37 protein-coding genes and 1 pseudogene are annotated in these 55,515 nt (G+C 65.5%); 22 read left to right on the top strand and 16 right to left on the bottom strand.

The annotated features are described in order from the left end of the window. The 11 genes from NTD88_RS08775 to NTD88_RS08725 all read left to right on the top strand — a co-directional run. On the top strand, nt 1-471 hold a 471-nt coding region (locus NTD88_RS08775), incomplete at its 5' end, for a hypothetical protein (RefSeq protein WP_262191723.1). Nucleotides 472-489: 18 nt separating this feature from the next. Then, a complete protein-coding gene (locus tag NTD88_RS08770; protein ID WP_095158845.1) occupies nt 490-1,062 on the top strand; it encodes a TadE/TadG family type IV pilus assembly protein in 573 nt (190 codons plus the stop codon). Further along, complete coding sequence (locus NTD88_RS08765) at nt 1,059-1,628, top strand: TadE/TadG family type IV pilus assembly protein (protein ID WP_095158844.1); 570 nt, start codon at nt 1,059-1,061, stop codon at nt 1,626-1,628. The genes NTD88_RS08770 and NTD88_RS08765 overlap by 4 nt, the downstream gene beginning before the upstream one ends. Further along, nucleotides 1,625-2,014 carry a YbaN family protein gene (locus NTD88_RS08760; RefSeq protein WP_262155134.1) on the top strand — a complete coding sequence of 130 codons (390 nt, stop codon included), beginning with the start codon at nt 1,625-1,627 and terminating at the stop codon, nt 2,012-2,014. Before NTD88_RS08765 ends, NTD88_RS08760 begins: the two co-directional genes overlap by 4 nt. A gap of 216 nt (nt 2,015-2,230) precedes the next feature. Further along, nucleotides 2,231-3,790, top strand: coding sequence for a TadE/TadG family type IV pilus assembly protein (locus tag NTD88_RS08755; protein ID WP_262155133.1), 1,560 nt, complete (start codon nt 2,231-2,233; stop codon nt 3,788-3,790). A gap of 34 nt (nt 3,791-3,824) precedes the next feature. Further along, entirely contained in the window at nt 3,825-13,133 is a 9,309-nt protein-coding gene (locus NTD88_RS08750) for a beta-propeller fold lactonase family protein (protein WP_262155132.1), read from the top strand. A gap of 82 nt (nt 13,134-13,215) precedes the next feature. Further along, on the top strand, nt 13,216-14,961 hold the full coding sequence (locus tag NTD88_RS08745) for a TolC family protein (protein ID WP_262155131.1): 1,746 nt from the start codon (nt 13,216-13,218) through the stop codon (nt 14,959-14,961). After that, nucleotides 14,942-15,727, top strand: coding sequence for an efflux RND transporter periplasmic adaptor subunit (locus NTD88_RS08740; RefSeq protein WP_262155130.1), 786 nt, complete (start codon nt 14,942-14,944; stop codon nt 15,725-15,727). Before NTD88_RS08745 ends, NTD88_RS08740 begins: the two co-directional genes overlap by 20 nt. Continuing rightward, nucleotides 15,724-17,055, top strand: coding sequence for an efflux RND transporter periplasmic adaptor subunit (locus tag NTD88_RS08735; protein ID WP_262155129.1), 1,332 nt, complete (start codon nt 15,724-15,726; stop codon nt 17,053-17,055). The genes NTD88_RS08740 and NTD88_RS08735 overlap by 4 nt, the downstream gene beginning before the upstream one ends. Then, a complete protein-coding gene (locus tag NTD88_RS08730) occupies nt 17,052-19,172 on the top strand; it encodes an HlyD family efflux transporter periplasmic adaptor subunit (RefSeq protein WP_262155128.1) in 2,121 nt (706 codons plus the stop codon). The genes NTD88_RS08735 and NTD88_RS08730 overlap by 4 nt, the downstream gene beginning before the upstream one ends. A gap of 190 nt (nt 19,173-19,362) precedes the next feature. Continuing rightward, a complete protein-coding gene (locus NTD88_RS08725; RefSeq protein ID WP_262155127.1) occupies nt 19,363-19,962 on the top strand; it encodes a biliverdin-producing heme oxygenase in 600 nt (199 codons plus the stop codon). Nucleotides 19,963-20,000: 38 nt separating this feature from the next. On the opposite strand, the gene glgB is transcribed toward NTD88_RS08725, so the two are convergent. From glgB to NTD88_RS08710, 3 genes are read right to left on the bottom strand one after another with little or no spacing between them, the layout of a single operon-like run. Beyond that, entirely contained in the window at nt 20,001-22,214 is a 2,214-nt protein-coding gene (gene glgB / locus NTD88_RS08720; protein ID WP_095158836.1) for a 1,4-alpha-glucan branching protein GlgB, read from the bottom strand. Next, nucleotides 22,215-25,526: a maltose alpha-D-glucosyltransferase gene (gene treS, locus NTD88_RS08715; protein WP_262155126.1), complete on the bottom strand. Its 3,312-nt coding sequence runs from the start codon at nt 25,524-25,526 to the stop codon at nt 22,215-22,217. Nucleotides 25,527-25,540: 14 nt separating this feature from the next. Next, the gene (locus NTD88_RS08710; protein WP_262155125.1) at nt 25,541-27,568 is read right to left on the bottom strand and encodes an alpha-1,4-glucan--maltose-1-phosphate maltosyltransferase; all 2,028 of its coding nucleotides are present in this window, start codon (nt 27,566-27,568) and stop codon (nt 25,541-25,543) included. Nucleotides 27,569-27,707: 139 nt separating this feature from the next. Between NTD88_RS08710 and NTD88_RS08705 the strand changes: the two genes are divergently transcribed. Further along, a complete protein-coding gene (locus NTD88_RS08705; protein ID WP_175649702.1) occupies nt 27,708-27,875 on the top strand; it encodes a hypothetical protein in 168 nt (55 codons plus the stop codon). A 55-nt stretch (nt 27,876-27,930) separates the two neighbouring features. Here the strand turns inward: NTD88_RS08705 and NTD88_RS08700 are convergent, their stop codons facing one another. Continuing rightward, complete coding sequence (locus NTD88_RS08700) at nt 27,931-29,265, bottom strand: 2-hydroxycarboxylate transporter family protein (protein WP_095158833.1); 1,335 nt, start codon at nt 29,263-29,265, stop codon at nt 27,931-27,933. 123 nt (nt 29,266-29,388) lie between these two features. Here NTD88_RS08700 and NTD88_RS08695 point away from each other — a divergent pair, with 123 nt between their 5' ends. Continuing rightward, on the top strand, nt 29,389-30,300 hold the full coding sequence (locus NTD88_RS08695) for a LysR substrate-binding domain-containing protein (RefSeq protein WP_262127702.1): 912 nt from the start codon (nt 29,389-29,391) through the stop codon (nt 30,298-30,300). 82 nt (nt 30,301-30,382) lie between these two features. Here NTD88_RS08695 and leuD read toward each other — a convergent pair whose 3' ends face one another. The 3 genes from leuD to NTD88_RS08680 all read right to left on the bottom strand — a co-directional run bounded on the left by leuD (nt 30,383) and on the right by NTD88_RS08680 (nt 33,348). Further along, entirely contained in the window at nt 30,383-30,991 is a 609-nt protein-coding gene (gene leuD / locus NTD88_RS08690) for a 3-isopropylmalate dehydratase small subunit (RefSeq protein ID WP_095158831.1), read from the bottom strand. A gap of 1 nt (nt 30,992) precedes the next feature. Further along, nucleotides 30,993-32,414 carry a 3-isopropylmalate dehydratase large subunit gene (leuC, locus tag NTD88_RS08685; RefSeq protein ID WP_262155124.1) on the bottom strand — a complete coding sequence of 474 codons (1,422 nt, stop codon included), beginning with the start codon at nt 32,412-32,414 and terminating at the stop codon, nt 30,993-30,995. 160 nt (nt 32,415-32,574) lie between these two features. Next, nucleotides 32,575-33,348: an AraC family transcriptional regulator gene (locus NTD88_RS08680; RefSeq protein WP_410017019.1), complete on the bottom strand. Its 774-nt coding sequence runs from the start codon at nt 33,346-33,348 to the stop codon at nt 32,575-32,577. A 166-nt stretch (nt 33,349-33,514) separates the two neighbouring features. Here NTD88_RS08680 and NTD88_RS08675 point away from each other — a divergent pair, with 166 nt between their 5' ends. After that, on the top strand, nt 33,515-34,732 hold the full coding sequence (locus NTD88_RS08675) for an MFS transporter (RefSeq protein WP_262127706.1): 1,218 nt from the start codon (nt 33,515-33,517) through the stop codon (nt 34,730-34,732). 42 nt (nt 34,733-34,774) lie between these two features. Here the strand turns inward: NTD88_RS08675 and NTD88_RS08670 are convergent, their stop codons facing one another. From NTD88_RS08670 to NTD88_RS08660, 3 genes are all read right to left on the bottom strand, one after another. Continuing rightward, on the bottom strand, nt 34,775-36,445 hold the full coding sequence (locus tag NTD88_RS08670) for an MFS transporter (RefSeq protein WP_095158827.1): 1,671 nt from the start codon (nt 36,443-36,445) through the stop codon (nt 34,775-34,777). Nucleotides 36,446-36,883: 438 nt separating this feature from the next. After that, on the bottom strand, nt 36,884-37,198 hold the full coding sequence (locus NTD88_RS08665; protein ID WP_262127707.1) for an AzlD family protein: 315 nt from the start codon (nt 37,196-37,198) through the stop codon (nt 36,884-36,886). Beyond that, nucleotides 37,188-37,904 (bottom strand): AzlC family ABC transporter permease, encoded by a 717-nt coding sequence (locus tag NTD88_RS08660; RefSeq protein WP_262155123.1) that lies wholly within the window; start codon nt 37,902-37,904, stop codon nt 37,188-37,190. Before NTD88_RS08660 ends, NTD88_RS08665 begins: the two co-directional genes overlap by 11 nt. Nucleotides 37,905-38,053: 149 nt before the next feature. On the opposite strand from NTD88_RS08660, the gene NTD88_RS08655 reads away from it, so the two are divergent. Beyond that, the gene (locus NTD88_RS08655; protein WP_095158825.1) at nt 38,054-38,953 is read left to right on the top strand and encodes a LysR family transcriptional regulator; all 900 of its coding nucleotides are present in this window, start codon (nt 38,054-38,056) and stop codon (nt 38,951-38,953) included. A 34-nt stretch (nt 38,954-38,987) separates the two neighbouring features. Here the strand turns inward: NTD88_RS08655 and NTD88_RS08650 are convergent, their stop codons facing one another. Both NTD88_RS08650 and NTD88_RS08645 read right to left on the bottom strand, forming a co-directional pair. Further along, on the bottom strand, nt 38,988-39,437 hold the full coding sequence (locus NTD88_RS08650) for an NUDIX hydrolase (protein ID WP_262155122.1): 450 nt from the start codon (nt 39,435-39,437) through the stop codon (nt 38,988-38,990). Nucleotides 39,438-39,547: 110 nt separating this feature from the next. Next, the gene (locus NTD88_RS08645; protein ID WP_095158823.1) at nt 39,548-40,099 is read right to left on the bottom strand and encodes a hypothetical protein; all 552 of its coding nucleotides are present in this window, start codon (nt 40,097-40,099) and stop codon (nt 39,548-39,550) included. A 188-nt stretch (nt 40,100-40,287) separates the two neighbouring features. Between NTD88_RS08645 and NTD88_RS08640 the strand changes: the two genes are divergently transcribed. The 3 genes from NTD88_RS08640 to NTD88_RS08630 all read left to right on the top strand — a co-directional run bounded on the left by NTD88_RS08640 (nt 40,288) and on the right by NTD88_RS08630 (nt 47,624). Beyond that, nucleotides 40,288-41,034 (top strand): sulfite exporter TauE/SafE family protein, encoded by a 747-nt coding sequence (locus NTD88_RS08640; protein WP_262155121.1) that lies wholly within the window; start codon nt 40,288-40,290, stop codon nt 41,032-41,034. 65 nt (nt 41,035-41,099) lie between these two features. Then, on the top strand, nt 41,100-41,912 hold the full coding sequence (locus NTD88_RS08635; protein ID WP_262155120.1) for an NYN domain-containing protein: 813 nt from the start codon (nt 41,100-41,102) through the stop codon (nt 41,910-41,912). An 87-nt stretch (nt 41,913-41,999) separates the two neighbouring features. Beyond that, nucleotides 42,000-47,624 carry an NEL-type E3 ubiquitin ligase domain-containing protein gene (locus NTD88_RS08630; protein WP_262155119.1) on the top strand — a complete coding sequence of 1,875 codons (5,625 nt, stop codon included), beginning with the start codon at nt 42,000-42,002 and terminating at the stop codon, nt 47,622-47,624. A 53-nt stretch (nt 47,625-47,677) separates the two neighbouring features. Here the strand turns inward: NTD88_RS08630 and NTD88_RS08625 are convergent, their stop codons facing one another. From NTD88_RS08625 to NTD88_RS08610, 4 genes are all read right to left on the bottom strand, one after another. Beyond that, nucleotides 47,678-48,013 carry a helix-turn-helix transcriptional regulator gene (locus NTD88_RS08625; RefSeq protein WP_262155118.1) on the bottom strand — a complete coding sequence of 112 codons (336 nt, stop codon included), beginning with the start codon at nt 48,011-48,013 and terminating at the stop codon, nt 47,678-47,680. 5 nt (nt 48,014-48,018) lie between these two features. Beyond that, the gene (locus tag NTD88_RS08620; RefSeq protein ID WP_262155117.1) at nt 48,019-48,882 is read right to left on the bottom strand and encodes a TIGR03915 family putative DNA repair protein; all 864 of its coding nucleotides are present in this window, start codon (nt 48,880-48,882) and stop codon (nt 48,019-48,021) included. Continuing rightward, complete coding sequence (locus NTD88_RS08615) at nt 48,879-50,099, bottom strand: putative DNA modification/repair radical SAM protein (protein ID WP_262155116.1); 1,221 nt, start codon at nt 50,097-50,099, stop codon at nt 48,879-48,881. Before NTD88_RS08615 ends, NTD88_RS08620 begins: the two co-directional genes overlap by 4 nt. Nucleotides 50,100-50,182: 83 nt before the next feature. Further along, nucleotides 50,183-50,959: an IclR family transcriptional regulator gene (locus NTD88_RS08610; protein WP_262155115.1), complete on the bottom strand. Its 777-nt coding sequence runs from the start codon at nt 50,957-50,959 to the stop codon at nt 50,183-50,185. A 633-nt stretch (nt 50,960-51,592) separates the two neighbouring features. On the opposite strand from NTD88_RS08610, the gene NTD88_RS08605 reads away from it, so the two are divergent. The 4 genes and pseudogenes from NTD88_RS08605 to NTD88_RS08590 form a co-directional block, all read left to right on the top strand. After that, nucleotides 51,593-52,963: an aminotransferase gene (locus NTD88_RS08605; RefSeq protein ID WP_262127719.1), complete on the top strand. Its 1,371-nt coding sequence runs from the start codon at nt 51,593-51,595 to the stop codon at nt 52,961-52,963. Further along, nucleotides 52,960-54,114 carry an ABC transporter ATP-binding protein gene (locus NTD88_RS08600; protein WP_262155114.1) on the top strand — a complete coding sequence of 385 codons (1,155 nt, stop codon included), beginning with the start codon at nt 52,960-52,962 and terminating at the stop codon, nt 54,112-54,114. Before NTD88_RS08605 ends, NTD88_RS08600 begins: the two co-directional genes overlap by 4 nt. A gap of 89 nt (nt 54,115-54,203) precedes the next feature. Further along, nucleotides 54,204-55,253: an ABC transporter substrate-binding protein gene (locus NTD88_RS08595; RefSeq protein ID WP_262127721.1), complete on the top strand. Its 1,050-nt coding sequence runs from the start codon at nt 54,204-54,206 to the stop codon at nt 55,251-55,253. Nucleotides 55,254-55,272: 19 nt separating this feature from the next. Further along, nucleotides 55,273-55,515 (top strand): annotated as a pseudogene (locus NTD88_RS08590) (ABC transporter permease); the annotation flags it as partial.

Here is a 55,515-nt window from a genome sequence, read left to right as displayed (position 1 = left end):
AGCGCCGAACAGAACTTCAGTTGCGCATTGAAGGTGGAAGGCGAACCCAGCCAGCGCGCGCAACTGCTCAACGGCCTCGGCGTGGCGCAGACCCTGCTCGGCCAGCGCCCGGCGGCGCGCGAATCATTCCAGCAAGCCCTGGCGCTGGAACCCGGCTACAGCCCGGCGACCAACAACCTGGCCCTGAGCTGGCTGGCCGACGGCGAACGCAGCAAGGCCATCGGCCTGCTCAACGGTGCGCGGCAGAGCGGCGAAGTCGCCCTGCAACTGAACCTGGCCCTGGCCTGGGTGCTGGACGGCCACGACGACACCGCCCTGCGCATCCTCGAAGAAAACCTCGAGCCGCACTACGCCCAGGACATCCTCGAGCGCTTCCGCGCCACCCGCGAACGCATCGCCAACGGCGCGCCGGTGGACAGCGAACTGCTCGCCGCCAGCCAGCAACCCCTGAAACTGGCCAGCCGGGACTGATTGTCGATGAGAGCGCCGATGAAATTGCGCGTTGCCCTGCGTCGCTTGCGCGGCGCCGATGACGGTGTCACCGCGGTGGAAACCGCGTTCATCCTGCCGGTGCTGTTGTTCGGCCTGATGATGTTGTTCGAACTGGCGCACATGGCCCTGGTCATCGGCGCCGGCAACCTGGCGCTGGAACACGCCGTGCAGCGCCTGCGGGAAATGCCGGATTACTACCGGCTCGGCGCCAGCGACCTGCAGCAGCGGCTGGCCGAACGCATGCAGGCGCGCAGCTTCGGGCTGATCGAGGCGGGCGAGCTGAAGGTCGACGTGCTGCCGTTCGACAACCTGCGCCAGTACGGCGAATCGCGTCCGGGCGCCAGCGGCACCAGCAGCGCCAGCCAGACCGGCAGCGATGCCGTGGCCGGCGTGGAGACGCCGCTGGACACCGTGTTTTCGCCGCCGATCCTGAGCGTCACCGTGGACCTCAAGCAGGACTACATGACCGTCTTCCCCGGCCTGTTCGGCCTCGGCGACGGCTACCAGTACCAATACCGCCACCTCCTCGGCAACCTGCCAAGCGACCCGGACAACGAGGACAGCCAATGAAGCGCAAACACTCCCAGCGCGGCAGTGCCTTGCTGGAAACGGTGCTGGTGTTCCCGGTGCTGATCGGCGTCACCCTGCTCGCCGCCGACCTCTACAACCTGCACCAGGCGCGCAGCTACATGGAGCAGTCGGCGCACACCATCGCCTCGGTGCTGGGGGTGCAGAGCACCCTCGACAACAACGGCGTGCAAGCCCTGGTCGAGCGCGCCACCAGCATGAACCGCACACCGTTCGAACTGATCATCAGCAAGGTCGAGAGCGACCGCAGCATGAACTGGCGACCCCTGTACCGCGGCGAAGTCCAGGGCGTGTGCGAACGGCACAGTGCCGGCTCGCGCTTTACCGGCGCGTTCCCCGAGGCGCTGCGCGCCGATGACGAACAGACCCTGAGCAACGTGCCGGTGGTGGTGGTGCAGGTCTGCGCCACCGTCGACGCTCTGGCCTTGAGCTACGCCCTGCTGGGCAGCGACAAAATCGAGGTCCAGGCCATCAGCCGTTTGCAACACGGCACGCCGACCCTGGACGACGTCCTGACCCGCGAACTCGACCCACAGGAAGACGAATGAGCCAGACCGTCCCCCAGGCGCGCGGGCTCAAGCGCCTGGCATACCTGCTGCTGGCCTGGGCCAGCCTCGGCATGGCGGTACTCGGCGCTGTCCTGCCGGGGCTGCCTTGTACCGAGTTCGTCCTGCTCAGCGCCTGGGCCGCGTCGCGCAGCTCACCGCGCCTGAACCGCTGGCTGGAACAGCACCGCCTGTTCGGTCCACTGCTGCGCGACTGGCGGGCGGGCGGGTTTATCAGCCGGCGGAGCAAAGTGGTCGCCAGCGTAGCGATGCTGCTGTGCCTGGGATTGCTGCTGTGGCACCAGCCGCCGTTGTGGCTGGTGTTGTGTGCGGGGGGCGGGATGGGCTGTGGCGCGGTGTTTATCTGGTCGCGGCCGGAGCGGGGTTAGAGGGCCACATCCCAAGGGTTCGGCGCCCCGCCAAAATCGCGCCTACAGAGGCGACGTGCCCCGGACCTTGTAGGAGCGAGCTTGCTCGCGATGCCCCCACCCTTAAGCAATCTTAATGATGCAACGATTGCCGCTAACAAGAACGATTCCTATCTTTGTCGCCACCCTCGGCCGAGGCACATCCGGCCCGCTCACTGCGCAGGAACCCGTCCCGCCATGCCCGCTCTCCCCCGCTTCGCCACCCGGCTCCGTCATTTCGCCCGGCAACAACAGGGGGCCGTCGCGCCCTTCGCGATTCTGGTGCTCGGCGGTGCGCTGATGGCCACCGCCTACGTCATCGACCAGAGCCGCGCCCTGGAAAACACCGCCCAGCTCAAGCGCGCCACCGACGCCGCGGCCATGGCCGTGGGCAACCAGCGCCTGCTCGATGACAGCCTCAGCCAGCAGCAGATGCAGCAACTGGCGACCTCCATGGTGCAGGCCAACCTCGGCACCGACCTGGCCCTGCGCGAGCAGGTCGGCGGCGATGACATCAACCTCACCCAGCAACGCGACGGCGAAGGGGTGGTGCGCATTACCGTCAGCGCCGCCTACAGCGCCGAGTCGCAACTGTTGCAGGCGCCGGTGCAACGCATGCAAGTCAGCTCCACGGTGGAGGTGGTCAATCGTCCCGTGGAGATCGCCCTGGTGATCCCCAATACCCTCAGCGAACAGGCCCGCGACCTCGCCGCCTTGCGGCGCCTGGTCCGCGAGTTCGCCGAGCAGGTGCTGGGCGCCCGTCCCGACGGCCAGACCTGGATTTCCCTGGTGCCCTACAGCCAGTCGGTGAATGTCTACAGCAGCGAAGACAGCGGGCGCATCCGCCGCTGGGCGGCGCCCGGCGCACTGACGCCGGTGGAGCTGCGCTCGCTGTTCCGCACCGGCTACAGCGGCCTCGCCGACCAGCGCATTCCCGACCGCCGCGCCAACCTGCTGTGCATGTACCGCGGCCTCGGCCAGGGCCAGAACTACTTCTGGGACCAGGCGCCGTCCGGGCAATTCAAGGTCCATTACCGTCACGACCTGCCGGAGAACGGCAGCCCCGGCGCGCCGGCGATTTCCTGGACCGGCCCCAACCCGGACTTCGGCCAGGCCACCGGGGTCAACGACACCCGCTGGATGGTCGCCGACCGTGGCTGCCCGGCCGCCGCCCTGCTGCCGCTGACCCGCGACATGACGCGCATCGAGCGCCGCGTGCAAGAGTTCTCGACCCGCTTCAACACCAACTATGCCATCGCCATGGGCTGGGCCGCCGCCAGCCTCTCGCCGCAAATGCGCGGCGCCGCCGGCTGGGGCGACAGCCGCCTGCCGCTGGACTTCAACGCCGACCGCCAGGGCGACAACGTGAAGATCATGGTCATGCTGGCCAACACCACCGGCAACTGGTTCGACACCGATGCGTACAACGCCGAAGTGGGCCAGGCCATCGACGGCGAGAACTCCACGGTGTCGTCCAACGACATCGCCGGCCGGCGCTTCATGAACCTGTGCAACAGCTTCGTCGCCCGCGGCCTCAAGTTTCATTTCCTCGGGGTTCGCCCCGGTGACCCCAACGACTTCGGCCGCCGCCTCTTCGACCGCGTCGCCGGCCCCGGCCTGCGCGTCTGCGCCCAGGACGGCAGCATGACCTTCGCCAATGCCGAGAACTTCGGCGACGGTGAAGCCCAGCTACGCAGCCTGCTGCGCGAGATCGCCAACAGGATCAAGCACGAGCGCTTCGTGCGCCTGATCGACTGAGTCCCCTCTTTCCGCTTCCCGACAAGGACATGCCATGAGTGCGTCACGCCCCCGCAATCGCAAGCCCCACACCAGCCTGGCACTGGCCCTCGAACCGAGGATGATGTTCGACGCCGCCGCGGTGACCACCGCGGTGCAGACCGCCGACCAGGCCGATGCCCAGCAGGCCGCGGCCAACCATGCGCCGAGCCTGAGCGCCGAGGCGACGCAGGTCACCCATACCGTGACCGAGGGCGCGGTCAGCGGCGGTCCGTTGTTCAGCAATGTGCTGGCCAACACCAACGACAGCGACCAGCACTTCGATAACCTGCGCATCACCATCAACAGCAGCGGCACCCACGAGGCCCTGCTGGTCGACGGCACGCAGATCCTGCTGGACGGCACGCCGAGCGGCGAGACGGCGGGCAAGTTCTACAGCTACACCGTCAGCAACAGCGGTGGCATGACCACCCTCGACATCAATTTCGATTCCAGCGCCGCCAACAGCGCCGCCGACGTCAAGGCACTGGTGGAGGGCATCCGCTTCCAGACCCTCGACGGCACCCCGGACAACGGCAGCCGCACCATCAGCCTGACCCAGGTCAGCGACATCAACGACGACAACAGTGGCGGCGACAGCACCACGCTGAACATCAGCGCCACGGTCAATCTGGTCAGCGGGGTCAACCGCGCGCCGCTGCTGGAACGCGACAACCCGCTGGACCTGGCGCAGTCCCTGACCACCAGCGGCATCACCCTGAAAGAGGCGATCTACAGCGGCGACGGCAAGTTTCTCTATGCCGCCGCCGACAATGGCCGGCTGCTGGTCTACGGCATCGACGGCAAGGGCATGCTCAGCCTGGTGCAGAACCTCGCCGCGCCCACCGGGATGACCGAACTGGTGGATGTCGCCCTGAGCAAGGACGGCAAGTTCCTTTACAGCGCCAGCAGCGACACCCTCCACACCTTCCAGGTAGCGGCGGACGGCAGCCTCAGCCGCATCCAGGGCACCAGCATCGGCAGCGTGCGCGGGCTGGCGCTGTCGGACGACGGCAAGCAGGTCTACATCACCACCCTCTACGGCGGCCTCGAAGTGCGCAGCCGCGACCCGCTGACGGGCGCCATCGGCACCAGCGCCGTGCAGACCCTCGATGAAGGCACGCTGCAGTCGGGCCGGGCCAAGCTGGTGCAGAGCATCGGCGACTATGTCTACGTGGTGCTCGACCCGGACTCGTTCGTCTCCCGCGACACCCTGACCATTCTCAAGCGCGGCAGCAACGATCGCCTGTCGGTGGTCGACCTGGGCTGGGCCTACACCACCGACGGCAGCTTCGATGGCACCACCGAGCACAGCCTGGCGGCCAGCGCCGATGGCCGGTTCATCTACCTGGGCGACAGCGAGCAAGGGGTGATTCAGGTCTATCAACTGGGCAGCAACGGCCTGGTGCGCATCGACAGCATCGCGCTGGCCCAGGTCAACGGCCTGACCCTCAGCGCCAACGGCAGCCAGCTCTACGCCACCAGCGCCGACGGCACGCTGCATCAATATCAGGTCAACGCCAGCAGCGGCCTGCTCAACGAAACCGGCAGCCAGAGCGTGGTCGGCGCCAAGGCGGTGGTCGCCAGCCCCGACGGCCAATCGATGCTGGTGGCCGGCACCGGTGTCAGCCGCTTCACCAACGTGCGCACCTACCTCAGCGCCAGTGACCTGGTGCTCGGCCAGGGCCTGAAACTCAGCGACAGCAACGCCGATGCGCTGGCCTCCGGCGCTGGCGACTACAGCGGCATGCGCGTCACGGTCGAGCGGGTCGGCGGCGCCAATGCCGCTGACCAGTTCGCCTTCGCCGCCGGCAACGGCATCAGCCTCAACGGCGAGGCCGTGATGCGCAACGGCGTGGAAATCGGACGCTTCGTGCAGAACGGCGGCCAATTGACCCTGAGCATCAGCGCCGCGCTGACCCGCGCCGAGGCCAATGCCCTGCTGCAACAGGTGATCTACCGCAACACCACCAGCAGCGGCCAGGTAGAACTGCGCCTGGTGGCCAACGACGGCCAACTGGACAGCAGCGAACAGCGTGTCAGCCTGCTGATCACCCTCAACAGCGCCCCGCAACTGAGCGCCACCACGGTGGTCAACCCGGTCTACGACACCCACGGCACCCTGGTGAAGCTGTTCCAGGACGCCCAGGTCAACACCGGCGAAGCCGGCCAGAGCATCAGCCGCCTGACCCTCACCCTCGGCGGCGTGGCCGGCGCCAGCAACGAGTTCGTGCTGGTGGACAACACCGCCATCGCCCTCGGCCAGTCCGCCAGCGGCACCCTCGCCAACGGCATGACGTACACCTACACCGTCGACGGCGACAACGCCACGCTGGTCCTGAGCAGCGCCGCCGGCCTGGCGCCCTCGGCCCTGCAGACCCTGGTCAACGGCATCGGCTACCGCAACGACAACCCGCTGGCGGTCAGCGGCCAACGCAGCGTCACCCTCTCCAGCGTGCAGGACAACGGTGGCACCGGCGGCGGTGGCAGCGACACCAGCGCGCTGCAGATCAGCAGCAGCCTGACCGTCAACACCGGCACCGCGCCGACCGTCACCGAACAGGTCGACCCGGTCGCCACCCTGTATTACGCCAACGGCACCCTCAGTGGCTACAGCGATTACGTCAACGCCATCGAGATCAGCGGCGACGGCAAGACCCTGCTGCTGGCCGGCACCACCGGCAGCAACCTCAACGGCACGAGCTACCTGCGGGTGTACGCCCGCGATGCCAGCAGCGGTGCCCTGACCCTGTTGCAGAGCTTCACCCAGGGCGCCAGCGACAACCCGGCCACCAGCGACATCGAAGTCGATGGCCTGGGCCGCATCACCAGCGTGATGGCGGCGGGCGACAACCTCTCGGTGTACGTCGCCGGTTTCGACAGCGCCAAGGGCTACAGCACCCTGGTGCGCTTCAGCCGCGATGCGGCCAGCGGCCTGCTGACCTACGCCGGCATCGCCGCGGTGCAGAACGACGTCGTCCGCGCGGCGGACAGCAGTGTCACGCCAGCGGTAACGGAAGTCCGCCTGGACGGCCCGGTGACCGACATCGTCATCTCCGCCGACGGCACCTCGCTGTACACCATCAACGGCATGACCGCCGGCTTCACCAGCACCGGCAAGGCGGTGCTCGGCATGTACGCCCGCGACCCGGCCAGCGGCGCGCTGACCTACCTCGGTCACTACTACGACACCACGCAGATGCCCCGCCCCAGCGGCATCGTGCTGAGCAGCGACGGCGCCTCGGTGTACGTCTCCAACAGCAACGGCAGCATCACCGTCCTGGCCCGCGCCGCGGACACCGGGCGCCTGACCTTCGTCGAGCGGGTGACCGTCGCCAGCATCACCGCCGACCCCGACAGCGCGCCACGTACCAGCACTGACACCCGCTACCTGAACGCCACCGATATCGTGATCTCCGCCGACGGCCGTTCGGTCTATGTCAACTCCGTCGACGCGACGATGATCTCGTCCTTCAGCCGCGATGCCGCCACCGGCAAGCTGACCTTTATCGGCGCCCTTTACACCTACACCTACAGCAACGCCACCAGCATGCGCGAGCTGGCCATCTCGGCGGACGGCACCGCCGTCTATGCCACCGCCAACAACCGTGGGGTGATGCTGTTCAACCGCGATACCAACACCGGCCTGCTGACCTACAACAGCATGATCAGCGGCCTGTCGAAGAACAGCGGCTACCTGGCCCTGAGCCCGGACGGCCAACACCTCTACAACGGCACCTATGTGGTCAACAACGGCGTGGACATCATCGCCGCCCGCTACAACGCCCACTGGAACGAAAACACCCCGACCCACGTCGCCGCCGGCATGCAATTGAGCGACGTCGACTACGAAGCGCTCGGCAGCTACCAGGGCCTGGTCATCACCCTCGCCCGCGCCACCAGCGCCAACGCCGCCGACCGCTTCGACTTCAGCGCCGGCAACGGCCTGAGCCTCGACGGCCAGCGCATCCTCCTCGATGGTCAACACGTGGCGACCTTCGTGCAGAGCGCCGGCACCCTCACCGTGACCCTGACCGGTGCGGTCAACGGCCAGGTCACCAACCAGATCCTCCACCAGTTGAACTACGTCGCCGGCCCGACCGCCACGGACCAGCAACTGAACCTGAGCATCCGCTTCAATGACGGCGTCAAGCAGACCGAGCGCGCGATCGTCGTGCTGGTCAACCACGCGCCGCAGATCAGCGCGCCGCTGGCCGCGCTGGCGCCGGTCGAGATCGGCCAGACCCTGAACCTCAGCCTGCCCCTGGAGCGGTTCAGCGACAGCGACGGCGACGCCCTCACCTTCCGCCTCGACGGCCTGCCCGCGGGCCTCGCCTTCGACCCGGCCACCGGCCTGCTCAGCGGCAGCCCGGTCGACGGCACGGTGGGCGTGCATGCACTGACCCTGACCGTCACCGATGCCCGTGGCGCCCAACAGGTGATCAGCCTGGAACTGGAAGTCCAGGCCATGCCCGACCAGCGCCCCGCGCTAGGCGGCGCGATGACCGATGTGGAACTGATCGACAGCGTCGGCAACAACGACGACAACCTCGGCAACCTGCTGGAGGCGCCCCGGGACAGCCTGCTCAGTGCCGACGGCAAGTTCCTTTATGTGATCAGCGACGGCGTCCACTGGGACGACTCCAGCAAAGCCACCCTCAGCGTCTTCGCCCGCGACAGCGAAGGCCGCCTGAGCCTGGTGCAGAGCCTGAACGGCGACGCCGCCACGCTGGCCGGTGCCGAGAAGGTGCTGATCAGCGCCGACCAGCACTGGCTGTACGTGCTGTCCGGGACCAGCAACAGCCTGCTGGTGTTTGCCCGCGATAGCGGCAGCGGCCAATTGCACCTGGCGTCCACGTTCGCCGGCGACAGCCTCGGCGAAGAACTGCCGGCCATCGTCGATCTCGCCCAGCAGGGTGACACCCTCTACCTGGCCACCAGCGCCGGCCTGTTCCAACTGCGTCAGGCGGCTGATGGCAGCCTGACGCAAGTCGCCCCGGCCACCAGCGTCCAGGGGCTGGAAAGCCCGCAGCGGCTGCTGCTCAGCAGCGACGGCGAGTTCTTGCTGGTCAGTGGCGTGGGCGGCCAGGACCTGCTCGTCACCCTGCGCATCGGCAGCGACGGCAGCCTCAGCGAAGTGGCGCGCGTCGGCCTGAATGACGGCAGCACCCTGCACAACCTCAGCGCCATGACCCTCAGCGCCGATGGCCGCTTCATCTACGCCCTGGACAAACAGGACGCCGGCGACGTGCAACTGCGCATCCTGGCCCTGGGCAGCGACGGCAGCCTGCGCTTGCTCGCCAGCCAGAGCGTCGACGGCCAGGCCAGCGAACTGGCGGTCACCGCGGACGGCAGCGCCCTGTTCATCGCCGGCGGCGGCACACTGGCCGGCTACGCCCGCAACAGCGACGGCCTGCTGCTCGGCGAAGCGCACCCGCTCAAGGGCGATTACAACGAACTGGTCGGCCTCAGCCTGAGCGCGGACGGCCAGAGCCTGTACCTGGTCGGCGGCCAATGGGACGCCAGCGTGCTCGACCTGCGCCTGGGCGTCAGCGCGCTGACCGTCACCGAAGGCGATGCCGCCGTGCCGTTGCTGCCCAGCGCAACGGTCAGCGACCTGCAACTGGACCAGCGCGACGACTACCAGAACGCATCGGTGCAGATCGCTCGCCAGGGCGGTGCGTCCAGCGACGACCTGTTCGGTTTCACCGAGGGCAACGGCTTCACCCAGGCCAACGGCCAGATCCTCAAGGACGGCGCGGTTATCGCCACGCTGCAACAGCAGGGCGGCCGCCTGACCCTGACCTTCACCGGCACGGTGACCCAGGCCGATGCCCAGCAGGCGCTGCGTCAGCTCGACTACCGCAACGTCAGCCAGGACCCGACCCACAACGGCGATCAGGTGAAGATGCAGGTGGTGTTCTTCGACGGCGATGGCAACCGTGCAGTACTCACCGTCGCGGTGACGCTGATCGGCGTGAACGACCCGGCGATCCTCGACAGCAGCGTGCTCAACCCGACCCTGGCGGACCTCGGCGCGCCGGTGCAACTGTTCGACAAGACCCGCATCGACACCATCGAGGCGGGCCAGTTGGTCAGCCAGGTGGTGCTGACCCTCGACGCGATCAACCAGCACGACGTCATCAGCGTGCTCGGCCAGAAGATCTACCTGGACAACCGCGGCGAAGACCCGACCAAGGACGACACCAACGTCTACACCCTGCCAAATGGCTTGCAGTACCAGGTCATCCGCGAGAACGGCGTGACGCGCCTAAACCTGTTCGTCATGCGCTCGGCCAGCGAGGCCGCGACGCTGATCGACAGCCTGGCGTTCTACAACCACGGCAGCGACAACACCGGCAGCCGGCAGATCAGCCTGGCAATCCGCGAAAACATGGATTACGCCCTGACCGACAACTACCTCACCACGCTGCAACAGGCGGTGACCGTCACCTTCGGCGCGGCCGCTGCCAACGCCGCGCCGGTGCTGGAGAACCGCGGCGCCGCCGTGCTCTACCGCGAGCGCGAAGGCGCGGTGGTGCTGGCGCCGGTCGCGAGCATCGGCGACAGCCAGCTCGACGCCTTGAACAACGGTCTGGGCAACTACCAGGGCAGCACGCTGCACGTGACCCTGCTCAACGTCAAAGCCGGCGACACCCTGGGCTTCCAGGAAGGCAACGGCTTGAAGGTGGTGGACGGCAAGCTGCTCAAGGGCGACGTGGTCATCGGCAGCGTCGAGATCGGCAACGGCACACTCACCGTGCGCTTCAACGACGACGCCGGGGTCATGCCGAGCAAAGAAGACGTCAACAACGTCCTGCATCAGCTCACCTACGCCAGCACCAGCCACAGCCCGGACGCGGTGCAGCGCTTCAGCATCACCCTCAATGACGGCCGGCTGACCTCCGCGGCGCTGGACGTGCGGATCAATACCCAATTGATCAATGACACCCCGGTGGTGGGTGACGACCCGCTGCTGTCGCTGGGCGAATTCAGCCTGTCCCGCCCGCTCGCCAGCCTCGCCGGGCTGGGTGAGCTGAGCGGCGCGGTGTTGAGCGCCGACGGCAAACTGCTGTATGCCGCCGACACCCAGGGCAACCTGGCGTTGTTCAGCCTGGACAGCGCCGGGCGGGTCAGCCTGGTCAGCAGCCTGCCCCTCGCCGAGGGCGTGAAAAGCATCCAGCACCTGAGCCTGAGCAGCGACGGCAAGCACCTGTTCGTCTCGGCCAACGATAACCAGCAGTTGCGGGTGTATGCGCGGGATGCCCAGGGTGGGCTGAGCCTGGCGCAAGTGCTGGACACCGACGCGTCCGTCGAATGGCAAAGCTTCCGCCAGGTCGAGCTGTCGACCGATGGCAAGTTCGCCTATGTCATGACCGACACCGGGCTGATGGTCTTCAGTCGCGCGGACAACGGCAGCCTGGCCTTCAAGCAGGTGATCGAAGCCAGCGGCGACACGCCGCCGCACCTTTGGCTGCCCTCGGCGATCAGCGTCAGCGGCAACTACCTGATCGTCACCACCGTCTATGAGGCGCGCCCCTCGGTGATCGTCTACAGCCGCGGCAGCGACGGCGGGCTGACGGTGCTGACCGGCCTGAGCAACGGCCAGAAGGACAGCGCCGGCGTGCTCGTCGAACTCGGCAAGGTCCAGCACCTGGCCGTCAGCGCCGACGGCAAGACGCTGTACGTCACCGACGCCAACGGCGTGCAGCGCCTGAGCCTGGACACCGCGAACAAGACCCTGACCGTCGCGGAACGCTTCGCCCTGGAGGGCATTCGCGATATCGCGCTGAGCACTGACGGGCTCAGCCTCTATGTCACCCAGGAAAACGGCAGCGTCCAGCGCTACAGCACCCGCGAAGGGCTGCTGGCTGCCGGCGCGGTCGACGCCGTGGGCAACGCCGGGCAACTCCTTTTGGGCAGCAACGGCCAGGTGCTGGCGCTGGGCGACGGCGTGGCCGTGCTGTCGGCGCCGGGTGTCAGCGACCCGCTGTACCACCGCGACGGCCAGCCGGTGGCCCTGGCTCCGACCCTGCGCCTGAGCGACTACGAACTGGACGCTGGAAATGACGGCCAGGGCAACTACCAGGGCGCCAGACTGACTATCCGCCGCGAGTTCGACGGTTCGTCCGCCGACCAGTTCGGCCTGATCGCCGGCAACGGCTTCAGCCTGGAGAACGGCGTCATCCTGCTCGACGGCGTCGCCGTGGCCCGGCTGCACTCGGCGGACGGCGCCATGACCCTGAACATCGACGCCGCCCTGAGCAGCGCCCAGGTCAACACCCTGCTGCGGCAACTGTCGTACGCCAATACCACGGGCAGCGCGGACGAGCGCATCAGTCTGATCCTGCAGTTGAACGATGGTGCGCTTGCCAGCAGCACGTTCTCGGTCGATCTGAGGCTGACGGGGACTGTGGGGACGGTGGATCCGGTTGATCCTGTGGACCCAGTTGACCCTGTCGATCCTGTTGACCCGGTGGATCCGGTTGACCCCGTCGATCCTGTTGATCCGGTGGATCCGGTGGATCCGGTTGACCCCGTCGACCCTGTTGACCCGGTGGAGCCGGTTGACCCCGTCGATCCGGTTGATCCGGTGGATCCGGTGGATCCGGTTGACCCCGTCGATCCTGTTGACCCGGTAGACCCGATTGATCCTGTTGACCCCGTCACCCCGCCAACACCCGACACCGTCGCCCCGGTCATCCTTCAGGACAGCCGCGAGCGCTGGTCGCAACCGGCGACGTTCGCCGACCAGCCGATCAGCTTCCAGGTGCCGGCCTCGCCACAGGCAACGCCGGCGAACGCCGAGCAGGTGCTACGCGAGGTCCAGGACAGTCAACGGCGCTTCGAGCAACAACGCCAGGACATCGCCCGCCTGCCCGAGCCGGACGAGCTGCCGGAGGCGCGCAGCGACCAGCGCCTTATCCAGCCCGGCAATCCGCTGCTGGCGCTGGACCCGCTGGTCAACGGGGTCAAGGCGGTGCGCAGCGAGGTCACCCTGGAAGCCCGCGAACAAGGCGCCGACAGCGTGCTGAGCCTGCCGGGCGGCCTCTTCCTCAGCCGCGACGGCCGGGTTCAGGTGAGCGTGCGACTGGCCAACGGCCTCGCGCTGCCGGGCTGGATCCGCTTCGACCCGCGCACCGGCGAAGTGCGCGTCGACAGCCGGCAACTGGCACGCGTGGGCCAATTGGAACTGCTACTGCGCGGTCAGGACGCCCAGGGGCGCCAGGCGCTGATCAAGGTGCATGTGCGCAGCGAGGGCGCCGGCCCGCAGGCCGCATTGCCCGGCAGCCCGTCGCTCAGCCAGCAGTTGGCGGCCCTGTAACACCAAGGGGGCCGCTTGCGGCCCCCGATTCCGCTGCGACCTTAAGCAATCTTAATAAACCCGCAATTGCCCAATGTTGGGAATGATTCCTATCCTCGCCAGCGCCAAGCCGACCGCCCGCCGCTGGTTCGCCGCTTACCATTCGTTCAAGGGAAATAACGTGATCAAGAAGCAACTGCCCGGCTCGCCGAAACGGCTGCCGCTGAACCTCGCCGTCGGCTTCATGGCCATGGGCCTGAGCGCATGCGCCATCACCCCCGAACCACTGACCCTCGACCAGCAACTGGCCCAGGCCAGCGCCGACCGCAGCCAGATGTTCGACAACCAGGAACCGGTGACCCAGGCCATCGACCTCGACCAGGCCATGGCCCGCGCGGTCAAGTACAACCTGCAACAGCGGCTGGGCCTGATGGAGCGCGCCCTGGAAGACAACCTGCTGGAGCAGAGCAGCTACGACATGCTGCCCAAGCTGGCCGCCCGCGCCGGCTGGCGTGGCCGCGACAACACCCTGGCCTCCTCCAGCGAATCGATCCGCACCGGCAACCAGTCGCTGGAACCGTCCACCAGCCAGGACCGCTCGGTGCGTAGCGCCGACTTGCAGATGTCGTGGAACGTGCTGGACTTCGGCATCGGCTATTTCGGCGCCAAGGCCCAGGCCAACAAGGTGCTGGCCGCCGAGGAACGCCGGCGCCGGGTGATCGCCGACATCATCCAGCAAGTGCGCAGCGCCTACTGGGAAGCCGCCACCGCCCAGCGCCTGCAACCGCAAGTGCAGCGCGCCCTGACCGACGCCCGCCAGGCGCTGGAACAGGCCCGGCAGACCGAACGCCAGCGCCTGCTCGCGCCGGTGGACGCCCTGCGTTACCAGAAAGGCCTGCTGGAAATGGTGCGCCAACTGGAAACCGTCGACGGCGAACTGGCCACCGCCAAGGCGCGCCTGGCCGGCTTGATGAACCTGCCGCCGGCGACCCGCTTCGACGTCGTGGTGCCCAGCGATCAACAGCTCCAGGCACCGAACCTGGCCTACCGCCTCGACGACCTGGAAGCCATGGCCATGGTCCGCCGCCCGGAAGTCCGCGAGGAAAGCTACCAGGCGCGCAACGCCGTGCTGGAAACCCGCGCCGCGCTGCTGCGCCTGCTGCCGGGGGCCTCGCTGTTCGTCGGCGGCAACTACGACAGCAACAGCTACACCACCAACAACCACTGGGCCGACGCTGGCGTGCAAGTGAGCTGGAACCTGTTCAACGTGCTTGCCTACCCAGCCATCAGCCGCACCGGCGAAGCCCGTGAAGCACTGGGCGAAATGCGCCGCCAGGCCATGCGCATGGCGGTGCTGACCCAGGTCAACGTGGCCTGGCAGCAATACCATCAGGCCACCCAGTTATTCGAGCGCTCCAACGAGCTGCAACGGATCCAGAACGGCATCCTGCTGCAGACCGAAAACGCCGTGCGCAGCGACGCCCAGACCGTGCTGGAACAGGTGCGCACCAGCACCGAGACGGTCCTCGCCCTGCGCAGCCGCGACCGCAGCTTCGCCCAGTTGCAAACCGCCTACGGCGCCATCTACCAGGCCGCCGGCCTCGACCCGCTGCCGGAGCGTCTGGCCGGTGACAGCGTCGCCGAACTGGCCCGCGCCATCGGCCAGAAAAGCGCGGCGCTGGCCCAAGGCACGATCCAGGCACCGCTGATGATGCGCTACGCCGTGAGCAGCACCGACTACGTCACCCCGCAACGGCTGCAGCCAGTGAAACTGGACCTGTGGAGCAGCGTCGGTTCGTTGCAGGGCACCGAAGTGGTCGAGGTCAGCCATGCACCGGCCCGCCGCTGAAACCTGGCTGCTGGCGCTGCTGCTCGGCAGCGCCACGGTCCTGGCCGAGGAGCCCGCGCCGTTGCAGGCGCCAGCGACCAGTGCGATGAACGCGCCGGACCTGCGGGTCCAGCTCAGCGCCAGCCAGCGCACGGTGATTTCCAGCGAACTGGCGGGCAAGATCACCGAGCTGAAGGTCAAGGAAGGCGACAGCTTCCGCAAGGGCGACCGTCTGGTCGCCTTCGACTGCGCCATTCACCGCGCGCGCCTGGGTCACTCCGGCGCCGCCCAGGAAGCGGCGAACAAAAAGCTCGGCGTGGCGAAGAAGCTCGACCAGTTGCAGTCCATCAGCGTCTCCGACCTCAGCCAGGCCCAGGCCGAACTGAGCATGGCGCGGGCGCAGAACGGCGTGAACCAGGTGATGGTGCAGCATTGCAGCATCGCCGCGCCGTTCTCCGGGCGGGTCGCCGAACGCAAGGTGCAACCGGGGGAATACGTCGCCGAAGGCAAGGAGCTGCTGGCGCTGTATGACGACAGCGCCTTCGAGGTGGAATTGATCGTGCCGTCGCGCTGGATGGCCTGGCTCAAGCCGGGCTACCGCTTCAACGTGCACCTGGAAGAAACCGGCGGCGACTACGAGGCCAGGGTCGAACGCCTGGGCTCGGTGATCGACCCGCTGAGCCAGACCCTCAAGGTCTTCGGCCGCCTCGACGCGCAACCCGGTCAATTGCTGCCCGGCATGAGCGGTACCGCGCGCATCGATCCGCCAGCGGCGCCGCCAACATGAGCGCCGCCCTGCCGACGCCGGCACTGGCCGGCCTGGTCCAGCTCGAACGCCAGGTCCGCGCCGCCGAAGACATGGCGGCGCTGGGCTTCGTCATGGTCAACGACAGCCGGCGCCTGCTGCCCTATCGCCAAGCCATGCTCTGGGACGCCCGCGAGCAGCGCCTGCTGAGCCTGTCCGGGCTGGCCACGGTGGAAGCCGACGCGCCGTTCAATCACTGGCTCGCCAGCCATTGCCGCACCTGGCAACAGCAACACCCGGGGCCGAAACTGGCGCAGTTCAATGCCAGCCAACTGGGCAGCGCCGATCAGGCGCAATGGGCCGAATACCTGCCGTCGTGGCTGGTCTGGCTGCCGCTGGCGGACCGTCACGGTCACGTGCTCGGCGCCCTGCTGCTGGCCCGCGACCAGCCGCTGGACGGCAACGACGCCACGCTGCTGCCGCTGATGCAGGATGCGTTCGGCCACGCCTGGGCCAGCCTGCAACCGGCGCGCCCGCGTCCGTTGCAGCGCTTGCGCCGTGATCGTCGTTGGTGGCTAGGCGGGGCCGGCGCGCTGCTGCTGATCCTGCTCCTGCCGATCCGCCAGGCCGCCCTCGCCCCGGCGGAAATCGTCGCCCTGCAACCGAGCGTGCTGCGCGCACCGCTGCAAGGTGTGGTGGAGCGCCTGTTGGTCGAACCGAACCAGGCCGTGCAGGCCGGGCAGCCGCTGATCCAGCTCGATGCCCGTGAACTGCAAAGCCGCCTGGAAGCCTCGCGCCAAGCCCTGGCGATCGCCGACGGCGAGTTCCGTCAGGCCCAGCAACAAGCCCTCAGCGACGCCCGCAGCAAGGCCGGGCTGGCGGTGCTGCAAGGCCGCCGCGAACAGGCCATGGCCGAGGTGCGCTTTCTCGAACAAAGCCTTGAACGCACGCGGATCCTCGCCCCGCACGACGGCGTCGCGCTGTTCGACGACCCCGCGCAATGGCAGGGCCGCCCGGTGTCGCTGGGCGAGCAGATCCTGCAGGTGGCGGACCCGGCGCACACCCAACTGGAGATCCAGTTGCCGGTCAATGACGCCATCGAATTGCAAAGCGGTGCCGAGGTGCTGCTGTTCCTCAACACCGACCCGGCGGCGCCGTTGCAAGGCAGCCTCAAGCGCCTGGGCTACCGCGCCACGGCCACCGCCGAGGGCGGCATGGCCTATCGGCTGAAGGCCGCGTTCAACGAGGCCGACCCGCGAATCCGCATCGGCCTCAAAGGCACGGCCAAGGTCTATGGCGAACGCACCACGCTGTTCACCTACCTGTTGCGCCGACCGCTGGCGACCCTGCGCATCTGGTTTGCCCTGTGACCGCCGCCAGCGCCAGCCTCGGCGAACTGCGCGAAGAATTGCGCCTGCACCCCGGCCCGCGTGATGCCAGCGGCGCGCCCGGCTGGACCCTCGAAGACCCGGCCAGCGGACAGTTCTTCCGCCTTGGCTGGGCCGAACTGGAGATCCTCAAGCGCTGGAGCCTCGGCTGCGCGCAACGCATCGCCGAGCAGGTCAGCGCCAGCACCACCCTGGAACTGGACGCCCAGGACGTCGAACGCCTGCGCGCCTTCCTGCGCCACAACCACCTGCTGCAATGCCGCGACGACGAAGACCGCGGACGCCTGCTGGAGGCCCTGCACAACCGCAAGACCGGCTGGGCACGCTGGCTGCTGAAAAACTACCTGTTCGTGCGCGTGCCGTTGTTGCGCCCGGATGCCTTTCTGCAACGCACGCTGCCCTGGGTCGCGCCGTTCTTCAGCCGCACTTTCCTGCTGCTGACCGTCGCCGCCGGCCTGCTCGGCCTGGCCCTGGTGCTCCGCCAGTGGGACACCTTCACCCACACCTTCCTGCACTTCTTCACTTTCCAGGGCGCGGCACTGGCCGGGTTGACCCTGATCCTCGCCAAGGTGCTCCACGAGTTGGGCCACGCCTACACCTGCAAGCGCCACGGCGCGCGGGTGGCAACCATGGGCGTGGCCCTGCTGGTGATGTGGCCGGTGCTCTACACCGACACTTCCGGCGCCTGGCGTCTGGCCCGGCGTCGCCAGCGACTGGCCATCGGCGCCGCCGGCATGGCCGCGGAACTGGCCCTGGCCTGCTGGGCCACGCTGCTCTGGAGTTTCCTGCAGGACGGCATGCTGCGCAGCGCCGTGTTCACCCTGGCCAGCACCACCTGGATCCTCACCCTGGCGGTCAACCTCAGCCCGTTCATGCGCTTCGACGGCTACTTCCTGTTGTCCGACCTGCTCGGCGTGCCCAACCTGCAACAACGCGCCTTCGCCCTGACCCGCTGGCGCCTGCGCGAAGTGCTGTTCGGTTTCGGCGATGCGCCACCGGAGTTTTTTTCCGCGGGCATGCGGCGGGTGCTGATCGGTTACTCCATCGGCACCTGGATCTACCGGTTCTTCCTGTTCCTGGGCATCGCCCTGCTGGTCTATCACTTCGCCTTCAAGCTGCTCGGCCTGCTGCTGTTCGCCGTCGAGATCGGCTATTTCATCCTGCTGCCACTGGTCAACGAAGCGCGCCAGTGGTTCGCCCGCCGCAAGGACTACCGCATGAACCGCAACAGTCTGATCAGCCTGTCCGCCTGCCTGTTGGCGCTGGTGCTGCTGTGCCTGCCATGGCGCAGCAGCGTCGAAGCGCCGGCGCTGCTCAAGGCCGCGCAGCAGAGCAGTCTGTACACGCCCGTGGCCGGGCGACTGGCGCAGGTGCTGGTACAGGCCGGCGACCGGGTTCAGGCCGGGCAGCCACTGTTCATGCTCGATGCCCCGGACCTGCGGCATGAACTGGACAGCGTCGAACGGCGCATCCTGATCCTGCAATGGCAGACCAGCTTCCAGTTGCTCGACCGCGAAAGCGCCGCCGGACTGGGAGTGGTACGCCAGGAACTGACTGCCGCGCAACAGCGCCAGCAGGTATTGCGCCAGCAATGGCAGGAACTCACCGTGCGCGCGGCCTTCGCCGGCGAGGTTCGCGAAGTGGCCGAGCCGCTGGCGGTCGGCGAATGGCTGCCCGCGGGGCAATGGCTGGGCACGCTGGTGGGGGGGACTGGCCAGCAGGTCGAAGCGTTTGTCGAAGAGCATGACCTGCACCGTCTGCCTGCGGACAGCCGCGGCTGGTTCTACCCCGAGACCTTCAGCCGTGCCGCGCGGCCGGTGCAACTCGAACACCTGGCGCAGACCGCCAGCCGCCGCCTCGGCTCGGCGCCGGAACTCGCCTCACCCTACCAGGGCAGCATCGCCGCCAGCCTCGACGGCAACGAACCGCCCAAGCCCGAACAAGCGCTGTACCGGGCGACGTTGCGGGTGAGCGGTGATGCACCGGAGAACGCCATGGTTCTGCGGGGCACGGTGGTGTTGGAGGGAGAGCGGCAGAGTTTGTTGTGGCGGGGGGTGAATAACCTGGTGGCGGTGGTGATTCGGGAGTCGGCGTTCTGATTTTTCAGTTTGGGGTGTCATGTGCGAATCGCGAGCAAGCTCGCTCCTACAGGGGCGCGGCTCAATCCACTGTAGGAGCGAGCTTGCTCGCGATGCAGCGACCTTAAGCGATCTTAATAGAGCCACGATTGTCCCCCTCCCACCCCGCTGCGCATCATTCCCGGCACAGTCACCTTCGATGGAATGCCCGATGAATGCTCCCGCCGTTTCCGCCCCATCCCCCAGCCGTTGCAAGCGCTTGAAAGCCGCCAGCAGCAGCGACCACGACAGCGTTGACGCACTGGTCATGGCTGCGCAACCGTTCGCCAACCGCGAGCGTTACGCGCTGTTCCTGCAACTGCAACACCGTTTCCACGGCAGCCTGCTGGGGCTGTACCGCGACAGCGATCTGAACGCGCAACTGCCCGGCCTGGAACTGCTGTCGCGGTTCGCGGCAGTGGAGTCGGACCTGCGTGACCTCGGTCTGAAAACGCCCGCCGCGCCGGCGTTGGTGAAACTGGCGCACCCGGCTGAAGCCCTGGGCTGGCTGTATTGCAGTGAAGGCTCAAACCTGGGTGCGGCGTTTCTGTTCAAGGAAACCCAGCGCCTGGGCCTGGACGGCGAGCAAGGCGCCCGCCACCTGGCCGCCCACCCGGACGGCCGCGCGCCGCACTGGCGGCAGTTCGTGGCGCTGGTGGATGCGCTGGAGCTGAGTAGCGAGGAAGAGGCTCATGCGGTGAAAGGTGCGATCAATGCGTTCGATGCCTATCGCGGGCATTTGCGGGCGGTGTTTGGCCAAAACCCTGCCTAGAAAGAAAGCGGGACCGCAAGAGCGGTCCCGCAACGCGGTCAAGCCGGCCGCAAAATCAGCACCGCCAACGGCGGCAAGTTCAACGCCAGCGAAATCGGCTGACCATGACTCGGCAGCGCCTGCCCGACCACCGCGCCTTCGTTGCCGTAGTTGGTGCCGGCATAACGCTGCGAATCACTATTGAACACTTCGTCCCAGCGCTCGCCGAACGGCACACCGATGCGGTAGCCCTCGCGGGGAATCGGGGTGAAGTTGGCAACCACCAGCAACGGTTCGCCACTGGCGCTCCAGCGCAGCCAGGCATAGACGCTGTTATGCGCATCATCGCCAATCAGCCACTGGAAACCCTGCGGCACGCAGTCCTGCTGGTGCAGGGCCGGCTCTTCGCGGTACAGGCGGTTGAGGTCGCCGACCAGGCGCTGCACCCCAAGGTGCTCGCTGTACTGCAGCAGATACCAGTCCAGTTCGCTGTCGTGGTTCCACTCGCGCCACTGGCCGAACTCGCAGCCCATGAACAGCAGTTTCTTGCCCGGATGGCACCACATGAACGCCAGGTAGGCGCGCAGGTTGGCGAATTTCTGCCAGCGGTCACCGGGCATCTTGTCGATCAGCGAGTGCTTGCCGTGCACCACTTCGTCGTGGGAGATCGGCAGGATGAAATGCTCGGAATAGGCATAGATCAGGCCGAAGCTCATTTCGTTGTGGTGGTGCTGGCGATGGATCGGGTCGTTCTGGATGTAGTGCAGCGTGTCGTGCATCCAGCCCATGTTCCATTTGTAGGAGAAGCCCAGCCCGCCCTGTTGCACCGGCTGGCTGACGCCGGGCCAGGCGGTGGATTCCTCGGCGATGACCAGCGCGCCCGGCACTTCGACCGCGACCACCTCGTTGAGGTGACGGAGGAAGTCGATGGCTTCGAGGTTCTCGCGCCCGCCGTGGCGGTTCGGCACCCATTCGCCGGCCTTGCGCGAGTAGTCGCGGTAGAGCATCGAGGCCACCGCATCGACCCGCAGCCCATCGATGTGGAATTCCCGTAGCCAGTGCAGCGCCGAAGCCAGCATGAAGCCGTGCACTTCGGTGCGGCCGAGGTTGTAGATCAGGGTGTCCCAGTCCTGGTGGAAGCCTTCCAGCGGGTTTTCGTATTCGTACAGCGCGGTGCCGTCGAAGCGGCTCAGGCCATGGCTGTCGGTGGGGAAATGCGCCGGCACCCAGTCGAGGATCACGCCAATGCTGGCCTGGTGGCAGGCATCGATGAACGCGGCGAAATCCTCCGCCGTGCCGTAACGCGCCGTGGGCGCGAACATCGACAGCGGCTGATAGCCCCACGAGCCACCGAACGGGTGCTCCATGATCGGCATCAGTTCGATATGGGTGAAACCCAGTTCCTGGATGTAGGGCACCAGGCGCTCGGCCAGTTCGCGCCAGTTGTAGAAGCGGGTGACTTCGCCGGCCTCATCCAGCTCGCACTGCCAGGAGCCGGCATGCAGTTCGTAGATCGACAACGGCGCGTTGCTGCGCTGGCGCGCTTCTCGCGCTTGCAGCCATTGTTGGTCGCGCCATTCGTGCCGCAGCGGCCCGGCCACTTTCGAGGCGGTGCTCGGCGGCAGTTCGGTGGCCCGCGCCAAAGGGTCGGCCTTGAGCGGCAGCACACCGTCCTGGCCGAGCACTTCGTATTTGTAGGTTTCACCAGCGCCCAGGCGCGGAATGAACAGCTCCCAGACCCCGCTGGCATGGCGCAGGCGCATCGGATGGCGCCGGCCGTCCCAGTTGTTGAAGGCGCCCACCACCGAGACGCGGCGGGCGTTCGGCGCCCACACCGAGAAGCGCACGCCATGCACGCCATCGACCTCGATCGGCTGCGCGCCGAGGCGGTTGGCGAGGTCGCGGTGGTTGCCCTCGCTGAACAGGTAGAGGTCCATGTCGCCCAGTTGCGGGCCAAAGTTGTAAGGGTCTTCGGTGACCTGCTCGCCCCCGGCCCAGTTGATGCGCCAGAGGTAATCGCCGGGCGGCTGGGTGAAGTGTGCGATGAACAGTCCTGGCACGCTTCCCTGCTCCAGCTCGGCGAGTTCCGCGCCATCGCCACGGCCCAGCGCATGCACGCTCAAGGCATCCGGCAAATAGGCGCGTAACCAGGTGCCTCCTGCACCATCGCCGTGCGCGCCGAGCACCGAAAAAGGATCGCTGTGCCGGGCATTCACCAGGTCATCGACATCGGTACGGCTCAGCCCGCCATGTTCCCGCTTGTGCACGCTCATCTACTGCTCTCCCCAGGTACTGACAAGCCCGTGCAGACCATGCAAGGGCACGGCCAACCAGCTCGGGCGGTTTTCGGCTTCATAGGCAATTTCGTAGGCAGCCTTCTCCAGGCTGAACAGTTCCAGCGCCGCCTGCTCGCCGCCGTCTCGCGCCCAGGCATGGGGAAGACTGGCGGTGGCCAGGCCATAGGCCTGGATAAAGGCGTGGCGTGACTGGTGCAGGTAGCGGCGGGTGATCCGTTGCCGCGCCTGCAGGTTGTCGGGCAGCGCACCGGCTCCCGCCGCGCCGCGCAGCGCCATCGCAGCAGCATAGTCGAAGGAACGCAGCACACCGCTGACGTCCTTGTACGGACTGTGCCGGGCCCGGCGCTCGTCCAGCGGCCGGGCCGGCTCGCCCTCGAAGTCGATCAGGTAGGCATCGCCCTGCACCACCAGCACCTGGCCCAGGTGGAGGTCACCGTGCACGCGCATCACCAGGCCGCCTTCGGCCTGCTCGGCGAGTTGCCCGACTTCGCGCAGCAGGCTTTCGCGCTGCTGTTCGAGATCGGCGACCAGCGCCTGGCTTTCCTCGTCGAGCTGGTCGCGGTGCTGCACCAGCAGGTCCAGCGCGGTACGCAGTTGCTCGGCGATCTGCTCGCCCCAACGCTGGCTGTCCTGGCCATTGCTGACGCGGGTCTGAAATGCCGGGTCGTCGCTGGGCAACGCCAGGGCCTGGTGCATTTCGCCCAGGCGCTGGCCGAGCAACGCGGCGAAACCGGTGAGGTCTTCCAGCGCGTCGGCGTGGCCGTCGCCGCGCAGTTGCGGGGCGTCCATGTCATCGCGCACGGCGCGTTCGAGGTTGTTCTGGGTCCAGTCCCAAGCATCGCCCTGGTTGCTCAGGTAACCTTGGGCAATCGCCAACAGGTGCGGTTCGCCGGCCTCATCGACGCGGCTCAACCAGCCCAGCAATGGCGAGATATTGGCGAAGCCGGCGGCGGTCAGGTAGGCGCCCATTTCCAGTTCCGGGTGGATACCGCCGTTGACCCGGCGAATCAGCTTGAGCACCAGCTTGCCGCCGACCACCACCGAGCTGTTGGACTGCTCCGCCGACAGGTAGCGCACCTCGGCGTCGTCGCCCAGGCCCAGCGCCGCCAGTTGTGGGGTGGATTCGAAGTGCAGCTCGCCGTCGCTACCGGCCAGCCGGGTGTGCTGGGCGAAACCGTCGAGCAGGCCGCGAACGAAGGTTTCCAGGCTGAAACCGTCGGTGATAAAGCCGACCTGACGACCACGGCGCACCCGCGCCAGCGCCAGTTGCTGCGGCAAGGCGCTGTGAATCTGCTCCTCGCCGACCAGACCGAACGGCAGGAAGTAGCGGCGCCGCTGGCCATCGCTGTCCACTTCGATCTCGCTGAGCAGCACCGGGCTGGTGGGCGAGCCGAACCGCACGCCGTAGGCGATGTGCACCTGTTCGATGGCCGCGTCCTTGCCGGCGAACCAGCGCCGCTTGGGCAGGTACTGCGGCAGGATGGTCTGCTCCAGGGTTTCGCGGGCCGGGGCGTCGAGCAGTTCCTCCATGCGCTTTTTCAGCACCAGGGTGGTGAACTCCGGCAGCGGCTGTGCGGCTTCGACGTGCCAACTGGGCATGTTGTCCTTCGGCGCCAGCAGGAACCAATAGAACCCGTACGGCGCCAGGGTCAGCATGAACGGCAAGTGACCGATCGGCGGGAAGGCACAGCCGCCGAGCATTTCCACCGGCACACGGTCGACCCACGGCGCCAGGTCCAGCTCCACCGCTTGCGCCGCGCGGGACACGTTGGCCACGCACAGCACGGTTTCGCTGACGCCATCGGGCCCGGTGAATTCACGCAGGTAGGCGAGGATGCGGCGGTTGTTCGGCGCGAGCATTTTCAAGGTGCCGCGACCGAAGGCCTTCTGCTGCTTGCGCACCGCCAGCAGGCGACGGTTCCAGTTCAGCAGCGAGTGCGGGTCTTCGATCTGCGACTCGACGTTGATGGTCTGGTAGCCGTACTGCGGGTCCATGATCGGCGGCAAGACCAGCCGCGCCGGGTCGGCGCGGGAGAAACCGCCGTTGCGGTCCAGCGACCACTGCATCGGCGTGCGCACGCCGTCGCGGTCGCCGAGGTAAATGTTGTCGCCCATACCGATTTCATCGCCGTAGTACAGGGTCGGCGTGCCCGGCATCGACAGCAGCAGGCTGGTCAGCAGCTCGACGCGGCGGCGGTCGCGCTGCATCAGCGGCGCCAGGCGCCGGCGGATGCCGAGGTTGATCCGCGCCCGGCGGTCGGCCGCGTAGTAGTTCCACAGGTAGTCGCGCTCACGGTCGGTGACCATTTCCAGGGTCAGTTCATCGTGGTTGCGCAGGAAGATCGCCCACTGGCAGTTCTCCGGGATTTCCGGGGTCTGGCGCAGGATATCGGTGATCGGGAAGCGGTCTTCCTGGGCCAGCGCCATGTACATGCGCGGCATCAGCGGGAAGTGGAAGGCCATGTGGCATTCGTCGCCCTTGCCTTCGCCGAAATACAACTGGGTGTCTTCCGGCCACTGGTTGGCCTCGGCGAGGAGCATGCGGTCAGGGTAATTGGCGTCGATTTCGGCGCGGATCTGCTTCAGGACCTGGTGGGTTTCCGGCAGGTTCTCGTTGTTGGTGCCGTCGCGCTCGATCAGGTACGGGATGGCATCCAGGCGCAGGCCGTCGACACCGAGGTCGAGCCAGAAGCGCATCACGTCGATCACCGCCTTCATCACCTGCGGGTTGTCGAAGTTCAGGTCCGGCTGGTGCGAGTAGAAGCGGTGCCAAAAGTACTGACCGGCGACCGGGTCCCAGGTCCAGTTGGACTTTTCCGTGTCGAGGAAGATGATCCGCGTGCCGTCGTATTTCTGGTCGCTGTCGGACCACACATAGAAATCCCGCGCCTTGGAACCGCGCTTGGCGTGGCGGGCACGCTGGAACCACGGGTGCTGGTCGGAGGTGTGATTGATGACCAGCTCGGTGATCACCCGCAAGTTGCGCTTGTGCGCTTCGGCGATGAAGCGGCGCACGTCGGCCAGGGTGCCGTAGTCGCTGTGCACCGCCTTGTAGGCCGCGATGTCGTAGCCGTCATCGCGCCGCGGCGACGGGTAGAACGGCAGCAGCCAGAGGGTGTTCACCCCCAGGTCGGCGATGTAGTCGAGCTTGGCCAGCAGGCCGGGAAAATCGCCGATGCCGTCGTTGTTGGAGTCGAAGAAGGATTTGATGTGGATCTGGTAGATGATCGCGTCCTTGTACCAGAGGGGATCATCAATGAAGGCCGCGGGACGGTTTTTTCTCGCCATGGTCGATTCCCTTTCTAGTTCGCTTTGTCCAGACGCCAGATACCGAACGGCAGGTGCCAGGGCTCGATACGCATCCACTGGGTTTTGCCGTACCAGTTCCAGCGGTGGCCGGTCATCAGGTCTTCGCCGCGGGTGGTGGCGTTGTCATCCAGCCCCAGTTCCCACAGCGGCAGTTCGAAGTGCGCTTCCTGGGCGTTGTGCGGGTCAAGGCTGACCGCCACCAGAATGAAGCCCTCGCCATCGGGATCGGGCTTGCCGAAATAGACGATGTTGTCGTTCCAGGCGTTGAAGAAGCGCACGCCCAGATGGCTCTGCAACGCCGGCTGCTGGCGGCGGATGCGGTTGAGCTGGGCGATCTCGGCAATGATGTTGCCGGGCTGGGTGAAGTCGCGCGGGCGGATCTCGTATTTCTCCGAGTCCTGGTATTCCTCCTTGCCGGGGATCGGCGCCGCTTCGCAGAGTTCGAAGCCCGAGTACATGCCCCACACGCCCGAGCCCATGGTCGCCAGGGCCGCGCGGATGAGGAAGCCGGCGCGCCCGCTGGTGTGCAGGAAGAACGGGTTGATGTCCGGGGTGTTGACGAAGAAGTTCGGCCGGTAGCACAGCGACCACGGCGGCTGGTCGAGGGTCTGGAAATATTCCTCGATCTCGGCCTTGGTGTTGCGCCAGGTGAAGTAGGTGTAGCTCTGGCTGAAACCGACCTTGCCCAGCCGCGCCATCATCCCCGGCTTGGTGAAGGCCTCGGCGAGGAAAATCACCTCCGGGTGACGGCCGCGAATATCGGCGATCAGCCATTGCCAGAACGGCAGCGGCTTGGTGTGCGGGTTGTCGACGCGAAACTGCTTCACGCCCTCTTCCGCCCAGCCCAGCACCACGTCGCGCAGCGCCAGCCACAGCGAGGGGATGGCGTCGGGCGCATAGAAATCGACGTTGACGATGTCCTGGTACTTCTTCGGCGGGTTTTCCGCATAACGAATGCTGCCGTCCGGGCGCCAGGAGAACCAGCCGGGATGCTCCTTGAGCCAGGGGTGGTCCTGGGAGCACTGGATGGCGAAGTCGAGGGCGATTTCCAGGCCGTGCTCGGCGGCGGCGGCCACCAGCCGACGGAAATCCTCGCGGCTGCCCAGTTGCGGGTGGATGGCGTCGTGGCCGCCGTCGGCGCTGCCGATGGCATAGGGACTGCCGGGATCATCCGGCGCGGCCTGCAGGGCATTGTTGCGGCCCTTGCGAAATTGCGTGCCGATGGGATGGATGGGCGGGAAATACAGCACGTCGAAGCCCATGTCGCGGATCATCGGCAGGCGTTCGTGCACGTCATTGAAGGTGCCGTGGCGCTGCGGATCGTCGGTGATCGAGCGCGGGAACAGCTCGTACCAACTGGCGAACACCGCCCGCTCGCGCTCCACTTCCAGCGGAAATTCCGGGCTGCGGCTGAGGTAGCTGCGCGGCTCGGCCTGGGCCATCAAGACCCGGGTGGCGGCCGCCATCAGCAACTCCACCTGGGCCTGGGCCGGCAGCCCCTTACGCAGGCGCTTGGCGAGAGTGAGCAGTTGCTCGCGCAGCGGGCCGGCGCTGCGTTCGGCGCCGTGCTCCAGATGCAGGCGGCCCTCCTTCAATTCCAGGGCGATATCGACGCCGGCGCTGAATTTCTTCTCCAGGTCGTGGCAATAGGTGGCGTAGCCATCGATCCACGCTTCGATCAGGAACAGGTGCCGGCCCACCTCGTTGACGCTGAACGCCGCCTGCCAGCGGTCGTTGCCCAGCGCCACCATCGGAATGCTGTGCCAGCGCCGGCTACGGGCCTGGCGCCAGTTGAGGGTGACCGCGAGCACGTCATGGCCATCGGCGAACACCGAGCTGTTGACCGTCACCGTCTTGCCCACTTCGGTCTTGACCGGAAACAGCCCGGCGTCGAGCACCGGACTGGTGTTCTCGATCACCACGCGGGGCAGCAACAGGGCCTGGGACAGGCTCAGGGGTTCGTCGGCGGGGCTGTCGCCACCGGCCATTCGCTCGGTTTCGAAAGGCTCATTGCGGGTCATCGAACATCGCTCCGTTACGGCTGGCGGTAATGGTTCAGAGCAATGGCTGGCGCGGGGGTTCAATAAAAAGTGAGCGATGCCGGGAGCGCGGGGTCGAAGCCTTGAACGCCGCAATCAACGTCCATTCGAGGTAAGGCCAATGAATATCCCTATCCCGGCAGAAACGCCCGATCCGAATATCGACGACCCGAACCTGCCACCACCGGATCCGGTGCAGGAGCCAGAAGGCGTGCCGGTCAAGCCGACCGTTCCGCCTACCGTAGGTGACCCGCCCAATGAAGAGCCTCCGGTGAAAGGCCAAGCATAGACGGCTTGCCGCGCCGTGCCCGGGGATTTTCCCGGGCGTTGGCGCGGCCTTGGGCTCAGTGAAACAGGCCGAGCAGCAAGGTGGCGAGAATCACCGTCGAAGCGCCGCCGATCCGCGTGGAAATCTGCGCGAACGGCATCAGTGACATGCGGCTGGAGGCCGACAGGATCGCCACGTCTCCGGTGCCGCCCAGCCCGCTGTGGCAGCAGGTGACGATGGCGGACTCGATGGGGAACATCTTCAGCAGGTTACCGATCAGGAAACCCGCCAGGGTCATGGCGATCACCACCGACGCGCAGACCACCACATAACCCAGCGAGAACACCTTGACCACGCTGTCCAGCGGCACATACAGCATGCCGAGGCCGATCATCACCGGCCAGATGAACGCCGTGGACACCAGTTTGTAGAACGACTTGCTGCCTTCCTCCAGCCGAGCCGGCAGCACTTGCAGGTATTTGAACAGCACCGCCACCAGAATCATCATCACCGGCCCGGGAATGTGCACCACCTTCTCCAGCAGGCCGCCGAGGACGAAGAACGCGCAAATCACCAGCACGCCCGCGCCCATGTAGCGGAAGTCGATGCCCTGACTCTTGTCTTCCTGCTCGCGGAAGCGGTCGTTCTCTTCTTTCGCGCGGATCAACATGCCGTCGCCGTTCAGTTCCGGCCGGCGCAGGGCCAGCCGGGCCAGCACGCCGGCGCAGATGATCGCGACAATATTGCCCACCACTGCCGCCGGGACCAGTTGCGCCACGTACTGGTCGGGGCTGCCGCCGAGAATCGCCGAATAGGCCAGCGACAACGGCAGGATGCCTTCGCCGATCCCGCCACCAATGATCGGCACGATGATGAAGAAGAAGGTGTGATAGACGCTGTAGCCAAACAGCGAACCCACCAACAGGCCGGCGCCCACCGCAGCCAGGGTGCCCACCAGCAGCGGCACGAACATACGCACCATGCCTTGCACCAGGATGAAGCGGTTCATGCCGAGGATGCTGCCCACCACCAGGCTGGCGATGACGAAATAGAGGAAGTTGGCGTCCTTCATCAGCATCTTGGTGGCGTCGATGGTGGTGCTGCCGAAGAAGCCGTAGAACACCAGCACCGACGGCAGCATCAGGCACAGGATCGCCCCGCCGCCGATTTCCTTGAGGATCGGCAGGCGCTGACCGATCTGGCCGAAGAACATGCCCATGGTCATGATCACTGCCAGGCCGCCGATCATGGTTTTCGGCAGCAGGCCAAGGTGCGCGGAGAGAAACACGGTCAGGGCGATGCCGAGGAAATATGGCAGCGGGATCACGCCGATTTCATAACGCAGCAGTCGGCGCAACGGAGAGGTGGCGGTGTCGGCAGGCGCCACCGCGGAATCGGAAACCAGGCTCATGGTCGGTCCTCTGTTTGTTGTTGTAGGAGGAGTGGCGACGCTGCCGAATCCGCGGCTCGGAGCGTCGATAAAGGAATGCTATCCTTCGCGTTTAGTGGAATAAACGTGCAAACCATAAGAGCCATGAACACACATCGTATCGAATCGCCGTTACCCGAAGACCTCCGTGTGTTCCTCACGGTGATCCGCAAATCCAGCTTCGCCGGCGCCGCCGACGAGTTGGGCCAATCTCCGGCCTATGTCAGCAAGCGCATTCGCATCCTCGAAGAAACCCTCGGCACCCGCCTGCTGCACCGCACCACTCGCCGCATCGCCCTGACCGAAGCCGGCGAGCGCACCCAGCGCTGGGCGATCCGTATTCTCGATGACCTGGACGATTTCGTCGGCGAACTGACCGAAGCGCGCAAGGCGCCGCGGGGCATGCTGCATATCTGCAGCAGCTTCGGTTTCGGTCGCAACCACGTGGCCCCGGCGATTGCCGGGCTCAGCTCCGCCTACCCCGACCTGGAAGTGCGCCTGGACGTGTTCGACCGGGTAGTGGACATCGTCGCCGAGGGCTTCGACCTGGAAATCCGCGTCGGCGACGACATCCCCGGCCAGCACATCAGCCGCAAGCTGGTGAGCAACCGCCGGGTGCTCTGCGCCACCCCGGAATACCTCGCCGCCCGCGGCACGCCGAAGACCCTCAAAGACCTCGACGACCACGACTGCCTGGTGCTCAAGGAGCGCAACAACCCGTTCGGCGTCTGGCACCTGGAGAGTGGCGGGCGGGAAGAATCGGTGCGGGTCAGCGGACCGCTGTCGTCGAACAACGGCGAGATCGTCCTGCAATGGGCGCTGGGCGGCAAAGGCATACTGCTGCGCTCGCTGTGGGATGTGCGACCGCTGCTGGAACAAGGGAAGTTGGTGCAGGTGCTGCACGACTACACCCAGAGCGCCAACGTCTGGGCGGTGTACCCGACACGGCTATCGGACTCGGCGAAATTGCGGGTGTGCGTGGAGTTTCTGGAGCGGTATCTGCGGGATCAGCCGTGAGTGCCGGGTCGATATAGAAGCATCGCGAGCAAGCTCGCTCCTACAGTAGGAGCGAGCTTGCTCGCGATTAGCACCGAACCGCTCACGCCAGCCAGGGATTGGCCCGCAAATGCGCCGCTTCGAAATCCCGAATCTGCGCCGTGCGCTGCAAGGTGCTGCCAATCGCGTCCAGCCCCAGCACCAGCGATTCCTTGCGCAACGGGTCGATGTCGAAACCGATGGTCTGCCCGTTGCGCAGGCGGATTTCCTGGGCCGGCAGGTCTACGCAGATCTCCGCGTCCCCCGCGCCTCCGACGATTGCGCCGATCTCCTGCACCTGCTCTTCCGGTAACTGGATCAGCAATACGCCGTTGCGCTGGCAGTTATCGAAGAAAATCCCGGCAAAACTACTGCCGATCAGCGCCCGAATCCCGAGCTGCTTGAGCCCCCACACCGCATGTTCACGGCTTGATCCACAGCCAAAGTTCGGCCCCACCACCAGGAACCGCGACCACTGCCAGGGCGCCTGATTCAGCACGAATGCCGGGTCGGGCTGGCCGTCAGGGAGAAAGCGCAGGTCGAAGAACACGCCACGGTCCAGCCCGGCCCGGTCGATGCCTTTGAGGAACTGCTTGGGCATGATCACGTCGGTGTCGACGTTGGCGGCGAGCAAAGGCGCGGCGGTGCCGCAGACGCTATCAAAAGGTTGCATGTCAGGCCTCCAGGGCGAAGTGGCGAACGTCGGTCAGGTAGCCGCTGACTGCGGCGGCGGCGACCATGGCCGGACTCATCAGGTGGGTACGCGCCCCGGCACCCTGGCGGCCCTCGAAATTGCGGTTGGTGCTGGAGGCGCAGCGGTCGCCGGCGGCCAGCACGTCGTCGTTCATCGCCAGGCACATGGAACAGCCGGACTGCCGCCACTCGAACCCGGCCTCGCGGAACACCTGCGCCAGGCCCTCGGCTTCCGCCTGGTCGCGGACCAGGGTCGAACCGGGCACGATCATCGCCCGCACCGTGGTCGCGACCTTGCGCCCGCGCACCACCCGCGCGGCGTCGCGCAGGTCCTCGATCCGCGCATTGGTGCACGAGCCGATAAAGGCGTGGCTGATGGCGATCTCGTTCAACTGGGTGCCGGGCTCAAGGCCCATGTAGCGCAGCGCGCGTTGCAGGTCCTGGCGGCGGATCAGGTCGCTTTCCAGGTTCGGGTCCGGCACGCGCTCGCCGATGGGCGCCGCCTGGTCCGGGCTGGTGCCCCAGGTGACCATCGGTTCGAGTGCCGCGGCATCCAGTTCGACCTCGCGGTCGAACACCGCGCCGGGGTCGCTGTACAGCGCGCGCCAACGCGCCACCGCCTGCTCCCACAACAGGCCTCGCGGGGCACGGGGTTTGTCCTTGAGGTAGGCGAACACCTTTTCGTCCGGCGCCATGAAAGCACCGCGCGCGCCCGCCTCCACCGCCATGTTGCAGATGGTCATGCGCGCTTCGACGCTCAGCGCGTCAATCGTCGGCCCGGCGAATTCGATAGCGTAGCCGGTGGCCCCGGCGGCGCCGATGCGGCGGATCAGGGCCATGATGATGTCCTTGGACGTAACCCCCAGCCCCAGCGCGCCGCGCACGGTGACACGCAGGGTTTTCAGGCGCTTGTAGACCAGGGTCTGGGTGGCCAGCAGGTGTTCGATTTCCGACGTGCCGATGCCGAAGCCAAACGCCCCCAGCGCGCCGTAGGTGGTGGTGTGACTGTCGCCGGCCGCGACCACCATGCCCGGCAGGATGAAGCCCTGTTCCGGCGCCACCACATGCTCGATGCCCTGGCGCTTGTCCAGCACATCGAACAGCTCGATGCCGAAGTCCCGACAGTTCTCCTCGAAATACGACACCTGCCGCGCCCCGCCGGCATCCGGCATCGCCGCGCTGCGCTGCGGCGTGGTCGGGTTGACATGGTCGACCACGCACAGCGTCGCCGAAGGCCGCCACACCGAGCGCCCCGCCTCACGCAAGCCGCTGAACGCCTGCGGGCTGGTGTACTCGTTGGCCACCTGGCGGTCGATGTAGAGCAGCACATGGCCGTGGTCGTCGAGGGCGCAGACAGTGTGGGAATCGATGTGCTTGTCGTAGAGGGTTCTCGGGCGGTTCATGGCAGGTCTCGCGAGTGATTGTTATGCGTGTCCGCGGACACGGTGCGCGGCCCCGCGTGAAGGGCCGGCCTGCCAAGAGGATCATTCAATGCGAATAAGGCATCAATGTGGCGGATGGAATATCAGGATTCACGAAATGTGCGCAATCGGCGCCGCATTCCTAACGAAAAAACTGACTCGGCGTCCGTCCGAAATGCTTCCTGAACATCGCCGTGAACGCACTCGGGCTGTCGTAGCCCAACTCCCCCGCCACATCGATGATCTTCTCGCCCACCGCGATACGTTCCAGCGCCAGCAGCAGCCGCGCCTGCTGGCGCCATTGGCCGAAGGTCATGCCGGTGTCTTTGCGGAACAGGCGCTGGATGGTTTTTTCGTCGAGGCCCAGGTGCGCGCTCCAGTCCGCCAGGGTGGAGCTGTCGCCGGGGTTGCGCCGCAGCGCCGCGCAGACCGCGCACAAGCGCGGGTCGCGGGGTTGCGGCAGGTTCAGCGGCAAGGTCGGCAGGATTTCCAGTTCGTCGAGGATCAGGCGCATCACCCGCGCCTCGCGGGAGTCCGGCGCGTGCGGGTGACGCATGGCCACCGAGACTTTGATCAGTTCGCTGAGCAGCGTGGAAATGCTCACCGCGCAGGTCTCGGCGGGCAAGTCGAGCTGCTCGCCAGGCTGGACGAACACGCTGCGCATCTTCACCGCGCCGACACAGCGAATCGAGTGCTCCTGCCCCTTGGGCATCCAGATCCCGCGGCTCGGCGGCACGGTCCACTGGTTCAGGGCCGAGTGCACTACCATCACGCCTTCGATGGCGTAGATCAGTTGGTGCTTCTCGTGGGAATGCGGCGGGATCCACCAGTTTTCCGGGTAGTCGGTGGCGCTGCTGCTGACCATCCAGTCGGCCTGGTCGATGGCACGGAGAAATTCATCCAGTGGTCTGATCATTTTGCCCTTTTCTCGACAGTCGTCTCCCGAATCGCGTGAGACAGGCATTCGTCCGGCGCCTAGCATAGCCCTCGCTTCACTCGATCCTGAACCCCCGTGAGCGCATTTCTTCGCCGGCCGCAGTGCCGACAGCGAATGCGCCGCGCCTTGCCTCGGAAGGTCCAGCATGTCCACCAGTAGTACCGCGTCATCCTTCTCCACCGCGTCGGTCGCGAGCCAGGCCAGCCCCTTGGTCATGCGCGTGATTGGCGCCTGCGCCCTGGCCCACTTGATCAATGACCTGATCCAGGCGGTGCTGCCGTCGATCTACCCGATCCTCAAGGCCAACTACGGCCTGAGCTTCACCCAGATCGGCCTGATCACCCTGACCTTCCAGCTCACCGCCTCGCTATTGCAGCCTTGGGTCGGCTACCACACCGACCGTCATCCCAAGCCCTGGCTGCTGCCGACCGGCTCGATCTGCACGCTGATCGGCATTCTGTTGCTGGCCTTCGTCGGCAGTTTCGAGTCGATCCTGATCGCCTCGGCGCTGGTTGGCATCGGCTCGTCGACCTTCCACCCGGAAGCCTCGCGTATCGCCCGGCTGGCTTCGGGCGGTCGCTATGGCCTGGCGCAATCGACCTTCCAGGTCGGCGGCAATGCCGGCAGCGCCTTCGGCCCGCTGCTGGCGGCGGCGATCATCATTCCCTATGGCCAGGGCCACACCGCCTGGTTCGGCCTGTTCGCGCTGTTTGCCATCGGCGTGCTCTACGGCCTGAGCCGCTGGTATCGCCAGCACCTGACGCTGTTCAAGCTGAAGGCCGGCAGCCAGGCCACCCACGGCCTGTCGAAAGGCCGGGTGACCTTCGCCCTGGTGGTCCTGGCGCTGCTGGTGTTCTCCAAGTACTTCTACATGACCAGCTTCACCAGCTATTTCACCTTCTACCTGATCGAGAAGTTCGACCTGTCGGTGGCCAGCTCGCAGCTCTACCTGTTCCTGTTCCTGGGCGCGGTCGCGGCCGGCACCTTCTTCGGCGGACCGATCGGCGATCGTATCGGTCGCAAGGCGGTGATCTGGTTCTCGATCCTCGGCGCCGCGCCGTTCACCCTGGCGCTGCCTTACGTGGACCTGTTCTGGACCAGCGTGCTGAGCGTGGTGATCGGCTTCATCATGGCTTCGGCATTCTCGGCCATCGTGGTGTATGCGCAGGAGCTGGTGCCGGGCAATGTGGGGATGATCGCGGGAATCTTCTTTGGCCTGATGTTCGGTTTTGGCGGGATCGGCGCGGCGTTGCTGGGGTATCTGGCGGATATCCACGGCATCAATGAGGTGTACACGCTGTGTTCGTACCTGCCGTTGCTGGGGATCCTGACGATTCTGCTGCCGTCGACCAAAGGCGTGTGAAGCTCAGGGCCTCATCGTTGCGATGAGGCCCTGAGCCCGGCCTCAAGCGATATCCCGATCCTTGGTTTCCGGCAGGAAGAAGGTGCCGAGGATCGCCGTCATCACCGCAATGACGATCGGGTACCACAGCCCGTAGTAGATATCACCGGTCGCCGCGACCATGGCGAACGCCACGGTCGGCAGGAAACCGCCGAACCAGCCGTTGCCGATGTGGTACGGCAGCGACATCGAGGTGTAGCGGATCCGCGCCGGGAACAGCTCCACCAGCCAGGCGGCGATCGGCCCATAGACCATGGTCACGTACAGCACGAGGATGGTCAGCAGCAACAGCACCATCGGGTAGTTGGTCTTGGCCGGGTCGGCCTTTTCCGGGTAGCCGGCGTCTTTCAGCGCGGTGCCGAGGGTCGCGGTGAAGGCGTCGTTGGTGGTCTTGAAGTCCGCCGCCGGCATGCCGGTGCCTTCGAAGCTGGAAATCACCTTGTCACCAATCCGGACCTGCGCCACCGTACCCGCCGCGGCTTTCTCGTTGACGTAGGGAATGGCTTTTTTCGCCAGCACGGTCTTGGCGAGGTCACAGGAGCTGGTGAAACGCGCCTTGCCCACCGGGTCGAACTGGAACGAACACTGCGCGGGATCGGCGATCACCGTCACCGGGTTCTGCGCCTGGGCGCGGTAGATGTCGGGGTTACCGAACTCGGTCAGGCCCTTGAAGATCGGGAAGTAGGTCAGCGCCGCGAGGATGCAGCCGGCCATGATGATTTTCTTGCGGCCGATGCGGTCGGACAGGCTGCCGAACAGGATGAAGAACGGCGTGCCGATCAGCAGCGAACCGGCGATCAGCAGGTTGGCGGTTTGCGGGTCGATCTTGAGCATCTGCAGCAGGAAGAACAGCGCGTAGAACTGGCCGGTGTACCAGACCACCGCCTGCCCCGCCGTGCCGCCGAGCAGCGACATGATCACCACCTTGAGGTTGTCCCAGCGGGCGAAGGATTCGGTCAGCGGCGCCTTCGACGCCTTGCCTTCGGCCTTCATCTTGTTGAACACCGGCGACTCGTGAAGCTGCATGCGGATGTACACCGAGACGATCAGCAGCAGGATCGACAACAGAAACGGAATCCGCCAGCCCCATTCCTCGAAGGCCTCGGTGCCGAGCACCGTGCGGCAGGCGAGGATCACCAGCAGCGAGAGAAACAGGCCGAGGGTCGCGGTGGTCTGGATCCACGAGGTGAAGAAACCGCGCTTGCCGGGTGGCGCGTGCTCCGCGACGTAAGTCGCCGCCCCGCCGTACTCGCCACCCAGCGCCAGGCCCTGTAACAGGCGCAGGGTGACCAGGATGATCGGCGCCGCCACACCGATGGTGGAATAACTGGGCAACAGCCCCACCACGGCGGTGGAGACACCCATGATGACGATGGTGATGAGGAAGGTGTGCTTGCGCCCGATCATGTCGCCCAGGCGGCCGAAGAAAATGGCGCCGAACGGTCGCACCGCGAAACCGGCGGCGAACGCCATCAGGGCGAAGATGAAGGAGGTGGTTTCGTTGACGCCGGCGAAGAAATGCTTGGCGATGATCGCCGCGAGAGAGCCGTAGAGATAAAAGTCGTACCACTCGAACACCGTACCGAGGGACGAGGCGAAGATCACCTTGCGTTCCTCTTTGGTAATACCGCGCCTGGGCTCGCTGCCAGGGGTCGTACTGTCGACTGCCGCCATGATTTTCTCCGTCTTGTTCTAGTAGGCCGGAGCATCCCGCTATCCTTTCGCACGCACTCTGGCCAAGAGAGGCTGATGACTTCGGATCACGGACTGCGCCGGGCCTTTGGAACAGGCGGCGGCCTCGCGTTTTTGCACGCACGCTTGAAGCATAATCAGCCTTGGCGAGATATCCAGTCGCCATCACTGATGAAGGAGCAGCTCTTGCGCCTGGTGGCATGTGTAGGAGCGAGCTTGCTCGCGATAAGGCGTGCCACCTGGCGAAAACGCGCCTTGGCGAGGATGTCGTCGGAGCGGTGAGCCTTATCCACGGCCGAGTCCATTTCTGAAAACCGCCCGCTCCTCTGTGGGAGCCGGCTTGCCGGCGATAGCGCCCTCAACTCCCCCACACTTGCGCGAACGTAAAAAACTATCCGCCTCGCCCCCCCTAAACCCCGCTCAACCCGCCAAGTGACGAAACACCGCCGCCGCAACAACCCCCGCAGCAATCGCCGGCAGCGGCTTCTTCACCAGCAGCATGACCACCGCCGTACTCGCCAGCGCCACCCGCGCACCGTTGTCGCCACTCACCGCCAGCGGCGTCAACACCGCCACCAGCACCGAACCCGACATCGCGCCGATAAACTGCTGCACGCGGTGGCTGATGGGCACGAAGGACATCACGAACACCCCACCCCAACGCGTCGCCAGGGTCACCAGCGCCATGACCAGAATGATCAGCAGCGGGCCGTTGCCACTGGTTTCAATGCTCATTTTTCTTCTCCATCCACAGCGCCCCGACAATACCGCCGGCCAGCGCGCCGACCACCACATGACTGTTTTCCGGCAGATACCAATAGGCCAACAGCGCGGAACCGGCCGCCACAGCCCAGATCAACAGCATGCGCAGGTTCTTCTGCCCACCCACCACCATCGCCAGAAGGAAGCAGCCCATCACCATGTCCAGGCCCCAACTCACCGGGTCGCTCACCAGGTTGCCGAAATACAGGCCCAGCCAAGTGCCGAGAATCCAGGTGGTCCACAACGCGATACCGCCGCCCAACAGAATGCCCAGCCCCGGCTTGCCGGCGGACAGCGCCTGCATCGACATCGCCCAGTTGGCGTCTGACACCACCAGCATCACCCCGTAGCGCCGCGCGAGTGGCAGTTCACGCAGCCACGGATACAACGTGGCGCCCATCAACAAGTGCCGGGCATTGATGGCGAACACCGTGACGATCAACGGCACCAGCGGCACCTGCGCGCCCCACAGGTCCAGCGCGGCGAACTGCGATGCGCCGGCGAACACCAGGGTGCTCATCCACATGATCGAAACACCGTCCAGCCCGGTTTGCGCCGCAGCCAAACCAAAGGCCAGGCCGAAGACGACGACGAACATGGAAATGGGCAGCAACTGCTTGAAGCCGCCCCAGACTTCATTGAACCCCAGCTCCGTGGAGCCCTTGGCAACCGACAACACAACTACCTCCTCATCTGGCGATCTCTTGGATGGAACGCTACGTTCAAGCCTGTACGGACGCCGGCCACTATCCTCCAGACACACGTTCGCGAAAAGCGCATATTATTCGCCGCAGCTATTTGTTAATCGAATACGAGAGGCGGCTTTCCATGCAGGACCTGCAGATCGACTGGCTCAAATGCTTCGTCGCCGTGGTCGATACCGGCTCGCTATCCAATGCCGCGCCCGAAGTGCACCGCTCGCAGTCGGCGGTGAGCATGCAGTTGAAAAAGCTCGAAGCCGCGGTGGGCCGGCAACTGCTGGTGCGCGATTCGCGCCAGCAGCAACTGACCCCCGACGGCCAGGTCCTGCTGGGCTATGCCCGGCGCATCCTCGACCTGCACAGCGATGCCCAAAACGCTTTCAGCGGCGACGAACTGACCGGCCGTATCCGCCTCGGCGTGCCCGACGACTACGCGGCCAGATACCTGACCCCAGTGCTCAAGCGCTTCGCCCTGCGCTATGGCGCGGTGGACATCGAGCTGGACTGCGAACAGTCCACCGCGCTGATCCCCCGGGTCGAGAACGGGGAGCTCGACCTCGCCCTGATCTCCCGCGATCACCCACGGCGCGGCACCTTGCTGTTTCATGAGCCGTTGGTGTGGGTCGGCTCGCCGCAGTTCGACGTCTGGCGCCGCGACCCGCTGCCCATCGCCACCTACGAAAGCACCAACCTGGCGCGGCGCTGCGCCATTCACTCCCTGGCGTTGCAGGGCCGCGATTACCGGGTGGTCTACAACAGCTCCAATTTGGCCGGGCAGATTGCCGCGGTGGAAAGCGGCCTGGCCGTCGCCGTACTGACCCGCTGCAGCGCGCCGGAGCACCTGGAAATCCTCGGCGCGGAACACAACCTCGGGCCGCTGGAACCCATGGAAGTGGCGGTGTATCGCAGCCGTGCTTCGCAGGGCTCGAAGCCGGTGGACAGCCTTTATGGGTTGTTGATCAAGACGTTGAGGGCGGGCAATCGCGAGCAAGCTCGCTCCTACCGGATGGCGGGCAGCGCGGAGTGAATCCGCGGGCGCGCGTTTGCTCGCGATGGGCCCGCTAATCCTTGCTCGCCAGCGCCAGCATCTCCAGCAACCGTTCCGGATAAACCGTCGCCCGCGTCGCGCGCAGCTCCTCCACCGACCACCAGTGATGCTCCGCCATCACCCGCGTCTCATGGTCGGTCCAGCCCGCGCGAGACAACTGCTGCGAAGACGCCCGCACGACAAAATACTGCTCCACCGAAATCACGTCCTCGCCGCTGGGCAGGCGCATGACGAAGCGCCGATCACCCACCGGCTCGCCAACGTCGCTGACCTCGATGCCGGTTTCCTCGAACAACTCACGAATCGCCGCCTGCCGGAAGCTCTCGTCCTGCTCCAGTCCGCCACCGGGCGTGGCCCAGTGATCCTTGCCCGCCAAGGCGTCGTCCGTGTGGACGAACCTGAATAGCAGCACTTCCTGACCCGGGCTGATAACCAGCAACCGCGCCGACTTTCTTTCACGCATGAGGGGATTTCCCAGACTCGTTATTAGAAAAACTGATTTCGCATTCGCGCTATTCATCGCGGCTAATGCCGAGCGTGGTGATCGAACGGGTGATGGTCTGAACGAAGGACTCAACGGCCCTTGGTGTGCGCGTCGAAATCCTCGAGCACTTTGAAGTGCTGGCGGACCCACTGCTGGCACTGTTTGCACAGCGGCTTGTACTGCACCGAATTGCCGATGATTTCGTAGGACGCGATGGTGATCACATTCGCCCGCACCCCGTTCATCAACAGGTACAGGGCCAGGTTGCCTTCCGCGCAGTTGTGGGTGGCCCAGGTTTCGGCGGAAACGATCGCCGGTCCAGTGAGACGGCTGCGGTAGGTCACCAGATGCTGGTTGGCCATGGTGGTGAGCCGGGCCGTCACGTCGGCCGCGCTCAAGGTGCCGCCGCCGTGTCCTTCAGCGTTGAGCGTGGTGCGTAGCAACTTGCGCCCGGTATCGCCGCTGATGCCGACGAAGGTCTTGCGCTCCTGAGCGTCGCGCGCCCGGCCGCTGGATTCAGTCCTGCCCAGCGCAGACACCCCGACACAGACACAGGAAGGGTTGCCGTACTCGGCAAAGTACCCCTTCGCCAGATCCTTCATTTCCTTGATGACGTTCTTTCCGGTGATCGAGGTTTTCATACTGCGCGGTCCTTGATGTGGCTATCCAATGCCCAACAGTGCCGGCCCATTCGCACCCCGATACCACAGCGCGCCAAAAGCAGCCGCACAAGCGTTTGGCAATCTAACTGCATGGCCAATTGCTAGCAACGCTTATCTTGGCGGTGAAGAAAATGCACTATATTGGTGCCCTTACAAGGAGAAGTGGCATGGATTCGATTTATCTGGTGGTTGCCCTGGGGGCGGTGGTCGCGGGCTTCGTTCAGGGACTCTCCGGGTTTGCCTTCGGCCTGGTGGCGATGTCGTTCTGGGCTTGGGTGCTCGATCCAAGGCTGGCGGCCACCCTGGCCGTGTTCGGCGCCCTGCTCGGCCAGATTGTCGCGGCGGTGTCGGTACGCCGGGGCTTCGATTTCAAGCAACTGCTGCCGTTCGTCCTCGGCGGCCTGCTGGGCATCCCGCTTGGCGTTGCATTGCTGCCGCAACTGAACATGGACTGGTTCAAGGCGATTCTCGGCACCCTGCTGGTGGTGTGGTGCCCGGTGATGCTGATGGCCCGGCGGCTGCCGGTCATCTCGTTCGGCGGTCGCCTGGCCAACGGCGGTGTCGGTTTCGCCGGTGGCATCATGGGCGGCCTTGGCGGCTTCACCGGCACCCTGCCGACGCTGTGGTGCACACTGCGCGGCTATGATCGCGACACCCAGCGCTCGATCATCCAGAACTTCAACCTGTCGATGCTGCTGGTGACCATGGCCACCTACCTCGGCACCGGGATCGTGACCCGCGACATGTGGCCCATGTTCGCCATCGTCGCCCCGGCCATGCTCATCCCCAGCTTCCTTGGCACCCGCCTGTATTTCGGCATCAGCGATGCACAGTTTCGACAGATCGTGCTGAGCCTGCTTACGGCGTCCGGGGTCGCGCTGCTGGTGTCTTCCGTGCCCAGGCTTTGGTCCTAGACGTTTGCTGTCGCTGTCCCGCACATAATTACCGGCACCCTTGCCACCAGCCCCAAGGATGATCCATGGCCATCACCCACTCTTCCCACACGCAAAAGCGCCTGGCCGTCCTGATCGACGCCGACAATGCCGCGGCGAGCATCGTCCAGGGGCTGTTCGAGGAAATTGCCAAATACGGCATTGCCAACGTCAAGCGTATCTACGGCGACTGGACCGGCCCGCAACTGGGCGGCTGGAAAAAGGTGCTGCTTGAGCACTCCATCCAGCCTATCCAGCAGTTCGCCTACACCAAGGGCAAGAACGCCACGGACAGTTCGTTGATCATCGACGCGATGGACCTGTTGTACACCCGGCGTTTCGACGGTTTTTGCCTGGTGTCGAGCGACAGCGACTTCACCCGGCTCGCCTCGCGCTTGCGCGAGGAAGGCCTGACCGTCTACGGCTTCGGCGAGGAAAAAACGCCGAAGCCGTTCGTGGTTGCCTGCGACAAGTTCATCTACACGGAACTGCTGCACGAGGGCGTTCCCGGCACGCCGGGCAATGGCAACAGCCGCCCCGAGCCGGAAGCGGTGCCGACCCCGGAAGCACCGAAAAACGACAGCAAACCCACCGCCCGCAAACCACCCAAGGCCCCGGTGGGCTTCATCGCGAAGATCCTGGATGACATCGCCGACGAAGACGGCTGGATTCAACTGGGCGCGCTGGGCACCAACATCAGCAAGCTGCGACCCGACTTCGACCCGCGCACCCACGGCTACAAGAAACTCAGCGACCTGATCAAGGGCCACCCCGAGCATTTCGAACTGCAGACCCGGACAACCACGGGAACAGGCGGTTCGGTCATCTACGCCCGCCATCGCCAGGCAGACAAGGCCTGAGCGGGCGGGCGCAATACCCTTGTATTCCTTCTTGCCCGATCGTTGTCGCTAGGCTCGTTTGCCCAGTGATTCATCGAGGCAGCCCCTATGTCGAACCCGATCGACTCCATCACCGCGCCGGGCGGAAGCCCGGTGGCGGGACCTACGCATTACGACGTGGTCAAAAGCATTGTTCCGCCCTGGCTGGCAAAAGCCCCTCGTGACGTACACCGAGCCGTGCGTGCAGCGGGGCCTGGGGCGGCGTCCTGGTTTGTGAAAGCCATGACCGATCAGCCGCAAATTGCCAGGCTGTTGCAGCAGACCTATGTGGAACATCGCCATGCCGAGGGCGCGCTCACAACGCTGCTGGCGCGGATTCCCGACATTGAGGCGTTCGCCGAACCCTTGCTCAATGCCGCGATCCAGAAACAGTTCGGCCTGCACCTCGATGCGCGCACGACCTGGCTGTTTCACGCCGGCCGCGTGCAGGTCGATGACTCGTTCGTGGCTATCTCCAGGGACCCGCTCGTCGAGACTTTCAAGGCGATGCGGGGCGCGACCCAGGATCTGCTGCGCGCCGCGCTGCAAAACTTCGAAGCCTGGGAAGCCGAGCCTGGCGGCATGCAGCAGTCCAGGCTGAAATCGAGCCTTTACGCCAAGGACGCCACGACAGAACAGCGTACGCCTGTCGCGATCGAGCCCGAGGCGTTCGCCGCACTCTGTCGCACCCTGGACCTCGGCGGGCAATACCAGAAGTTGATTGATTCGGTACTTGATAACGCCGATGCCGGTAAAAAACACCATGCCTTCGAGCGCTTCGAAACGTCCGCGCTGATGCTTCAGGCGCACACGGCGTACCTGAAAAGTGATATCGGGCAGACGATATACCACCGGTTATTGATGCACGTGTCTCGAATTGAAACCGACGCGATGGGCACCTCGCTGCGCTGCAGTTTTCTGAAGATGTGGAACACCGAACTGACCGGAATCGTGATCGCAGTTGAGTGCGGGCGGCAGTTTCAGCGAGTACTTGGCCAACCGGACTGGGTCCGTGATGTCTGCAAGAAAGCCATCCTCGTCTACATACCGGATGACCCCTTCTACCCGCTCAAGGAGTACGCGTCGTTCAAGCAGTTTCAGGAAGCCCTGCAAGACAAGCTGCTACAGCCGCAGTACCTGAAGTTTTTCGAGCGTTTCGTCCCCGCGCGGCATCGCAATGAAGTGTTCGGCAAGATCCGCTCGGCCTTCTACCCAAAGGTCTGGAACAGTGGCGGGTTCTACGAGGAACGCCAGGACAGCGATGCCCGCCTTGACCTCGGGACCCGGTTGTTTTCTGGCGATCTGGTCACGGGCATCGTCAAACAGAAAATCGCCGTGCTCAGGGACGATGCGCTGTTCCATGCGGTTCCGACCGCGAACGAAGACCAGAAGACCCGCGAAGGACGGCTGCGCTACTTCGCCGAAGTGGGCTTTGATGTGCTTAATGTCGCCGCCTTTGTGCTGCCGGGATTGGGTTGGGTGATGATGGCTGTCACCGCCGCGCAACTGGCGCATGAAGTCTATGAGGGGTTCTACAGCCTGAGCCAGGGTGATCGCGAGCAGGCGTGGAGTTACCTGATGGATGTGGTCGAGAACCTGGCCCAGATTGCCGCACTCGGCGCTCTCGCGGGCACGGCGGCCGGGGCCGGGGTGCCCGCGCTGGAGATGCCCGTGGCAGTCGAGGAAATGCGGGCGGTGCGCCTGGGAGACGGTCGCCACCGGCTGTGGAAACCCGACCTGCGTCCCTTCGCCCACGACATCGTCCTGCCCGCGGGGCTCAAACCCAATGCGCTCGGGCTCTATAACCACCTCGGCAAGCAATGGCTACCCCTGGATGGAAGCACCTTCCGCGTCACATCCAACGCGGAGGGATCCGCGCATTTGCTGGAGCACCCGGACCGGAGCAACGCGTATCAGCCGACCTTGCGCAGCAACGGCGCCGGCGCCTGGTTGCATGAGGTGGACCGGCCGCTGGAATGGGAAGGCCTGACCCTGTTTCAGCGATTGGGGCCGTTGGCGGACGGGCTGTCGGAACAGACCGCCCACCGCATTCTCTTCGCCAGCGATACCTACCCGGCGCAACTGCGTCGTGCCCTGGCCGACAGTGAACGGCCACCGGCCCTGCTCATCGATGCACTGGAGCGCGTGCGGCTCGAGAAGGAGCTGAGTTCGGTCGGCAGCGATTTGAGTTCCACGGGGCGGGCGGCGTTGTTCGCTGCCTGGTATGACGTACTGCAAGCGGGCGTGTCGGGCGAAGCGCGCTTGCTGATGGAAACGTTCACCGGGTTGCCCGCGGCCGTGGCCGAGGAGCTGCTGGCGCATGCCGAGCCAAGTGAGCTGACGCAATTGAGGAATGAGCACAAGGTCGCGCTGCGACTGGCCGAAGAGGCCCGGGTCTATCAGCAGAAAGTGCGTCTGGCGCGGGCCTACGAAGGGTTGTACCTGGACTCGGCAAACACCGCCGACAGCGACAGGCTGGTGCTGCACAGTCTTGAAAACCTGCCGGGGTGGTCGCCAGAGGTTCGTCTTGAAGTCCGTTCGGGCGCCTTCGACGGCCCGTTGCTCGACCAGGTGGGCCCATCGGACGCACCGATTTGCCGGGTGCTGCTCAAGGGCGACGAGGGCTATCAGGCCGTCAGCCCCGACGGTATGCCGGCCGAAGCGCCTCCTGATGATCTGTTTGCCGCGGTTCTCGACGCTCTCCCCCTGACGCAACGTGAAGCCCTCGGCCTCGTATCGGCCAGCAAGATGGCTTTCCGTCACCACCTCCAGGCGCAGCCACCGATCCCCCGGCAGCGGGCACGACAGGTGTTGCAGATGCAGCCGGGCCAGCCCGGCGCCCGTTCACCGATGCGCCTTGCCGATGGCCGTCTCGGCTACCCGCTGAGCGGCCGCGGCGCCCTGGCGGGCTATATCAGCGAAGAGACCCTGCTGGACAAGATTCGTCAGCTCGCCTTCCTCGACGCCTTTGCCGAGGACATCCTCCGCGAGCTCTACAGCACCGGCCTTGGCCGGGCAGCCATCAGCGAGCGCCTGGACCAACTGCTCGATGAGCAACGGGCGCTGCATCACAGCATGACGCAGTGGTGGCAGAACCTCGCGTCCACCCGTGAGCCGGGCTCGCGAGCCAGGAGCCGGGAGCGCATTGTCGAGGCGTTGTGGACGCATTGGCGAGGCAACAACCTCCCGGAGATCGGGCGAACCCGCCAGCCGTTGTGGCTGGCGTCGATATCGATAGCGGACTTTCCCGATCAATTACCGCAGTTCGTTTACGACCGCGTACAAGGGTTGGTGCTACGGGACTTTACCGTGGAGGGGCCGAGGCTGATCACCGAGCCGGACGGCCTGCTCAGGTACGAAGAAATGTTGCCGCAGTTCCTGCAGCGCTTCGGCAGGGTTCGGTCCCTGGAAATTCGCCACAGTATCGGCTGGCCAGTGGAGTCCCTGCCCCGGGTCGTGGCGATGAGTTACCCGCACCTCCGGCGCCTGCATCTGAATGACCTGCAACTGAGCCTGAACCAGCATGCGCTGCAGGCGCTGAGTGACTTGCGCGAACTGGAGCACCTGGACCTCAGCGGCAATTTGCTCGTCGATGCGCCGCTCACCTACGTCCCGGGCCTGAGCCCAAATTTCCTGGGCATGAACCTGAACTCCCTGGCGCTGGACCGCGTTGGCATGACGCGCTGGCCACAATGGCTCGACCGCCAGATGCTAAGCCGAATCAGTATGCTGTCACTGGTCGACAACCACCTTGTCGAATTACCCAGGCATATCCTGCAAAACGAAGCCAATGCGTCGCATCAAACCCGCATCTTCCTGCGCGGCAATCTGTTTTCACGCCAGGAGATTCTCAGTGCTCGATTGGGCGAGGGCCGTGGCAGTCGTTTCAGCTTCGACCTGGATATTCCCGAGACGGTCCACGCCGAACTGAACATGCACTTGCACGGGCGCGCGCTGCTGAGCGAGGCCCTGGATATGTGGCGCGAAACCTCAAGCTCCGCGCAGCCGCTGACCGAGCAGCAGATTGCCGCGCGTCAAGGGATAACCGAGACCATCATGGATTTCTGGCGAGAGACCATGCAAAGCAACTACGCGCCTCTGCTGGAACTGGATTCACTCGAGCTCGATGACTTTCCGCAACGCTTGCCGGGTTTTTTCTATCAACGTGTACGTCTCATGGAACTGCTGCGCCCAAGAGGCACACCTGAAGCGCTGAATCGCTTTCTTCTGAGTTTTCCGCATGTGGAACGGCTCGCCATCAGTGGTTATGAGCAACAGATGACCGAACTGCCTGGCGCACTGCGAGCAATGCAGAGCCTGACCAGCCTGGCCTTGACCCACCTCGGTCTACGCGTCGACCAGGCGATGATGGCGATGCTCACCGAGTTGCCCCAGCTCGCATCGCTTGAGCTCGACGGCAATAGACTGGGCACGATCACCAGCGTGTCGGGCTTCACCGGTCGAGAATTCAACCTGCTGAGCCTGAACGCGATGCACATCGAAACCTGGCCGGCATGGCTCGACGCGCTGCTTCCGGGGCGGGTGGATTTCCTCAGTCTGGATAACAACCTGCTCACCGAGCTGCCTGACTACTTACTGGACAATCATCGCAACCCCCACGCCTTCACCGAAATCTCGCTGTTCAACAACCCTTTGACCTACGACACCCGGCGCCGCGCCTATGTCTCGATCGCAGATAACCGGCCCTTCTTGTTCGAAATGGATTTCCCCGAAGACGTCCGGCAACTCCACGCCGAGTCGCACTCGTCGGACTCGGACGAGTTTGTCGCAAGCCCGGCGCACACCCACAGCACTGGAGTGAGCTCCGAAGAGGAAGAACATTCGGTCAGTTACTGGCTAACCGACAACGTGGACGAAAACGAAATGCGCCGTGCCACATGGCAGCAGCTCGACCACGCCGGTGATGCCACCGATCTGGTGCAGATGATCGGACGTCTACGGCACACCGCCGACTATCGCAGCAACAGCACGCGGTCAGAACTGATCGCACGTGTGTGGCGAGTCCTCGATGCCACGGTTCAGGATGTCGAACTGCGCCTGACCCTCAATGGCATGGCGCAAGAACCCCTGCGCCAACTCAGGAGCTATGACACCTGCCCCGACGGTATCCGCCTGGAATTCAACCAGATGGAAATCCAGGTCTTTACCCGCCAGTCATTGCTGGAGGTGCCGGAGCACCAGCGCGGCCCGACGCTGTATCGACTGACCCGGCGCCTGTACCGCTTGCAGGAGCTGGACACGATTGCCCGCGAGGAGGCCGGTGCCCGGGATGAAGCAGAGGTGCGCCTGGCCTATCGCTTGCACTGGGCTGAGGAACTTAACCTGCCGCTGCCACCCGGGCGGATGCTTTACCGCGCCGCGGCCAGTGTTCGACAGGCAGAGCTGAGCCGGGTCCTGGACAGAGTCCTGGAGGGCGAGAGAGGGCAGCCATTTCTGGCCTACGCCGCGCAGCGGGACTTTTGGGTTGCGTACCTGCGCGAGGTCTATGCCGAGCGCTTCAAAGCGCTCAAGGAAGCGTTCGAGGCGCAGGTGCTGGAGCTGCTCGACTTGTATCCGGACGACGAGGCGCAGCGTTCGAGCGAGCGGATCCAGGTGCTGGAAGCGCAGCTCCAGCAGGATGAGCGCAACCTCATAGAGGAATTGACCAATCGCGAAGGCCTGGCTGGCGATTAAGCCTGTACGCCATGCATCGGGCTCGCGGGCAAGGTCCGGAACGGCCGGCGCGGTCACGCGGGCAGTGTCGCCGAGACCTTGCTCAACAACATCCGCGCCACGCCGGCCATTTCCGGGTCGGCGGAGGTCGCGAGCAGTTGCATGCCGAGGGCCAGGGCGTCCAGTTCGATGCGACTGAGGTGCAGCGGCGGCAGCTCGACATCGGCCGCCAGGGCGTAGCCGACACCGGTGGTGCCGTAGACGGGGACGCCACTCAGGGACAACTCGTCGATATAGCGGTAGATCGAGCGGGCCGACACCCCGAGGTGCTCGGCGAGGCGTTCGGCGGTGATGGGTTGGTGAACACCGATGAGGTTCACCAGTTGAAACAGACGATCGGCCTTGTGCATGGGGATTACCTGCTGCCAGGAGTCGGTTGAGCCACGGCGACCCCGCGGGCAATCCGCTTGCCACCCTGCACCGCCACCTCCTGCGCCTGGCCGTCACGCTGCTTGCCCTGCCGCGCCTGGCCCACCAGCCGGGGAATCAGGTCACCTTCCGGCAGGTTGCGCCAGAAGCGTCCGGGCATGTGCTGGCGCAGGGCATCGGGATTGACCCGGGCCGGGTTGAAGGTGTGTCGGTAGTACGTGCGCCACAGTTCGGCGTCGGGGTCTTCGGCATGCTGCGCCCACTGGCGCCAGTCCTCGGGACACTGGCGGCGATAGTCCAGCGTCTCGCCATCGAAGCGGATGCCGTCCCGTGGCGTCGCGATCAGCCAGCGCTGGCGGCCCAGGCGGTCAGCGAAGTGGTCACTGGCGCTTTCGAGGATGTCATGGGCCGGCTCATGCCAGGCCACCAGGTCCAGTTGCAAGTGCTCGGCCAGGGCGTCGGGAAGCGGGACGAAACGCACGAACGCGTGCAGGTGATGGGCTTCGCGGGTGACCTGCTTGATCCGCCGCTGCAGCTCGCTGCCCAGGCGGTCGCCGGCCAGCATCGCGGTGCGATCGCCATGGGCCACGCGCCAGAGCACTTCATACAGCAGGCTCCAGCGTTGCTCGCCCTGGTAGCGGGCCGCCAGTTGCAGGTGCGCCAGCAATTCCGCCGGCACCCGCGCCCGAAACGGTCCTGCCCCGGCCGGCAGCGCCTCGGGAGTGGCCAGCAGGTCCTGCATCGGGCCCTGGCTCCAGGTCACCTCGGCCGGGTCGATGCCATGGCCGAGCAGCTTGCGCGCCTGCTCGCGCCAGGTGTCGAAGTGGTCGTCGCACTCCAGCGCGATCATCCCCACAGCCCCATTTGCACCGGTGCTTGCGGCTCACGCAGGCGGGCGCGCAGCAGGCCGCTGCGCATCTCCGCCAGCGCCGGGCGGTAGTCGCTGGTGACGATGAAGGGTCGGGCCTTGTCGAGCACGCAGCGCAACTGGATCAGGTCGTCGTAGCGCACCCGCCGCTCGCGCCGCAGGGCCACCAGCCGCTGCACGCTGCGCAGGCCGATGCCGGGGATGCGCGCCAGCAAGGCCGGCTCGGCGCGGTTGATGTCCACCGGGAACACCTCGCGGTTGGACAGGGCCCAGGCCAGCTTGGGGTCGATGTCCAAGGCCAGGTTGCTCGACTCGCTGAGCAGTTCGCCGGCTTTGTAGCCGTAGCCGCGCATGAGGAAGTCGGCCTGGTACAGCCGGTGCTCGCGCAACAGCGGTGGCGCGGCCAGCGGCACGCTGTCGGGGCTGTCGGGGATCGGGCTGAACGCCGAGTAATAGACGCGCCTGAGGCCATAGCCCTGGTACAGCGACTCGGCGTTGCACAGGATGGTGCGGTCGTCCGAGGCGTCGGCGCCGACGATCATCTGGGTGCTCTGCCCCGCCGGGGTAAAGCGTGGCGCCCTCGCCTCGCCGGCCACGGCTTGCTGGCCTCGGTGAATGGTGCCCATGGCCTGGCGGATGGTGCTGACCTGCTTTTCCGGGGCCAAACGCTTGAGGCTGGCGTCGCTGGGCAATTCGATATTGACGCTGAGGCGGTCGGCCAGGCGCCCGGCTTCCTCGATCAACAGCGGGTCGGCGTCGGGGATGGTCTTGAGGTGGATGTAGCCGCGGAACTGGTGCTCATCCCGCAGCAGCCGCGCCACCCGCACCAGTTGCTCCATGGTGTAGTCCGCCGAGCGGATGATGCCGGAGCTGAGGAACAGCCCGCTGACGCAGTTGCGCCGGTAGAAATCCAGGGTCAGGCGCACCACTTCCTCGGGCGTGAAACGCGCCCGCGGCACATTGCTGGAACGGCGGTTGATGCAGTACTGGCAGTCGTAGAGACAGAAGTTGGTGAGCAGCACCTTGAGCAGCGAAACGCAGCGCCCGTCGGGGGTGTAGCTGTGGCAGATGCCCATGCCGTTGGTGGCGCCGAGCCCGTCGCGGCCCTTCGAACTGCGCTTGGGCGCGCCGCTGCTGGCGCAGGAGGCGTCGTACTTGGCGGCGTCGGCGAGGATGCCGAGCTTGGCGATGAGTTGCATGGGCCGGCTCTCGAAATACTGAATATCCATACAGTATTTCGAGCGTCGCGCTTATGCAAGCACCCGTCGTCGCGCGGCGGAAATCAGAACTCGCCCTTGAAGCCCATGTTCCAGGACGTGCGCAGCGCGGCTTTCTTCAGGGCGCGAACCTGTTCGGGATCGATCTCGCGGTGGATGTCCTGCACCGTCGCCACCAGCGCGAGGGTGCCGATCAGTTCACCATTGATGCCCATGATCGGCGCGGCGATGGCCGAGATGCCCTGGGTTTCTTCCTCGATCGCCGCCGCCCAGCCTTGGCTGCGAGTCTGCTCCACCTGCTGCGTCAGGGTCGCCAGGTCGGTGATGGTGAACGGCGTGACCGCCGCTAATTGCCCGGCAAGCTGCTCGACCTTCAATTGCCGGGCAAAGGCCAGCGCGACCTTGCCCTGGGCGTTGCAATGCAACTGCAACTCGGTGCCGTGGCGCACGCCAATTTCCAGCGTGGACTTGCCCAACTGGGTTTCCACCACCATCAAGCGCCGCCCCTGCAGTACCGACAACACCACCGACAGGCCGAGCTCATCGCGCAGGTCGCGAATGGCGTCGGCGGAGGCGCTGAGCACATCGACCCCGCTCGCCGCCACCCGGCCCAGCACATAGGCCTGGATGCCCAGCCGATACCGTGAGTTCTGCGGGTTCTGGCTCAGGTAGCCGCGATCGACCAGGGTTTTCAGGTGACGGAACACCGAGCCCTTGGTGGTCCCCAATTGCACCGCCAGCTCGCTGACGCCGATTTCACCATCGGCTCCCGCCACCCGTTCGAGCACGTCGAGGGCCAATTGCACCGACCTGACGCCACCTTGTTTCGCTTCTTCGCTCATCGAAGATCCTTGCTGCCTGGTTCAAGTGCCAGAGAGTAGCTGCTCGCGGTAAGGAGATAAAGCCTCTGTTCGCACAGGCGAAACGCCTTTATGAAAAGGCTTGGTTCTTGCAGGTTTGGGTTTTGTAGTTTCTTGCGCTTACAGATTTGCTCGGCAAGGGTAGCGAGTTGGGGATTGGGGAATGGCGAACAAGTGCTAGCCGGCGGTTTTCAAGCGCTCTTGAAATCGAGCGCCGCCCGCGCGGCGCATCGCGAGCAAGCTCGCTCCTCCATCGGTTGCAACGCGCATATGTCTGCCAGGCCATAGTTGCCCGGCTTGCCTGTAGGACGCAGTATCAAGTCAATCCCAACCGCTTTCACGCGATGGATCATCAAACGCCCAAAGGCTGGCAACCCGAATCCCACAGGCCATGGCACGTTGCAACCAATGCAGGAGCGAGCTTGCTCGCGATGCGCCGTGCGGACGGCGCTCGATCTTGAGCACACTGCAACTCTCAAGACATACAAGCCGAATACAAATAGAGAAACAACGTTCCTCTGTGCGAAACACAAAACATTTGACGCAATCAAAAAATGCTCGTAAAAATGGAACCACGTAACGCATACGCATACAGCTCAACAAGAGGATGACGTCATGACTGCTCGCGGTTCGGCTCTGGCCCAACGAGATATCGCCCACCATCTCCACCCCCAGACCAACCTTCGCCTGCACGAACAGGTGGGCCCGCTGGTGATGGAACGTGGCGAGGGGATTTATGTGTTCGATGAACACGGCCAGCGTTTTATCGAGGGGATGTCGGGCCTGTGGTGCGCAACGCTGGGCTTCAGCCAGCCGCGCCTGGCGCAGGCGGGTTACGAGCAGTTGCTCAAGCTGCCTTATCAACAGACCTTCGCCCACCGCAGCCACGGCCCGGCCGCCGATCTGGCGCAAGCGCTGGCCGAACGCGCACCCGCCGGCCTGAACAAGGTGGTGTTCCAGAGCTCCGGCTCCGAAGCCGTCGATACCGCGATCAAGTTCGTGCGCTACTACCACACGGCGATCGGCAAACCCGGCAAGACCCGCCTGATCGCCCGTCAGCGCAGCTACCACGGCACCACCCTCGCCGCCGCCAGCCTGACCGGCCTGCCAAACATGCACACCGGCTGGGGCGAGCCGCTGGCCGATGTGATCCATGTCCGTTGCCCACACCTGTATCGCCAAGGCCTGCCCGGCGAAAGCGAAGAAGCCTTCGCCACGCGCCTGGCCGAGGAACTGGAACAGAGCATTCTCGACGCCGGCCCGGACACCATCGGCGCCTTCTTCGCCGAGCCGGTGATGGGCACCGGCGGCGTCATCCTGCCGCCCGCGGGTTACTTCGCCAAGGTCCAGGCGGTGCTGCGCAAATACGACATTCTGATGGTCGCCGACGAAGTGATCTGCGGCTTCGGTCGCACCGGCCATTACTGGGGTTGCCAGGCCATGGGCATCGAGCCGGACATGCTGACCTGCGCCAAGGGGCTGTCCGCCGCGTTCCAACCGATTTCCGCGCTGCTGATCAGCGACCGCATCTATCAGGTGATCGCCGACCAGAGCCAGGCACTCGGCGGCCTCGGCCACGGCTACACCTACGGCGGTCACCCGGTGGCGGCGGCGGTGGCGCTGGAAACCCTGCGTTTATATGACGAGCTGGATATCGTCGCCCACGTTCGCGAAGTCGCCCCGGCGTTCCAGGCCGGCATCCAGGCGCTGGCCAGTCATCCGCTGGTGGGCGAGGCCCGCGGCATCGGCCTGATGGCGGCGCTGGAATTCGTCGCCGACAAGGACACCCGCCAGCCTTTCGCGCCGACGCTGAAAATCGCCCAGCAGGTGAGCAACGTCCTGCAACGCAACGGCATCCTCCTGCGGGCATTGGGCGACACCCTGGTCATGGCACCGCCGCTGATCGTCGATGCCGATCAGATCCAGACTATTCTCAAAGCGCTGTCCCAGGCGCTGGACGAAGTGCTGGCAGGTATTCGTCCATGAATCTCCAGACCCTTCGTCCATTGCCCAAGGCCGATATGCCCCCGCCACCCACCGTTGAATCCGATACCGCCAACGCACCGGTGCTGGTGCGCTTCGAACAAGTGCACAAGACCTACGACGAGCGTTCCTGGGTGGTCAACGACCTGCACCTGGACATCCGCCAGGGCGAGTTCCTGTCCCTGCTCGGCCCCAGTGGTTCGGGCAAGACCACCACACTGATGATGCTCGCCGGTTTCGACGCCCCGGACCGCGGGCGCATCCTCATGGACGGCAACGACATCAGCAAGCTGCCGGCCTACAAGCGCGACATGGGCGTGGTGTTCCAGAGCTACGCGCTGTTCCCGCACATGAGCGTGGCGCAGAACGTCGCCTTCCCGCTGAACCTGCGCAAGGTGTCCGCCGCCGAATGCCGCAGCCGGGTCCAGGAGGCCCTGGCCCTGGCGCGCCTCGAAGGGTTCGAGGACCGCCGCCCCGGCCAGTTGTCCGGCGGCCAGCAACAGCGCGTGGCGCTGGCCCGCGCCCTGGTTTATCGCCCGCGAATCCTGCTGATGGACGAACCCTTGGGCGCACTCGACAAAGCCCTGCGCGAGCACATGCAACTGGAGCTCAAGGCCATCCATAAACAGTTGGGTATCACCTTCGTCTACGTCACCCACGACCAGGACGAAGCGATGACCCTGTCCGACCGGGTGGCGGTGTTCAACGAAGGCAAGATCGCCCAGATCGACCGCCCCGAGACGCTCTATAGCCGCCCGGCGACCCGCTTCGTCGCCAACTTCCTGGGCGAGACCAACCTGCTCGAGGGCACGCTGGTGTCCCGCTCCGGCAGTCAGGCCCAGATACGCCTCGAAGAAAGCGGCACCCTGCACGAGGCCCATTGCAGCGACGAGCACCTGGCCGTCGGTGACGGCGCCGCGCTGGCCATCCGCCCGGAAAACCTGCGTCTGGCGGCGCCGGGAGAGCCGGCGATCAGCGCGTTCGTGATCGACAGCATCTTCCACGGCGCGCACTGCAAGTTGCGCCTGCGCATGGACCGCGGCACGGAGCTGGCGATGACCTACAACCCCGGCAGCCTCGGGCGCGCCGCGCCGCTGCCCGGCGAGAAGGTCGCACTGGCCCTGCCCTCGTCTCAGGCGATGATCCTGCGTTAACGCCAAATCATAAAAACAAGCGCATCGAGACGATGAGTTTCTCTTTCACTGCCAACGAACAATCATTCCAAAAGGCTGGGAGTCACATCATGAACACACCCCGTACCGTCCGCGGCTTTACCCTTGCACTGTGCGGGCTGGCGCTGCTCGCCGGCACTGTGCAAGCCCGTGACCTGACCGTCGCCTCCTGGGGCGGCGCCTATCAGGATGTACAACGCAAAATCTTCTTCCAGCCCTACAGCCAGGCCAGCGGCAGCAAGGTGGTGGAAGACAGTTGGGAAGGCGGCATCGGCCTGCTGCGCACTCGCGCCGAGGGCGCCGACAGCGGCTGGGACCTGGTGCAGGTCGAGGCCGAAGACCTGCAACTGGGCTGCGGCGAAGGGCTGTTCGTCGCGCTGGACTACACGCGCATCGGCGGCAAGGACAACTACATTCCCAGCGCGGTGAGCGAGTGCGGGGTCGGCAACGCGGTCTACAACTTCGTCCTCGGCTACGACACCAGCAAGGTTTCCCGCGCCCCCAGCGGCTGGGCCGATTTCTTCGACACCAAGACCTTCCCCGGCAAGCGCGCCCTGCGCCAGGGCCCCAAGGGCAACCTGGAAATCGCCCTGATGGCCGACGGCGTCGCCCCCGCCGACGTCTACAAAACCCTCAATACGCCGGGCGGCGTGGAGCGCGCCTTCAAGAAACTCGACAGCCTCAAGGGCCAATTGCTGTTCTGGAAAGCCGGCGGCCAGCCCATGCAGTTGCTTGCCTCGGGCGAAGTTGCCATGACCACCTCGTACAACGGCCGGGTGACCAACGCCATCCGCCAGGACCACAAGCCGTTCGGGCTGGTCTGGAACCAGTCGCTGCAGACCATGGATAGCTGGGTCATCCTGGCCAACTCGCCCAATGTCGACCAGGCCTACGCACTGCTCGACGTGATGGGTAAAGGCGAGCACCAGAAAGCCTGGCCGGCGCTGCAGCCCACCGGTATCACCTCGGTCCGGGGCATCGCCGACACCGACCCCGCCGCCATGGTCGACTCGCCCAGCGCACCGCAGAACAGCGCCAATGTGCTGGTGCTCAATGACGGGTTCTGGGTGGACCGCATCGACGAACTGAACGCCAAGTGGACCGCCTGGTCCGCTCGCTGATCCCGATCGAGGATTCGACATGAGTGCAATCGCCCTCGACACCGCCCCGCCCGTGGTCGCGCGCAAGGACCGCGCCGCCCTGTGGCGGGCCTACGGTCTGCTGGCGCCGCTGGTGGTGTTTCTGCTGCTGACGTTCGTCGGCCCCATCGGCACGCTGCTGTGGCGTGCCGTCGCCGACAACGAACTGCCCCAGGCCCTGCCGGCCACGGCGCAGGCCGTCGCCGACTGGGATGGCACCTCGGCGCCGGACGAGCGCCTGTTC

It is taken from the genome of Pseudomonas sp. 20P_3.2_Bac5 (assembly GCF_025466035.1).
Classification (GTDB): Bacteria; Pseudomonadota; Gammaproteobacteria; order Pseudomonadales; family Pseudomonadaceae; genus Aquipseudomonas.
This window is presented reverse-complemented; position numbering and strand designations above follow the sequence as displayed.

What these genes read in the sequence shown, in the direction of transcription:
- NTD88_RS08770 (WP_095158845.1), top strand. Translation starts at nt 490, where the DNA reads ATGAAATTGCGCGTTGCCCTGCGTCGCTTGCGCGGCGCCGATGACGGT.
- NTD88_RS08765 (WP_095158844.1), top strand. Translation starts at nt 1,059, where the DNA reads ATGAAGCGCAAACACTCCCAGCGCGGCAGTGCCTTGCTGGAAACGGTG.
- NTD88_RS08760 (WP_262155134.1), top strand. Translation starts at nt 1,625, where the DNA reads ATGAGCCAGACCGTCCCCCAGGCGCGCGGGCTCAAGCGCCTGGCATAC.
- NTD88_RS08755 (WP_262155133.1), top strand. Translation starts at nt 2,231, where the DNA reads ATGCCCGCTCTCCCCCGCTTCGCCACCCGGCTCCGTCATTTCGCCCGG.
- NTD88_RS08750 (WP_262155132.1), top strand. Translation starts at nt 3,825, where the DNA reads ATGAGTGCGTCACGCCCCCGCAATCGCAAGCCCCACACCAGCCTGGCA.
- NTD88_RS08745 (WP_262155131.1), top strand. Translation starts at nt 13,216, where the DNA reads ATGATTCCTATCCTCGCCAGCGCCAAGCCGACCGCCCGCCGCTGGTTC.
- NTD88_RS08740 (WP_262155130.1), top strand. Translation starts at nt 14,942, where the DNA reads ATGCACCGGCCCGCCGCTGAAACCTGGCTGCTGGCGCTGCTGCTCGGC.
- NTD88_RS08735 (WP_262155129.1), top strand. Translation starts at nt 15,724, where the DNA reads ATGAGCGCCGCCCTGCCGACGCCGGCACTGGCCGGCCTGGTCCAGCTC.
- NTD88_RS08725 (WP_262155127.1), top strand. Translation starts at nt 19,363, where the DNA reads ATGAATGCTCCCGCCGTTTCCGCCCCATCCCCCAGCCGTTGCAAGCGC.
- glgB (WP_095158836.1), bottom strand. Translation starts at nt 22,214, where the DNA reads ATGAGCGTGCACAAGCGGGAACATGGCGGGCTGAGCCGTACCGATGTC.
- treS (WP_262155126.1), bottom strand. Translation starts at nt 25,526, where the DNA reads ATGGCGAGAAAAAACCGTCCCGCGGCCTTCATTGATGATCCCCTCTGG.
- NTD88_RS08710 (WP_262155125.1), bottom strand. Translation starts at nt 27,568, where the DNA reads ATGACCCGCAATGAGCCTTTCGAAACCGAGCGAATGGCCGGTGGCGAC.
- NTD88_RS08705 (WP_175649702.1), top strand. Translation starts at nt 27,708, where the DNA reads ATGAATATCCCTATCCCGGCAGAAACGCCCGATCCGAATATCGACGAC.
- NTD88_RS08700 (WP_095158833.1), bottom strand. Translation starts at nt 29,265, where the DNA reads ATGAGCCTGGTTTCCGATTCCGCGGTGGCGCCTGCCGACACCGCCACC.
- NTD88_RS08695 (WP_262127702.1), top strand. Translation starts at nt 29,389, where the DNA reads ATGAACACACATCGTATCGAATCGCCGTTACCCGAAGACCTCCGTGTG.
- leuD (WP_095158831.1), bottom strand. Translation starts at nt 30,991, where the DNA reads ATGCAACCTTTTGATAGCGTCTGCGGCACCGCCGCGCCTTTGCTCGCC.
- leuC (WP_262155124.1), bottom strand. Translation starts at nt 32,414, where the DNA reads ATGAACCGCCCGAGAACCCTCTACGACAAGCACATCGATTCCCACACT.
- NTD88_RS08680 (WP_410017019.1), bottom strand. Translation starts at nt 33,348, where the DNA reads ATGATCAGACCACTGGATGAATTTCTCCGTGCCATCGACCAGGCCGAC.
- NTD88_RS08675 (WP_262127706.1), top strand. Translation starts at nt 33,515, where the DNA reads ATGTCCACCAGTAGTACCGCGTCATCCTTCTCCACCGCGTCGGTCGCG.
- NTD88_RS08670 (WP_095158827.1), bottom strand. Translation starts at nt 36,445, where the DNA reads ATGGCGGCAGTCGACAGTACGACCCCTGGCAGCGAGCCCAGGCGCGGT.
- NTD88_RS08665 (WP_262127707.1), bottom strand. Translation starts at nt 37,198, where the DNA reads ATGAGCATTGAAACCAGTGGCAACGGCCCGCTGCTGATCATTCTGGTC.
- NTD88_RS08655 (WP_095158825.1), top strand. Translation starts at nt 38,054, where the DNA reads ATGCAGGACCTGCAGATCGACTGGCTCAAATGCTTCGTCGCCGTGGTC.
- NTD88_RS08650 (WP_262155122.1), bottom strand. Translation starts at nt 39,437, where the DNA reads ATGCGTGAAAGAAAGTCGGCGCGGTTGCTGGTTATCAGCCCGGGTCAG.
- NTD88_RS08645 (WP_095158823.1), bottom strand. Translation starts at nt 40,099, where the DNA reads ATGAAAACCTCGATCACCGGAAAGAACGTCATCAAGGAAATGAAGGAT.
- NTD88_RS08640 (WP_262155121.1), top strand. Translation starts at nt 40,288, where the DNA reads ATGGATTCGATTTATCTGGTGGTTGCCCTGGGGGCGGTGGTCGCGGGC.
- NTD88_RS08635 (WP_262155120.1), top strand. Translation starts at nt 41,100, where the DNA reads ATGGCCATCACCCACTCTTCCCACACGCAAAAGCGCCTGGCCGTCCTG.
- NTD88_RS08630 (WP_262155119.1), top strand. Translation starts at nt 42,000, where the DNA reads ATGTCGAACCCGATCGACTCCATCACCGCGCCGGGCGGAAGCCCGGTG.
- NTD88_RS08625 (WP_262155118.1), bottom strand. Translation starts at nt 48,013, where the DNA reads ATGCACAAGGCCGATCGTCTGTTTCAACTGGTGAACCTCATCGGTGTT.
- NTD88_RS08620 (WP_262155117.1), bottom strand. Translation starts at nt 48,882, where the DNA reads ATGATCGCGCTGGAGTGCGACGACCACTTCGACACCTGGCGCGAGCAG.
- NTD88_RS08615 (WP_262155116.1), bottom strand. Translation starts at nt 50,099, where the DNA reads ATGCAACTCATCGCCAAGCTCGGCATCCTCGCCGACGCCGCCAAGTAC.
- NTD88_RS08610 (WP_262155115.1), bottom strand. Translation starts at nt 50,959, where the DNA reads ATGAGCGAAGAAGCGAAACAAGGTGGCGTCAGGTCGGTGCAATTGGCC.
- NTD88_RS08605 (WP_262127719.1), top strand. Translation starts at nt 51,593, where the DNA reads ATGACTGCTCGCGGTTCGGCTCTGGCCCAACGAGATATCGCCCACCAT.
- NTD88_RS08600 (WP_262155114.1), top strand. Translation starts at nt 52,960, where the DNA reads ATGAATCTCCAGACCCTTCGTCCATTGCCCAAGGCCGATATGCCCCCG.
- NTD88_RS08595 (WP_262127721.1), top strand. Translation starts at nt 54,204, where the DNA reads ATGAACACACCCCGTACCGTCCGCGGCTTTACCCTTGCACTGTGCGGG.